This is a genomic window from Burkholderia sp. WSM2230 (assembly GCF_000472445.1).
GTDB lineage: Bacteria > Pseudomonadota > Gammaproteobacteria > Burkholderiales > Burkholderiaceae > Paraburkholderia.
Genome location: NZ_AXAJ01000005.1, coordinates 229,809 through 286,202, shown reverse-complemented (window position 1 = coordinate 286,202; position 56,394 = coordinate 229,809). Strand labels below are relative to the sequence as shown.

Sequence of the window (56,394 nt, the reverse complement as noted above, 5' to 3'; positions counted from 1 at the left end):
CGCGGCCAGCGCGCGGCGTGGCTCGCGCCTACGCGCTGCGCGGCCGGTGCCGCCACGGCGTGCAAGCCCTCTATTTTCCGCGCAGCGCCTACAGCCGCCACGGTGAAGAGTGCGCAGGCGGCGGCCAGCGCAAACCACGCGAACTGCCAGCCATGTGCGCGGTTCAGGATCGTCACCGGCACCAGTAGCGATGACGCCACAATGCCCCATCCCGTGCCGCCGTAGTACAGGCCGAGCACGAGTCCGGCATCGCGTGGTCTCGCCGATGCAAGCCGCGCGGCAAGCACTCCGCCGCTGATGAAAATCGCCGCGCTGGCCGCGCCTGTTATCACGCGCAACGCGAGCAGCAAGTTGGTGTCCGCGACAAGCCCGCTGGCGGACATCAGGAACGCGGTAGCTCCGCACCCGGCCACGCACAGTTTGTCTGCCTGCCAGCGGCGTGCGAAATGCGGAAAAGCCAGCGCGCCTAGCAGATAACCCAGCGCGTTCGCGGTATTCATGGCGCCGGCTTGCGCAAAGGTCCAGCCGAGGTCGAGTTTCATCGAGGGTAATAGCAGCGCATACGCGAAGCGCGCTAACCCCAGCGCGATCGCGCTTCCCAACGATAAGGCAGTGGCCAGCATCAGCGTTGGCAGGCGCTGTGCTGCTTCGTCTGCAATGGAGGAATGCGCGGCTTCGGACGGATCTGTCGGCATGGGCTAGTGTTCGTGAGCAGGCATGGTTGCGAGGCGGTTTTATGTGTTCGGCTGAGAGTGCCTGGTGCTTCGCCATCTTATCCGGAGGCGCCGCGCGGGGCTGACAGTTAGTTGCATTTGAAGCGCGCAGATACGTGCGCAAAAGCGCCTTCAATGGTCGACATCTTATGGAACAAGCGGCGCCAAAGACCACGCGACACACGCCGCGTAGCCGTGCGGCGCAGCGATCCACTGCGCGGCTATCGTCTGCATGTCATCGGGAATCATGTTGCGCAGCGTGACGCGATGGCCTTCGCGCGGCAACACGGTCAAATGCTGCAAGCCGCGCACGATGCCCACGCCCGTCGTCTTCACGAGCGCTTCTTTTGCTGTCCATGCGTCGTAAAACGCAGCCATTTGCCGCGAAGGATCGAGGCGCCCGATCCACGCCGCCTCGTCCGCGTCCAATGTCAACGCGACGATGGAGCGCCAATCAAAGGTATCGACGCACTGTTCGATATCGACACCCACGCGCCGCGCCGACGACATCGCGATCACGCCGCACGCGCCCGCATGCGATACGTTGAAGTCGAGTGCGGTCGAATCCGCGAGCCGCGGGCGGCGGTTTTCGTCGACCGTCAGGCGCACAGCGCGAGCGTCCATGCCGCTGCGTTGCGCGAGCAGTTCACGCAACGCAGCGCGGGTTGCGGCAAAGCGCAGCGCGTCTTCGCGGCGGCGGAACTGGCGCGCCCTGTTGCGCTCGTCGTCGCTAAGGGATTGGAACGCAGAGGCATCGAGCGATGCGTCGAAAGACACGTCGACCCGCCACAAGGACAGGTCGGGCGGGCCTTCATGCTGTAGCGGGACAGGTTCGAGAGTGGCAGACATCGCAAGAATCAAGCGCAATGGAATTCTGCGACTCTACACGATGGCTCTTTCGCCAACTGCGCGACCTTCAGAGCGGCTTGCCTTCCTTCGGCACGCCAACCAGCAGCGCAATGCCGCTCGTGAACAGCAGCACGGTCAGCAGATAAAGCGCGTTGTCCATGCTGCCTGTGTGCGTCTTGATCTGGCCGATCACCCACGGGCTCACAATGCCGCTCGTAATGCCAATGCTGCTGATCAATGCAATGCCGCCCGCCGCCGCGGCGCCCGACAAATAATTCGACGGCACCGTCCAGAAGATTGGCAGCGCTGCAAAAATCAGCACGGCGGCGAGAGAGAGAATCGCGAGCATCGCGGGAAAACTGCTTAAATGCAGGGTCAAAAGCGAAAGCGCGAGGCCGCCGCCAATCGTGCATACCGCGAAGTGCCGGCGACGCTCGCCGCGCCGGTCCGAATGACGCGCAATCAGAATCAGGCCGACCGCGCCGATCGCATTCGGAATGACACTGTACAAACTGATTGCGAGAACATCGCGAATGCCGAAGTCGCGGATCATCAACGGCATCCAGAAGTTGAGCGTCAGCGACGCACAGGTCAGCGAGAAATAGATGAAGGCGAACAGGTAGACGCGCGGATTGCGCAAAGCCTGCACGAACGAGTGCGATGAATGCGCCGCGCGCGACGACGCGGCGCCTTTTTCGTCGCGCTGCGCGATCAGTTGCGCTTTCTCGTCATCCGTGAGCCATTTCGCGTGCTGCGGACCGTCAACCAGATAGACGGCGGCGACAAACGCGAGGATAACCGCCGGCGCCCCTTCTATGACGAACATCCACTGCCAGCCGAACAGACCCAGCACGCCGCCCATATCGCGCATGATCCAGCCCGACACGAGGCCGCCCAGCACACCCGCCACCGCCACGCCCGCAAAGAAGACCGACAGCACCGCCGCGCGCCGCCGGGCCGGATACCAATACGTCAGATACAGCACGATGCCCGGAAAGAAGCCTGCCTCGAACACGCCCAGCAGGAAGCGCAGCAGGTAGAAATGCGCGGGCGTCGACACCATCATCATGCCGACCGACGCCACGCCCCACAGCAGCATGATGCGCGTGAATGTTCGACGCGCGCCGAACTTCGCAAGCAGAAGGTTGCTTGGGACTTCGCAGAGAACATAGCCGATATAGAACACGGCCGCGCCGAGCCCATACATTGCGTCGCTAAAACCGAGGTCGTGCTTCATCTGCAACTGCGCAAAGCCGATGTTGATGCGGTCGAGAAACGAGACCACGTAGCACAGAAACAGAAACGGAATGATGCGCAGCGAGACCTTGCGATACAGCAGATCGTCGTGCGCGGCGGCGCTTGAAGCCGGCTCGAGCGCCGGGGCGAGGGATTGACGCATCGGTTATCTCCAGACTTGAGGCGTGATGGGTCCAACGGACCCGCGGGTCCGGCGTCCTGAATCGCCGTGTTGTTGTGTGGCTCTGTTGTGTCGAAGTGACAGCGGACGAGGGCGTGAACCGGCCCTACTGCTGTTGTGAGTAGCGCGCCGCCTGACAAACCGCGCGCGCGTCCCTGCTACATGGACTGCGAATCAGGCTGCAAGCGGATGAACCGCGCCACCTTCCGGCGACACATCCGCCACCCCTTCGCGTGCATGCCGGATTGCTTCAAGCAGCGTCGCGTGATCGCCGATATGGTTGGCGAGCAGCAGAATGAGCTGCGCATTTGCCGACTGGCTGCGTGCGTCGTCGAGGTCGCGATGCATGTCGATCAGCGCCTCGTAGAAATCGTCGGGCCGCGCGAGGTTCGGTTGGGTATTAAGTGCCATGGTGTCTCCAGATTCTATTTTTACGTTAAAGGCGCGGTGCTCAGGCTGTGCCTTCCACGCACAACGCTCGCTTTAACGCACGCTCGAGCGCGAGCGGTTCGACTTGCCGCCAGCGCGCACACACATGCTGGTCCGGCCGGATCAGATAGAACGTGCCGGGCTGTGCGTCATAGCGCGCGCCTGCAAGTCCCTCGGCATCGCGCAGAATCGTCGCGCCCGCGATGGTCGCCGGCTGCGTTTCGCCGCGCGCGATCACCACGAGCTTCAACGGAATCGCGCTTGTGCGAAGCGTATTCAGCGCGGTTACAGTTGCAGCGTCGATGCCTTCGTCGCCGCAAAACAGCATGCCTGTGAATTGCTGGCCGAGATGCTGGAGCAGCCAGCCAGGTTCGCCAGAGGCCTGCACGGGTGCATCGACACATGGGGCGCCGGGCACCATGAGGCCCTCGAAACTGTCGCGATCCGCGGTATTGAGCGGCGAATCGCTCAGCACCGCAGGCACCGACAGGCGGCCGCTGTTCGTCAACTGCCGCGCAAACGGATGATGGCGCGCGAGCTTCAGCACTGCATCGCGAAACACGCGGCTCATCGGGCTTTTCGGCGTGATGAAATCAGTGGAACGCGTGGAGTTGCGGATGTTTTCGTCGGCGGCAAATTCGCGTTCGCTTGCATAAGTGTCGAGCAACGCGTCCGATGCCTTGCCTTCCAGGACCATCGCCAGTTTCCATGCGAGATTTTCCGCGTCCTGTACGCCGCTATTCGCGCCGCGTGCACCGAACGGCGACACGCCGTGTGCGGAGTCGCCCGCGAACAGCACGTTGCCGTGCCGGAAGCGTTCCATGCGCAAACACGAAAACGTGTAGACGCTGACCCATTCCAGCTCGAATCTGGCGTCAGGTCCGAGCAACGCGCGCACACGCGGAATCACACGCTCAGGCGTTTTTTCGAGCACTGGATCGGCGTCCCATCCGAGCTGAAAGTCGATTCGCCACACGTTGTCAGGCTGACGATGCAGCAGCACCGACTGATTCGGATGAAATGGCGGATCGAACCAGAACCAGCGCTCGGTCGGAAAGTCCGCTTCCATTTTCACGTCTGCGATCAGGAAGCGGTCTTTGAACGTCACGCCTTTGCTGTCGAGTCCCATCAGATTGCGGATCGGACTGCGCGAGCCGTCGGCGGCAACGACATAGCGGCCACGCAACGCGTATTGACCGTTGGGCGTTTCGACGGTCAACGTCACTGCGGCATCGCAGGTGCCCGGCGTTCCGCTCTGCTCGACGCCGACCACTTTGCTTTTCCAGCGAATCTCGATGTTCGGCATTTGCTGCGCGCGTTCGAGCAGAAAACCTTCGACGTAGTACTGCTGCAAGTTGATGAACGCAGGCCGATGATGACCTGCTTCGGGCTGCAGATTAAATGTGTAGACGAGCTCGTCCTTGAGGAACACCTTGCCGACATTCCAGCTGATGCCCTTGTCGACCATCCGCTGACCGCAACCGAGCCGATCGAAAATATCCAGCGAGCGCTTGGAAAAGCAGATTGCACGCGAGCCCGTGGACAACGAGCAGTCGTCGTCCACGAGTATCACCGGCACGCCCTGTTGCGCGACGTCGATTGCCGTAGCAAGACCCACAGGCCCCGCGCCGACCACGATCACCGGATAGACCGTCTGCTCACCGCCGTGGCGGGAATCCTGCTCGCGGCACGGCTGGTATTCGAACGACAGCGTCTGGTAGTTGATGCTCATCTTGTGTCTCCGTCCTTCTCCGCTTTGCTCTGCTGGCTCTGCTATGGCCTGGCGCTGCTGTTCGCTTCTATCGTTCTATGCCGCTCAGGCTTGCAGCGCGTCCCACATTTCCTTGTCGCGCTGCGCGGTCCAGATGCGCGGATGCGTGATGCCGCTCGCTTCGTCGTAAGCGCGCGAGACGTCGAACGGCAGGCAATGTTCGTAGATGAACACATGGCCGAACTTCGGGTCCATTGCCTTGCGCGTATGCGCCATGGCGGCCTTCAGGTCCAGCTTCTGGGCGACGGCTTCGCGGCCTTGCTGCAGGAGCGTGGTCACGAAATCTTTCGTGTAGTCGAGGCCTTTGTTGACGTCTTCAGGCGTGGTCAGCGCGGGGCCGCGGCCAGGCACCAGCTTCTCCGCGTTGAGCGCACGCAGAGCTTCGAGCGTGGCCGGCCATTGTTCGAGCTGCGCGTCGCCGCAATAGCAGGCTGCGTCGTATTCGACGAGATCGCCTGAAAACAGCACCTTTTGCGACGGCAGCCACACCACGGTGTCGCCCTTCGTGTGACCGGCGCCCAGATGCGCGATGCGCACTTCGAGCTTGCCGAGAAATAGCGTCACTTCCTTTTCGAAGACGAGCGTGGGCCACGTCAGGCCCGGCACCGTTTCGACGCCGGCAAACAGACGCGGGAAGCGTTCGATTTCCGACTTCATGTCTGCTTCGCCGCGCTCGACGATCATCTCGTACGTGCCGCGGCTCGCAATGATTTCCTGCGCGCCTTCCTTGAAATACGCCGACGCGCCGAGCACTCGCACCGCGTGATAGTGCGACAGCACGACGTATTTGATCGGCTTGTCGGTGACGCTGCGGATCTTCGCGATGAGGTCTTGCGCCATGGCCGGCGTGGCTGTCGTGTCGACGATCAGCACGCCGTCGTCGCCGATGATCACGCCCGAATTTGGGTCGCCTTCCGCCGTGTACGCGTAGGCGTTCTCGGACAACTGCGTCCACGTGACTTTCTTGACTTCAAGATCGGCCTGCGATGCGAATGCCTTTGCCATGCTCGTCTCCCTCAAAAGTTGGACGTGAGGCGAGACAGCCGGTCGCGCGCCGTGGCGCGTGCTGACGGTATTGGAGGTTGTCTCGCCCCTTTTTTGACTCTGTGACTGCGACGGTGTGTCGGGGTGAATGCATCTTAGGATCACGACTGTCTATTTGTCAATAGCGAAATGTATCGCTATACGCAAATCGCACAACACCTAAGATGTAAGCGTGGACCGTGGCGGTTTGCGGCTCCGGGTTCGGTTAACATGAACGCTTTTTAACGGACAGGCGTGGGCGTGAGCAAAGCAGCGAAGGCAGCCGAAGAGGCCGCGGGCAAAGGCCCAGGCGCCAACGAAACAGCGGAAGGCGGCAAGACGCAGCGCGGCATTCAGAGTGTCGAAGTCGGCGGACGGCTGCTGCTTGCGCTCGCGCAGGCGCGCGTGCCGCTCGCGCTGTCGGACCTCGCCGTTGCCGCCGAGCTGGCGCCGGGGCAGGCACATGCTTATCTGGTGAGCCTGAGCCGCCTCGGCCTTATCAAGCGCGACGAGTTGTCGGGCCGCTACGAGCCCGGTCCGCTGTCATTGCGGCTCGGGCTCTTGCATCTGGAAAATCAGCCGGCGTTTCGCGCCGCCGTGCCGCGCGTAGCGGCGCTCGCCGAAGCAATCGGCTTCAGCGTTGCCATTTGTATTGCGGGGCCGCAAGGGCCGACCATCGTTCGCTATGAGCATGCGGGCTTTCCCTTGCACGTGAATCTGCATGTGGGCACGGTGATGTCTTTGCCGGCGACATCGACGGGACGCGTGTTCTGCGCTTACTTGCCGCGCGAAACGCTCGACGCGATGTGGGCAAACCAGTCCGGCGCCGCACAAAGCAGGCCGAGCGCGCCGCGCGACGCTGCTTTCCAGGCGTCGCTGGAAAAGATCCGCGCGCGCGGCATGGAGTGCAGCGTGGATGCGCCGAGTCCCGGCATCAGCAGCCTCAGCGCGCCGGTGTTCGACCAGCACGGGCGTTTCGCGCTGGCGTTGACGGTGATCGGCTCGACCGGCGCGATCAATGTGGCCGCCGACGGCTCGATTGCCCACGCGTTGCTCGGCACCGCTCGCGAGATCGGCGCGGAGCTCGCCATTCAACCCTCACAGCTTGCAACGTCCGCATCGTGACCGACCACTCTGCTCCCGTTTCCGCCGATGCGAAACCGCAGCGCGGCATCCAGTCGCTCGACAGCACTGGCGAACTGCTGGCGGCGCTCGTCGCGGCGGCACGGCCGTTGAGCTTGCGCGACCTCGCAGCCGCAGCCGGTATGCCGCCGGCGAAAGCGTTCCCGCATCTGGTGAGCCTGCTGAAGACCGGCTTGCTGAGCCGCGACGCGTCCGGCTGTTTCGAGGCCGGGCCGCTCGCGCTGGAACTCGGTTTGATCAGCCTGCAGCGCCTTTCGCCGACGCGCGAGGCCGAGCCCGAAGTGGTCGAGCTGGCGACAGCGACTGCGATGAGTGTCGCGATGGCAGTGCTCGGTCCGCTTGGGCCGACGGTCGTTCGGCTGGAAGAATCGCCGCGGCCATTGCATGTGAGCTTGCGCGTGGGCACGGTGATGTCGCTGGTGAACACGGCGATTGGGCGGGTCTTCGCGGCGCATATCGCGGACGACGTGCGTGCCGGGCTGCTCGCGCAGGACCATTTGCGCCTCGCCGGTGCGAACGAGGCCGACGTTTTCGCGGACAAAGGCACGCCGCCGGCGTTGAAAAAAGCCTACGCGCAGCGCCTCGCGCAGATTCGCGCGGACAGTATCGATACCGCGCTGAGCCGCCCCATACCGGGCATCGACACGCTCGCCGCGCCGGTATTCGATCACACCGGCAGCATCTGTCTCGTGCTCGCGCTGATGGGACCGACCGGCAGCTTCGACAGCGCCGCGACGGCCGGGCCCGCGCAGACGTTGCGCACGGCAACGCTGCGCCTGTCGCGCAGGTTTGGGTGGATGGGGTGACCCGGGCTTTTGCGAGCGGCGGCGGAGGCGGCGGTTGATAGTCCCGCTTGCCTAATCCCCAGTCTGCGGCTCATGCGACGACAACCTCGCCTTCGCATGCCGCATCTTCTCCAGCGTCTTCGGGCCGGCCTTGAGCGCGACGCCGATGGCGAGCGCGTCCATGATGCAAAGATGCACGAGCCGCGACACGCCGGGCGTATTCGGATCAATCGCGCTCGGCACGCGCAGCAGCAGCGCAATATCCACAAGCCACGCAAGGCGCGAGCCGACAGTGGTAAGCGCGATCGTGGTCGCCCCGCGTTCCTTCGCGATCTGAATGCTCTCGTTCACCTCGACGCTGCGTCCCGAATGCGAAATGCCAAAGGCCACGTCGCCTGGCTCCATCATGCCGGCGTAGAGGCGTTGCAAGTGCGCGTCGGTAAAAGCGGTGGACGCAATGTCGAGGCGCAGGAACCGCAACGCCGCGTCTTGCGCGACCAGACCGGACCCCGAGCCGACGCCGAAAAAGAACACACGCCGCGCACTCGATAGCGCCGCAATCGCGCTCTCCACCACTGCGGGATCCAACGCGCCGCGCGCGTGTGTGATGCCTTCGACGGCGGCTTCGCCTACTTTGTCCATCAGCGTTTGCACGTCGTCGTCGCGCGCAATCGCGGCAGACGAATACGGCAGCCCGCCCGCCACGCTCTGCGCCAGTTGCATCTTGAAGTCGCGTAGACCATGGGCGCCGATGGCCCGGCAAAAACGCGTAACCGAAGGCTCCGAGACGTCTGCGCGCTGCGCGAGCTCGGTGATGCTCGCGCGCATGGCGAAGTCGACGTCGTTCAGCACCATGTCGGCGACCTTGCGCTCGGCGGGCCGCAAACTCACGAGTGCGCTGCGGATGTGGGGAATCAAGTTCGGTGCGGACACCCGGTGTTCCTTGAGGGTTAAATGAATCCGCGTCGCTCGCAGCTTCAATCGGCAACACGCGGCTCAGACCAGTCTGCGTCCACTCTGCGTATCGAACAGGTGAATATGAGCAGCGGGAAGGCGCAGCGCGACGCGCTCGCCCGGCTCCATCTCCGAGCGTTGACGCGTCGTCACGCACCACGTGTTGCCGCCTATTTTCCCGTACAAGTGCGTCTCCGCGCCAGTCGGCTCGATCACCTCGACTTGCATGATTGCGTCGGGCGTCTGCGTGACCGTTTCGATGTGCTCGGGGCGCACGCCCAAAGTCACATTCGCGCCGGTTGTTGCCGAAGCAGGCGCGCCTTCCAGCACGATCTCGCTGCCGTCCGCGAGTTTCAATGCGAGTCCCGAAGCCTGCGAGCGGTTCACCACGATGCCTTCGGCGAAATTCATCGAGGGCGAGCCAAGAAAACTCGCGACGAACAGATTCTCCGGACGGTCATACAGTTCGAGCGGACGCCCGATCTGTTCGATCCGCCCCGCGTTCATCACGACGATGCGATCGGCCATCGTCATGGCTTCAATCTGATCGTGCGTCACGTAAATCACCGTGTTTTTCAGGCGCTGATGCAGCGCCTTGATCTCGGTACGCATTTGCACGCGCAGCTTCGCGTCCAGATTGGAGAGCGGCTCGTCAAACAGAAACAGCGACGGCTCGCGCACCACCGCGCGACCCATCGCGACGCGCTGGCGCTGACCGCCCGACAACGCTCGCGGCAAACGCTCCAGGTAGCCGCCGAGATTGAGCATCTTCGCGGCGGCCTCGATTCGCGGCTTGAAACTGGCCGGCGACTCCTTGCGAATTCGCGGACCAAACGCGATATTTTCGTAGACCGAAAGATGCGGGTACAACGCATAGCTTTGAAACACCATCGAGATATTGCGCTGCTGCGGCGCGAGATTGTTCGCGCGCGTTCCGCCGATCATCAGATCGCCGCCGCTGATTTCCTCGAGCCCCGCCACCATGCGCATTAACGTGCTCTTGCCGCAGCCCGACGGACCGACCAGCACGACGAACTCGCCGTCGTCGATATGAAGGTCGATGCCATGCACCACCTGCGTATCGCCGTAGCGTTTGAAGATGCCGCTCAGTTGCACTGCTGCCATGCTGTCCTCGTCGTCTGCAGGTTTCGGTCAAAGCGATTCGAGCGTCAGTTCTTGCGCCATCAAACGGTTGCCGGCCATCAAGCCGCCGTCGACGGGAAGCGCGACGCCGGTAATCACGCGCGCCATTGGGGAGGCGAGAAACAGCACGGCGTCGGCAATGTCGTCGGGCGTCGCGAAGTCGCGCAACGGGTACCACTTCTTCAGGTCCTCGAAGACCTGCGGGTTCTTGTCCACGCGCGCCTGCCATGCCTGGGTCTTCACGGTGCCCGGACACACGATGTTCGCGCGGATGCCATAGCGGCCCAATTCCAGTGCGAGCGCCCTGGTGTAACTGATCAAGCCCGCTTTTGCCGCGCTGTATGCGGGATGCCCGAGCGCGGCCATGCCGTTCACCGAGCCGATCAGCACGAGCACGCCATGCTCGCGTTCGATCATGGACGCGCGTACGGCTTCCACCGTGTGGTACGTGCCGTTCAGGTTCAGATGAATATCGCGTTGCCAACTGGCGGCGTCGGTCGTGGCAAGCGTGAGCCCTTCAGCGGCGCCCGCGTTCGCGACGAGGACATCTACCGGTCCACGCTTCGCCACTGCGGCGGCTACGGCTTGCTGCACCGCCGCGGCGTCGCCGAGATCGGCAGCAAGCGGCGTTACCCGCGTTTCGCCGAGTTGCTTCGTCAGGCGATCGAGCGCCGAGGCGTCGATGTCGAGCGCCAACACCGTGTCGCCTTCCTCCACGAAACGCCTGCACAGCACGCTGCCGATGCCGCCGCAAGCGCCCGTCACCAACACCACTCGCTTCATTTTGCCCTCGCTTTCACGCGCGCTGCACGGTTCGCGTTCCGTGTAAATTTCTTACAGCACCGTGCGGCGCACAACTGTTTCTGTCCCGGATAGTGGGTAATCGGCCAGCGGCCCGCGCCCAGAATATCCCTGTTTTACAGGCATCTTATGCACAAACATGCCGGATAAAAAATATCGCAGACCCTACGTGACAATGCATTTTTAGCCGTGTAGGATTTTTTCAAACAATTCAACACACAGCGGCCGGCGACGGCAGCCAACCTGTTCAGGAGAGAGAAATGTCGTTGCATGCCCGTGCTTCCCTCGCGCTCGGCAAAGTCGCCGTGGCGCTCGCTTTTGCAGGTATCGCCGTAGCGGCTCATGCCGACACGGTCCGCGTGACCGTCGCGCACTACAGCGATGCAACCGCTCCGTACTTCGAGAAGATGGCGCGCAACTTCGAGAAGGCAAATCCCGGCACCACCATCAAGATCGAAGACGTGAACTGGGACACATTGCAGCAGAAGCTGCAGACGGATATCTCCGGCAATGCGAATGCCGACCTCGCGATCGTCGGCACGCGGTGGCTGCTTGACTTCGTGAAGGACGATGTGGCCGAACCGCTCGACGGCTATATGGACGCCAATTTCAAAGCACGCTTTATCGGTCCTTTCCTCGCGCCAGGCGAGATCAACGGCAAACTCTACGGGCTGCCGATTGCGGCATCCGCCCGAGCGCTGTACTACAACAAGGACCTGCTCGCCAAAGCCGGCTATCCGGATGGCCCGAAAACATGGAACGACGTGATCGAGGCGTCGAAGAAACTGAAGGCGCAGGGCATTGCCGGTTTCGGTCTGCAGGGCAAGGAAATCGAAACGGACGTGTATTTCTACTATGCGCTGTGGACCAACGGCGGCGACGTGGTCGGCAAGGACAACAAGGCGGCGTTCAATTCGCCGGCCGGCGTGAAGGCGGCCACGCTGTATAAATCGCTGATCGATCAGGGCCTGACGCAGCCGGGCGTAACCGGCTATAGCCGTGAAGACGTGCAGAACCTCTTCAAGCAAGGCCGCGTGGCGATGATGATCTCCGCACCGTTCCTCGCAAAGCAGATCAAGAAGGAAGCTCCTAATCTCAAGTACGGCATTGATCCCATTCCGATGGGTACCACGCACGCCACTTACGCGGTCACGGATTCGATCGTGATGTTCAAGAACTCGAAAGTGAAGAAGTCCGCGTGGAAGTTCCTCGACTATCTGTTCACGAAGGAACCGCGCGTCGAGTTCACGACCACAGAAGGCTTCCTGCCGACTACCAAGGCAGAATCGACCGACCCGGCGTTCAATGATCCGGATACCAAAGCATTTGTCGCCTTGTTGCCCACCGCCCGCTTTGCGCCGACCGTGACGGGCTGGGAAGACACTGCGAAAGCCGTGACCGACGCAATGCAGTCCATCTATCTGGGCAAGGCGAAACCGGCCGATGCGCTGAATGCGGCGGCCGCACAGGCCAACAAGTCGCTCGGCCATTGATGCGCGCGGCGCGCCGATCTTGCGGTAACTCGCTGCACGGCAAGCGCGCCGCATTCGTTGCGACTGCCGCCGTGGCAATGAGCGCGGCGCGCGTTGCGGCTTTCACGCTGGCAGCTCCCGACTAACCGGCCCATTCCGACGCGCCCGCATGCTTCATGCGGGCGCGCCTCACGATCGAGCACGCATGAGCCGTTCTGCTTCTTCACGTCTGCAAGCGCCGTGGCTGCTGATTGCGCCGAGCCTGGTGCTGGCGCTTTTCATCATCAGCTATCCGATTTTCAACATCGTGTGGCAATCGCTGCATGAGGTGTCGCGTTTCGGGGCGATTCGCGACTTCACCGGCTTGCAGAACTTCTACTCCATCTTCAGCGACCCCACGTTTCTGGCGGCCGCGCGTCGTACGATTGTGTGGACGGTGTTCGTGGTCGGCGGGACGGTCGCTATTTCGGTGCCGGTCGCATTGGTGCTCAATCAGGACTTCCATGGACGCGGCATCGCGCGAACCATCGTCATGCTGCCGTGGTCAGTTTCGCTGACCATGACCGCGGTTGTCTGGCGTTGGGCCTTCAACGACGACTACGGCATGGTCAACGTCACGCTTCAACGCCTGGGTTTGATCGGCGGCCCGATTCACTGGCTGGCGACACCTGAGCTTGCGTTTCCGGTGGAAATCGCAGTGGGCGTGCTCGTGTCGATTCCATTTACCGTGACGATTCTGCTCGGTGGATTGTCTTCGGTGCCCGGCGACATCTATGAAGCGGCGCGCATCGACGGCGCGAGCGCATGGCAGCAGTTCCGCAAGCTCACGCTGCCGTTGCTGCGGCCCTTCATCAATATGGCGATTCTGTTGAACGTGATCTATGTGTTCAACTCGTTTCCGATTATCTGGGTGATGACGCAGGGCGGCCCCGACAACAGCACGCACATTCTCGTCACATATCTATACGAGCTCGGCTTCAGGCTCGGTCGACCGGGCGAGGCGGCCGCTGTGTCGCTGATCATGCTCGTCATGCTGTTCGTGTTTTCGATGGCGTATCTGCGCCTGCAGCCGGCCAAAGAAGGAGAACCGTCATGACGCTCACCGCGAAAACCAAACGGTCGCTGTGGTGCTGGCTTGCCTTGTCGCCGCTGGTGGTGGTCGTGCTGTTCCCGTTTGCGGTCATGCTGTTCACCGCATTGAAACCGGCTTCCGAGATTTTCGTTTATCCCGCGCGCTGGTTGCCGGTGCATTGGCAGTGGAGCAACTTCGTCGACATGTGGCAAGCCGCCAATTTCGGCGTGGCGCTGCGCAACAGCACGGTCATCAGTCTACTGTCGACATTGCTCGCACTCGCGGTGAGCTTGCCCGCAGCTTACGCATTGGCGCGCTTTCCGTTCCGCGGACGCGGACCGTATCGCCAGTTCCTGCTGGTCACGCAGATGCTCTCGCCCATTCTGCTGGTCGTCGGCCTCTTCCGGCTCGCTGCAATGATCCCTTATGGCGACGGTAATCTCGTCGATTCGAAAATCGGCGTGATCGTTTCCTACGCGGCCTTCAATATTGCCTTCGCGGTCTGGATGCTGTCTTCGTATTTTCAAACGGTGCCGCGCGATCTCGAGGAATCAGCGTGGCTCGAAGGATGCGGACGAGCAAGAGCCGTTTTCAAGGTGTTTCTGCCGCTTGCCGTGCCCGCGATTGTCGTCACGGCAATCTTCACGTTCATTAACGCGTGGAATGAGTTCGCGGTTGTCTACACGCTGATACGCTCGCCGGAGAACAAGACGCTCACTGTACAGGTGACCGATATGGTCGCCGGCAAATATGTGGTTGAGTGGCATCTGGTGATGGCCGCGACGCTTTGCGCGACGTTGCCGGTCTCGGTGGTGTTTGCGTGGTTGCAGCGGTATCTGGTGAAGGGTCTGGCGCTGGGTGCGGTGAAGTAGGTCGAGCGGACCGAGCTGAAGTTCGGCAACTTCAGCGCGGTCAGGGTCGTCAGCGCCTTCATGGCGCTCAGCGCACGCGGCGCTGAGCGCTGGCAGCTTTATCCGCTTATTCAGTGCCGCGGACAATGCGCAGATCGCGCTCTACTGCGTCGCCCAAGGCCTCGAGCGCTTTCTTGTAGGCGTCGCTGTCATATGCGGCGACCGCTTCTTCATACGACGGGAACTCGATCACCACCGTCCGCTCCTTCATGCCCTGCTCGCGAATTTCGTCCGCGACGCCGCGCACGAGAAATCTGCCGCCGGCGGCCGTCACTGCGGGCATAGCCAACTGGCCGTAGGCCGCCAGCTTCGACGGATCGTTGATCTTGCGATATGTGGTTACCCAATACCCCTTGCTCATTTGACGCTCCTCGTTGTTGATGGTCATGCGAGAAGGAGAGCGTATCAGAGATCGCGCAGCCGCCAGCCAGGCCTTATCTCGTCGGCGTGCATCGGCGCGGCAAGTCTGATCCGATACTCACCCGGCGAATCGCGCCACATGGCCGAAAAAGATGGCCTAAAACGTTGAATATCGGCGGGTGACAAACCGCTAAGTTCTGTAGAAACTCTTCGTACGATCCACGCTGTGTATAGACGGCTGACCGTTCGCGTTTAAAACGCAGCGCATTGCCGTTCACGGTCAGGCAACGAGTCGTCGTTTATCATGGACCCGTGCCTTTGGATGAAGCTTCAGTTTAGATATGACTAATACCGGAAAGACGCTGATTGTCGGCCTCGTGCTGGCGGACCTGGTGATCTGCGCCTATTTGCTCTACCCGCGCGAGGAAAAGAAGTCGGCGGCGTCGCCCGAGGCGGTGCTCACCGCGCCTGACATCGTCGATTCTCGCCCGGCCGAAAACCATGTGATTGCGGGCAGCATCGCTCGTCCCGCATCGCCGCAGACGGCTGCGAATGCGAACAACAGCCGCGCCCAGAACGGCACGAACGTGAGCCGCGTGGACGTGCGGCCGCCGGCGGCGGCTCAGGCGATTGCGACGCAACCCGCGATGCCTGCGACGCCGGCCGCACCAGCGGCGCCGGTCGACGGCCTCACGAATGTGCCCGCCGCGGACATGCAAACGCAGGCGCAGCTTCCGCCGGTCTCGCAGCCGGCGCAGCCCGTGCAACCGCAACCGCAAGCGCAAGCTCAGCAGCAACCGCAGGTGCGAGCGCAGTCGCAAGCGCAGCAGCAGCAGTCGCAACCGCAACCTCAACGCTCCTACGCAAGGTCCAGGACCACGCAGCATGCCGAAGAGTCGCGCGGCCACGACGATCTGCGCCGCCGTGGCTCGAGCGACGTAGGCGCGATGATGACGGAACTGCTCGTGCGCGAGTCGGCGAAACTCGATCCTTCGTTGCCGCCTCCGCCTCCCGCCGACCCCGTCGATCTCAATCGCCGCAGTACGAACCCTGTCGCCGCTGCGATGACCGATCAACTGGTCAAGGAGTCCGCGCGCGTGGCGCCCGCGTCCGGCGCGCAAAAGCTGCCGGGCACAAAATAGACGCGGACTGCCTTATGCCGTTGCCAGATCGACGGCATCGGGGTAATGCATTCTCGACGCGATCTGCTCGCGCAGATACGCGTCGAATGCCTGCGCGACTTCCGGATGCCGCAGCGCGAACTCCACGGTCGCTTTCAGATAGCCGAGCTTGCTGCCGCAATCGAAGCGTGTGCCCGCATAGCGGTGCGCAAGCACCTGCTCGTTCGCGAGCAGCGCTTGCAGCGCATCGGTAAGCTGATACTCGCCGCCCGCGCCCGGCGAGAGATTGCGTATATGCCGGAAGATCGCGGGTGTGAGAATGTAGCGCCCCACGACGCCGAGATTGGACGGCGCATCTTTCGGCGCGGGCTTCTCCACGATCGTCGATACCTTCAGCAAGCCGTCGTCCCATTCGCGGCCGCCCACCACGCCATAAGAACTGCTGTGCTCGCGCGCAATGGTTTCGACGCCGATCACGGAGCTATGGTAATGATTGAACACATCCACCATTTGCGTGAGCACCGGCGGCTCGCCATGCAACAGGTCGTCGGCGAGGATCACGGCAAACGGCTGGTTGCCCACCAGTTTCTCCGCGCATAGCACGGCGTGGCCGAGGCCGAGCGCGTCGGCCTGGCGCACGTAAAAACAGTCGACGTTGGCCGGTTTTATGCCGCGCACCAGTTCCAGCAGCTTCTCCTTGCCGCGCGCCTCGAGTTCCGCTTCGATCTCATACGACTTGTCGAAATGATCTTCAATGGCGCGCTTGCTTCGGCCTGTTACGAAGATCATTTCGGTGATGCCGGCTGCAATCGCCTCTTCCACTGCATACTGAATGAGCGGCTTGTCGACAATCGGCAGCATCTCCTTCGGACTTGCCTTCGTCGCGGGCAGAAACCGTGTGCCCAACCCCGCCACCGGAAATACCGCCTTCGTCACTTTCAACATGATCGACCCCGTTATTGACAATTGAATCCCTGCGCCCGCTTTACTGACGATGCCGCGAGCCGTCGCGCAGCGCCGCGCTGCTTCGACAATGCCGATGCATCAGCGGCGTCGATGCTCACTCGCGAGGCGGTTTCCGGTGACAACAGCAACGCGTTCATCACGCGCAGCCGCCACTCCTCGGGCGGCATGCCGTCAATCGACGTAATCAGTTTCACCTTGATCGACGGATTCAGAACCAGCCGCTCGCGCAAGCTATTGACGATCCATCGATCCAGACGGCGTGTCAGGCCAAGACGTTCGAGGGCCTCCAGCGCGACGCCCAGCGGCCTCGTCTTGCCGCCCGCGCGCTCGGTCAGCGCGAGCGCAAAGCAAGTCTTTTGCTGCGCGTTAGCGCCCTGCCGTAGTGGCGTGAGTTCGACGGCGAGCCGGCCCTGGTCCATCGCGCGAAACAGCGCGACAGCAGTAGCCATGTCGCCTTGATACTGCTCGCGCCAGCCTGGCAGTCGACCAGGCAAAAGCGAGGCCGTGCCGACCGCGTCTATGTCGAACGGTTCGTCGCCATAGCGGGCAACGCGCACCGAAATGGCCGGATAAACGGTTCCGCCGTCTCCATACACGGGAGCGCCGCCGAGTGCTTCGACGATCCGGTCGGGCAGACTCGCATCGCTCATTGGCAATGCGCCGCTCAGCAACTCGGCTTGCGAACCGGCGTCGAACGCGAACAAGATGTGATCGCCGCTGCGTGCGACCATGCCGCCTTCCACCGCAACTAGCTGGCGCGCGCGCTCGAGCACCGCGCGCCGCACGGTGGCGCCGAGCGGGCGTTCGTAGGCCGCCTCGATCTGCCGCACGTTGAAGATTGATGCAACGAGACATAGCGGCATCGCACCATCGCGCGATTTGCCGGGCCCCACGCCGAGACGGCTCAGCAGTGAAGCCAACTGCGCATCGTTCAGCAAGCGATGCAGGTTACTCATCGCGGGCCTCGCGTTCCGCGATTTCCAGCGGGTTTGACAACGCAGTGCCGGCTAGACGCTGACGCTCCGAGTTCCCATACCCGGTAGGCGTCATTCCGGTCCCAACTAGATCGCACGCACAACTCATATCGCTACCCCCTGCAACATGGCGAAATCGCTTTTTCTGCAGTGCATCATAGGCGCTTCATTTCGCGCGCAATTTCAAGGTGTCCGATTGCATCCACCTATTGGCGGATGCGACCAAAGTGCGTTCGGAGATGTTCGAGGCGCGGGTTCGCGGGATGCAGTAGTGAGCCGCATGGCGACGCTGACCACAGTCACGGTCGCGTGGGAGAACGTTATGGATGCGTCGGCGTCGACAAGATGGTGATGGGCCGCCGAGTTCTCATCACGCGTATTCGTCTGTATTGCGAAGCTTTATACAGATTGAAGAGGGTACTTGATTGTCGCGTTCGGCCAAGAGCTTGGGCAAAACAGCCGCAGCTTCGCAATTGGCGATTTTGCGCGGCTAAACTCCGTTCCGGTCTTCGAGGGATCGCTATCTCAGGACTACCCCGTCCCTCGACTTTCGGCCTGCCGTTCCCTCGGGCGGCAGGCTTTTTTTTCGCGGTGCGGCTTGCGCAACCGCGTCGCCGAAAATGGGCTGGCGAGCCATGAACCGGTGGAACGGCGCCGCGCATCCGTCAATGGCGCCGCCTGAAATGAAGGCGCGCGCCACGAAATGATGCCGGCGCGCGCGACACTGTGAAGCAACAGTTTGGTCAAATGCAATGCTAGTGACTGGAAGCTTCGTCCGTGCGGAACTGTGTCTTGCGATAGCTGCTCCAGTTATTGCCACCCTTGCAGACGAGTTGTGTCCCTTCAACGTGGCACCACGCTTCATATCCAGGCGAATACAGCCATTCGCCGATCCAGTGCAAATCGACATGCGGGTCCTTCTGCGTGCCGGACGAAACAAAGTTCGCCGCGTCGTCCGTGCTGCCCGAACCCGTGTATTGAGCAACGGCGGGATACGGGAACACAGGGCGCGTGCGGGTTGCCTGTCCGCTCGAATCGACGATAGATGCGACGATTGTCCCCGGCTTCGTGCCGGTTTCCACCCAGGCCATCACCGAAGTCACGATGTCGAATGTGTTCGGGCCGTTGCCGCCACCGCAATGCGCGACGCCCGGAAACAGATAGAGCCTTGTGAACCGGTCAACGTTTTCACCGCCCATCACATTCTTCATCTGTTCGTAGTACTCAATCGTGCCGCGCGGTGTGATGTGTTGATCCTCGAGTCCATGCCACAGTATCAGTTTGCCGCCACGGCGCGCGAACGGACTCAGATCGGGATCGGTGGCCGCGAGATAGTTCGACGTCTGCACCGTCTTCAGGAATGAATCCACGGTGAACTTCAGATCGGTGATCGTCGCGGACGGATACGATGCGTTGAAGTAGTCAAGGTACTTGAGGAACGGCAGCACGAAATTGATCGTGCCGCTCGGCCCCGCATCGGTGGCTGGAATAAAAAGACTCCAGTTCAACTCCGAACCCCATTCACGCGATACCGGTTGCTCGAGATGAATGCCGCGCGAATCGGTGGCTCCATCGTGGATCGCGCGAACCACGTCCACTTCCGCTTGCGAGAGGCAGGTAGAGCTCGCCTGATTCTTCGCGCACAGCATGGTCGACGGATTGAAGCGGCACACTTGCGGATTGTCGATCACGCCATCGGTCACGCCATCCAGGCCATCGCACGCAGCCAATACGGCGGCGTGAATGAGCGGAAGCTTGTCCGCCAGCAGAATGTACTTGCCGGTATTTGGATCGACGTTGACGGCGGCCGGCCACGCGTGGTGAAACGTGTTCTGCACGAGCAGGTCGTTCGCGGGCGCGCCGGCCGCGATGCCGTCGAAATCGTCCGGGAAACGCTGCGCTTCCATCAGCGCTTCGCGGCCTCCATCGGAACAGCCGTCGAAGTACGAATACTTCGCTGGGCGCGCGTAGAACCTGTTGATAATCGCTTTCGACACCTGCGCCGTGGCATGTTCCGCACGATAGGCAAAGTCGAGCTTCGCCTGCGGACTCAGTGCCCACGATCCGTCATTGAGCCCTTCGTGGCCCATGTCGGTTGCCGCCATCGCGATCTGCCCGTTGGTAACGGGCACGCATGTCGAAGCCATTGGCGCATTCACAGAAAGATTGCCGCAGAGACCGCCGCAACCCGCCTGCAGATAGCGCTGCGTCCAGCCTTGCGTGGGCAGTTGCAATTCGAACAGCGACGCGCCCGGCCCGATTGTGCCTTTCACGTCGCAGACGGGCGCCGGCAGTTTGTTTTGTCCGACGACGGTGCCGGCAGGAAGAACGGTCGCTGACGTGATCGTCACCGTGCCGTCGGTCACGCCGTTCAGATCGATGTTCATGACGGCTGCGCAGTCCATCGCGGGCAGCACTGCGGGCAGACTGGCGAGTCCGCCGCTCGCGGCTTGTGCGGCGGACGGCACGCCGGTCATTGCGATCAATGTCGCCATGGCGATCAATAAGGCGGACCAGCGCCCACTGGCGATTCGTTGCGCGCAGCGGCTCTTCTGCCACTCGCGGGCGGCCAGCAAAAGGCCGCGTGCTATCCGTCCTGCTCTGAAAAATACAGGCATTGTTGTCTCCAGTCGTTGTCGTCGAAAAGCGTTGTCGTCGAGAAGCGCGGTGGACATGCTGTCAAGATAGATGCAAGTGCCCGGCGGCACGTCGCCGTCTGGCGCGATGTGCGAGTATCAATATAGGTCGAGGCCGGACCGGAAAGTAGGCAGCAAGGTGCCGCTGAGCCAGCGCGAAATTATTCAGATATCCGAATTTTTCATGGTATTGGCTGAAGCTGCCAAAGGTATTGCGAAACCATATCCATTAGGAAAGACCCGGAAAATCAATAAGCTAGCCCATGGTCGGCAAGCAGACCGCACGGCTTTCGCATGAACGCATGTAGCGCCTGCAACATCGCCGGCTCATAAGAAAAACAGATTGGCCAGGTTAATTTTCGCAATTGCCGATCGCCTGCTGAAACCGGCGCGGACGGCCGCGGGTCGCGAAACACTAAACTATCGGGCGACGCATGCACCGATTCATCGTTTGACACTCATGGGAGACGAAGTGAAATTCGACACGACAACCGTCCGCCTGATTCTCGCCATTGCCGAGGAAGGCAGCATCTCGCGAGCCGCCGACAAGCTGAGCCTGGCGGTCGCGGCGGCATCGCGGCGCGTGTCGGACCTGGAGGAGCAACTCGGAGCGAAGCTCTTCAGGCGCGTGCCGCACGGCGCGGAAATCACCGAGTCGGGCACCAGGCTGCTCGAATACGTTCGGCAGATCGACAACCTGATAGACCGCATGGAAGGCGATGCGCAGGCGCTCAATCATGGCCTTGAAGGACGCATCATCATCGGCGCGCCCAAGGCAGTGGTGATTCAGTTTCTGGCCCGCGAGATCGCGGCGATCCAGCAAAAGTACCCGCGCATCGCGCTGAAAATCGTCGAGGAAAACAGCAAGATCGTGCAGCGACTGCTGCGCGACAAAGTGATTGACGTGGGCATCTACGAGAAGAAAAGCGGCTTTCTCGACCTCGACAAATTCGCGTATAGGGAAGACCGGCTCGTGCTCGTTTATAGCCGCGCGCATTTCCAATTCGGCACTGCGCCCGTTAGCATCGACGATATGCTCGACGTTCCCATCGTGAGCCTGGGCAAGGGCTCGGCGGTACTGTCGGCAGTGGAGCGCGCGTATCGCAGCCGCGGCCGGCTGTTTCCGAACAACCTCACGGTGACCGGCTTCGACACCATGCTGGCGATGGTGCGTCATGGACTCGGCGTCGGCCTGATGCCGCCTGATGTGCTGCAGAGCTTCCGCCCCGAGGCAGCGCTAGCGTCGGTCGAGCTTGACGGAGACTGGGCACGTCGCCATTACGTGTTGTCCTGCGTCGAGGGACACGCTCAGGAACAAACGCTGCGCAACGTCGTCGAGGCGTTGCTCGCGGGCGGCTAGCCGTGCCCGCATGCACAGCGGTTTCGCGAGCCGCGAAACCAGCCATGACGCCGCGATTCTTGCGGCGCGCCCTCCAACTCGGCGACAGTGGAGTCACAACATGACTCATCCGACCAGGGAGGAAGCCCGCCATGACGCAATCAACGCATCTACCGCTGCAAGGCATACGTGTGCTCGACGTGAGCCAGGTGATGGCGGGCCCGTTCGCCTGCATGATGCTCGCCGACCTGGGCGCGGACGTCATCAAGGTCGAGCCGCCTGAAGGCGACCAGACGCGCAGTTCAATGGGCTTCAAGATGAAAGGCCCCGACAGCATGGGCTTTCTGAACCTCAACCGTAACAAGCGCTCGGTCACGCTGGATCTGAAAAGCGACGAAGGGCGCGAGATGTTCTACAAGCTCGCGAAAACAGCGGACGTCATTGTGGAGAACTATCGGCCCGGCGTCGTGCAGCGTTTGCGAATCGACTATGAGTCCATCAAGGCGATCAATCCGAAGATTGTCTATGCGAGTATTTCGGGCTTCGGGCAGAGCGGGCCGTGGGCGTCGCGGCCCGGCTTCGATCTGATGGCGCAGGCCATGTCCGGCGTGATGAGCGTAACGGGCTACAAAGGCGGCAAACCGGTGAAAGCCGGCGTTCCGGTCGCGGACATCGGCTGCGCGCTTTTCGCCGTGTATGGCGTGCTGTCCGCTTACATCGGCGCGCAGAAAAGCGGCGAAGGCCAGCATATCGACGCGTCGTTGTTCGATTCGATCATGGCCTTCTCGATCTGGGACATGTCCGACTACTGGGGCACCGGGGTGCCGCCGACCCCGCTTGGCACGAGCAACAAGATGAGCGCGCCCTACCAGGCCGTGAAGGCGCGCGACGGTTACTTCGTCATGGGAGCGACAAACCAGAAGCTCTGGACCCGATTGTGCGAAGTGCTGGATCGCCGCGACCTGCTGGAGCACGCCGATTACGCGAGCGTGTCGCTGCGCCTGAAAAATCGCGAGGCGATGATCGAGGCGCTGGAGCAGGAATTCGCGAGGCTCGACAGCGCGGAATGGGTCGACATGCTGCTTGCCGCCGGCATTCCAGCAGGTCCGATTCTTTCGTATCCAGAAGCGTTTGCAAGCGAACACGCCCAACATCGCAAGATGTGTATGGAGATCGATCACCCGAACGAGGGCAAAGTCAAAAACATCGGCTTTCCGGTGAAACTGCTGGGCACGCCGCCTACCGTGCGCCGCCATCCGCCACTGCTCGGGGAGCACAACGACGAGATCTTCGCTGAGATCAACGGAGCCGCGTCATGAGCGAACAGGAACTGGTTCGCCTCACGTTCCATGCCTCAGGCGCGGCGGAAATTCTGATAGACAGGCCCGAGCGGCATAACGCGATGACACTCGACATGTACGAGTCGCTGCTCGCGCATGTCGCGCGGTGCGAGGCGAATGGCGATGTCCGCTGCATTCTTTTGCGCGGCGCCGGCGGCAAGTCTTTTGTCTCCGGCACGGACATCGGCTATTTCGAGGACTTCCGCGATGGGCGCGACGGCATCGCGTACGAAGCGTTTGTCGAGCACGTGATAGACACCGTCGAGCGGATTGCCGTGCCGACCATCGCCGTGATCGACGGCTGGGCAGTGGGCGGCGGTCTCGCGCTCGCCACGGCCTGCGATTTCCGCGTCTGCACCGAAGCTTCGCGCTTCGGCGCGCCGATTGCGAAGACGCTGTCGAACACGCTGTCGTCGCGCAACATCGCGCGGCTTCAGGCGGCATTCGGCACACCGCGCGTCAAGAAGATGCTGATGCTCGCCGACTATCTGACGGCCGAAGAAGCGCTCGCGTGCGGATATGTGCAGGAGGTCTGCACCCGCGAGGCATTGGAAAACGCAGCGCACACGCTCGCGCAACGACTGATTGCGCTCTCGCCGGTCACGCAGCACGCGGTAAAGGAAAGCTTGCGCCGCATCGTGATCGAGCAGCGACTCGACGACGAAGATCTGATCGAAGCTGTGTATGGCAGCAGTCGTTTCAAGGACGCGGTAGCGGCGTTTACAACGCGCCGAGGCCGCGATTGAAACGCCGTCTGAAGCACGCGCGTTAGAACGCCACCCTTAAATTGGCCGGTGCGCGCGCGGCGCACCCGGCTTTCGCGACATTTAACGCAGCGCGACTAGTTAGTCGTAGTGGCGATGCTTGTGCCGTTTCTTGCCCGAACGGTAGCCGCGCGAGTAGTCGTCGGCATACGAGTTGGAGCGCGAGATGTTGCCACCAAGCGCCGCGCCCGCGCCGCCACCCAAGGCTGCGCCGACCAGGCCGCCGCCACGGCCGCCCATTGCATTGCCGGCCGCCGTGCCCGCGCCGCCGCCCAGCGCGCCGCCGATAATCGCGCCCGTGCGCTCGCGACGGTTCGACGTTACCGCGCCGCCCGCTCCGCCGCCCACGGCGCCGCCGATCACGGCGCCCGTGCTGCCGCCGACCGCGCCGCCCAGCGCCGCACCCGCGACGCCACCGAGGCCGCCGCCGAGCGCGTTACTCATGTCGCCGGCCACCGCCGACAAGGAAGCCGCGCTCGCGAGCGCCGCAACAGCCACAATCTGGAGGATTTTCCTGGACATAAAAGGTCTTTGGTTTTTTATGAGACGGCGCCGAGTATAACCGGTGAGATGAAAGGGCTCTGTAACTACGGCACGGCTTACCGGTAAGACGTGTAACAAATGATGGCGCCGTCATTTTTACCTTTAGCTGCCCGCTCCGCTCAACGCTCGCGCTTCTTTTTCAGCTGGATCGTTTCGAACAGTTCATAGTTCGCAGTCGGCGTCTGATCCGCACCGGGCGCATGGTAGTAGTTCATCGTGATGGTGGTCTCGCCGCCCGCATGGCCCGGGTCGTGATCGAACACGGCGATGCCATAGCCGGTGCCGGTATCGCGTTGCGCGGACCAGATCGCGTCTTCCACGGCGTCGGCGCTTGCTCGAACGAAGGTGCCCGCCGTCGTGCCCGGCGCCGGACGATTAGGCCGCGTGAAGATGCGCGCTTGCGGCAGTCCAGTGCCTGCATCCACGCCATAGACGTCGAGCGGCGCGCTCGTGCCGCCGCCGCCGAGAATCAGGTGGATCGTGCCGTGGCTCGTGTCGAAGGTCGACGCGCCCGCGGAAATCGCCGACATCACCGGCTTCGGCTGCAAGGTATCGACCGGCTGGCCCGTTGCAATGTCGGTGCCCTTGTGGTGATTGCAGCCGCGTACCGGGTAGCTGCGCTCGTAGTCGTGGTCGTGACCGCACAGCACGAGGTCCACGCCGTAGCGGTCGAAGAGCGGCAGCCACGCTTCGCGAATGCCCTTGTCAGAGCCGTTGCCCGTCTTCGATGAACTCAGCGCGTCCTGATGCATCTGCACGACGATCCAGTCGATGTCGTCGTCCTCAGCCGCGTGGCGCAGTGTCTTCTCGAGCCAGCGCGTCTGCTCGCCGCCGCTGTAGCCGCGCACATAGAAGGACGTGCCCGGCTGGATCGGCGGATTGCCGGTGCTCGCCGCCGGCACGAGCGGATTGGGCCCGGCCACGAAGGCGGCGGCGTCCTGATAGACGACGTCGTCGGCATCGAGCGAAATGAACAGCACCGAGCTCACGCGGAAGCTGTACCAGCGCCCCTGAAAACGCGTGTGATTGTCGGGCAGCGTATAGCGCGCGAGATACGACGCGAACCCTTGCTCGCCGTTATGGAATTCGATCTCATGATTGCCGGGGCATGGCATCCACGGACGATTGGCCGCCGAGGTCTGGCAGTTGTTGCCGAAGTCGCGCCACACTTGCGGCTGTTGCGTGGGGTTCAGGTTTGCATAGCACAGATCGCCGTTGAGCAGATGGAACAGCGGCTGGAAGCGCTCCACCGCCTGCACCGCAAAGCGGCTTTGCGGCGACGACAGCACCCAGCCGGTGTTCGGTGTCGCGAGGTCGCCGTAGCTCGTCCAGCGAAACGGCGCGCGGCCGCGCGGCGCAGTGCGAAAGCTGCCGCTGAAGGGCTGAGCCGCGTTGCTGTCGTTCTCGGCCGTAACCTCGTATTGGTAGCTCGTGTCGGGCGTGAGGCCACGCAGACGCGCGTGATAGTTGAACACGACCTCACCGTTCAGGCCGTCGGTGTAGGTGGTCTGCACGCCATGCACCACGTGTTTCGTGTCGCCTGGGCTGCCAATGCGCAGATGCGGCTTCACGGCCGCCGCGAGCGACGCCCACGACACGATCACTTCACTCGACGGATCGTTGCCCCAGGTCAGGTGAACCTGCTCGGGCGTGCCGTCCGGCGTGCTGCTCGCGGCGCGCGCCGTCGAAAGAGCATTGGCCGCGCCGGCCAGACCGGACGCGCCGGCAAACTTCAGAAACCCTCGACGCGAAACGATGGAAGCGCCCTGATCGGCTGGCGAGGCCTTAGCGTTTTTTGTATTCGACATGTCAGTGTTTGTGGGTAGGAAGAACTGGCAGCTTTTGACCAGCGATCCTAGTCGCGAAACGGTGACAGTTGAATGAAATGGCTAAACGCTCATGGCCGAACGCTGATGACTGGCGGCTAACGCTGCGGCGGCTGCGGGCTGTTGGCGGGATTCGTATCGAACTTCGAAACGCCTTGAATGCCATGTTCGTCGATGAGATTCAATAGTTCGGTCTCCATCGCATCGGCCAGATGCTTCTCGTAGATCTGTTCGCCCTTTACGTAGACCGTAAATGAGCGCAAGTACTTCGCTTTCTTTTGCGGATTTTCGATCGTCTCGCGCGTCCACTGATAAAGCGGATACTGTTCAATGCCGATGCGCTCGGCCTCGCTCACGTAGTCCGCGAATGCGTCGTACTGGCATTTCACGCTTGCATCGTGCCGATGCAATATCCGTTGAAGCTCTTCATGCGCGCCGGAAGGATCGGCGCGCAGCGCATCCGCAAGTTCCGGCGCGACAGTGAGGCGGAGCTGGAATTTCAAGGTCGGGTCCACATGTTCCTCGCGGTTCAATGTGAGCGGCGCATCGAGGTCCAAGCGGCCGACCGCTTACGCCTGGTTCACGGACTGGGCGGGCAGCTTCTCTTCGATGTGCGCGATTTCGCTGCCCTGCACCGGCTTGCCGAGCAAAAAGCCTTGCGCATGAGTGCAGCCGGAGCGCCGCACGAACTCGAGGTGTTCCTGCGTTTCGATGCCTTCGGCGGTAGTCGGCATGCCGATCTCGCGTGCCAATGCAACGATACCTCGCACGACTGCCGCAGACTCGCGCCGATGCACAGACTCCTTGACGAACGAGCTGTCGATCTTCAGCTCGTCGAACGTGAAGCGCACGAGCGTGGACATCGTCGAAAAGCCGGTGCCGAAATCGTCGAGCGCGATACCGATGCCCAATGCGCGCAGCCGCGAGATATTGCGGCGCGTCACGACGTCGTCGTTCAGCAGCACTGTCTCCGTCACTTCGATATTCAGACGCTCGGGCGGAAGCCGCGTCTTGCGAAGCACGCCCGCGACGATCGAGGCGAACATCTCCTCACGCAGTTGCACCGGCGATACGTTGACCGCAACGGGCACCTTGTCGCGCCACATCACGGCTTCCTTGCACGACTGCAGCAACGCCCACTCGCCGAGCGCGAGTATCAGGCCGGTGCGCTCCGCCGTGGGAATGAACGCGGACGGCGAGAGTTCGCCGCGCGTCGGATGCGTCCAGCGAATCAGCGCTTCGCGGCCGGTCACGGCGCCGCTCGCGAGGTCCACAATCGGCTGATACTCCATGCGCAGTCCGCCGAACGTGCGCAACGCGCCTTCCAGGTCGCTGCGCAGCAGGCTCAGGCTTTCGTCGGAGACATGCTGTTCGGCGTCGAAAATCGCGTAGGCACTCTTGCCGCTGCGCTTGACCGCATATAGCGCACGGTCGGCGCAGATCAGCAATTGCGGCCCGGTCGAAGCGTGTTCCGGATACAGCGCCACGCCCACGCTCGCGCCGATATGCACCAGTGCTTCGCTCAATGTGAACGGCCGCGCCAGCGTCTTGACGATGCTGTCCGCGAGCAGCCGCACGTCGCGAGACGGTTCGGGCGCTTCTGAAATGACCACGAACTCATCGCCTGCCAGGCGCCCGACAATGTCGGTAGCCGGCATCACTTCACGCAGGCGAACTGCGGCTTCCTGAAGAATCTGGTCGCCTGCCGCATGGCCGAGACTATCGTTGATCGCCTTGAAGCCGTCCAGATCGATCAATAGAACAGCGAACAAACCGTCGCGATGCGAAGCGCTGACCGCTGTGCGCTCAAGCAGCAATTCGTTGATGCGCGCACGATTCGGCAAGCCGGTAAGGCTGTCGTGATGCGCGAGGCGCTGACTCGTTTCGCGTGCGAGCAGCAGGGCCACGGTGTCGCGATTGCTGCGCAGCGCCACGGTCAGAAAACCGGCAGCGCAAAACGGTGCCTGGAAGAGCAGCACCAGTTTCCCGGAGCCAGGCGACAGCGCCGCGCCCACGCCGAGCAAGCCGAGAATAAAGAAGATCTGCAGCAACACGAGCCGCGGCGTGGCCGCATTACGTCCGGCGAGTCCGCCGACAACGCCGACCGCGCAAACATTGCCAAGCAGAAACAGTGTGGGATCTGCGCTGACGTTGCAAAGCAGCGCGCCGAAGCCGAACAGCGCGCTCCAAAGAACGCTAGCAAACAGAAAGGCCGCGGTAGGTGTAGGCAGGTTGCGTGCACTACGGCTGCAGCACGACCGGATAAGCGCCAGACGCACGATCAGCAACGCGACGACGGCGCCTGTCCATGTCGCATACAGCAGGCTCGGATGCAGGTAGTAAGCGGTCACGCAGACACTGATTTCGCAGACTGACGCGAAAACAATTGATGCCGTGCGCGTGAAGAGATTGGCGAGAAGTATCTGCCGGTTCTCTGCGCTCAGGTTTTGAGCGGAAGAGACGATCCACCTGAAAAATGGAGACCTTGGTTCGCTAAAAGCCATGACCTACGCATTTTTGATGGTGAAGGGATCGAATCCGACCGCGTGTGCCGCGATTATTACGTAAACGCCGCTCAAAAGGTTAATTCGGCCACTCGGTGGCGGCTTCGCCTTCCCAATTGTTGAGCATCGGCGCGACAGCAAACGGTCTTGCCCCGAGCCCTTACGGAAACCCGTGTCGACGAAGTTCTCTATTTCCGTCTTTCGTAAGGTTAACCCCGATTTAAACGCAAACCAACAAAAGGGAAATTCTGTCTGCTGCGTGTAATCCAAGTGCAACCCATTCGATATCGCCGTAAAGCCCCCGGCTTTGCGGACGGTGTCCCGCGCGCCCGAAAGGAGAGCAATTTGGTCCTGGAACTGGAGCAAGTCAGTGTCGTTTCCGGCGGGCAACCGTATCTGTACGGCGTGGATTTGCGTCTTGTCCCAGGCGCCATCAATGTGCTGCTGGGTCCGACCCAGGCGGGCAAGACTACGCTTATGCGTGTCATGGCCGGGCTGGACAAACCCAATTCGGGCCGCGTGCTGGCCGACGGTCAGGACGTGACAGGCGTCAGCGTGCGCCAGCGCAATCTGGCCATGGTCTATCAGCAGTTCATCAATTACCCGGCGATGACCGTCTTCGAGAACATCGCCTCGCCGCTCCAGTTACAGAAGACCGACTCCGCGGAAATCCGCCGGCGCGTACTCGAAGTCGCGGCGAAACTGCACATCGAGCATCTGCTGGAGCGGCGGCCGAGCGAACTGTCGGGTGGTCAACAGCAGCGCTGCGCGCTCGCGCGTGCGCTCGTCAAGCGCACGTCTCTCGTACTGCTCGACGAACCGCTCGTGAACCTCGACTACAAGCTGCGCGAGGAATTGCGCATGGAGCTGGCTACGCTTTTCGCGGACGGCAAGACGACCGTGGTGTACGCAACCACCGAGCCTCTCGAAGCGCTACTGCTCGGCGGCCACACCGCGGTCGTGGATAAAGGCCGCGTGCTGCAGTTCGGTCCCACGCTCGACGTCTACAACGCGCCCGTCAACGTGGACGCCGCAGCCGTCTTCAACGATCCGCCCATGAACATGCTGACGAGCGAGCTGACCGGAAACGGCACCGCACGTCTGCCGGTCGGCATCGACGTTCCGGTGCGCAACAGCACCGCGGCAAACGGCGCGTGCCGCATCGGCATCCGTCCAGGACACCTGCGTCTCGAGGCGAAGTCCCCGCATGCGGTTGCGGTTCCATGCCGGCTCGAACTCGCCGAGCTGAGCGGCTCGGAAACCTATCTGCACCTGCATACACTGACGGGCGGCATCGACCTCGTTGCGCAGTTGCAGGGCGTGCATCAGATCGAACTCGGCACTCGACTCGACGTTTTCGTCGACCCCGACGAACTGTTTGTGTTCGGCGCGGATACGAAGCTGGTATCCAGCCCGGAGGCCGCTTATGGCGCGCATTGAATTCCAGAATCTCGCGCATGCGTATCGACCGAACCCGGCGGCGCTCGACGACTATGCACTGCAGCCCATGAGCATGGTGTGGGAAGACGGCGGCGCCTATGCGCTGCTCGGGCCGTCCGGTTGCGGCAAGACCACGCTGCTGAATATCGTATCCGGTCTCGTCAAACCGTCCGAGGGCAAGGTGCTGTTCGACGGGCGCGACGTGACCGCGCTCAGCGCACGCGAGCGCAACATTGCCCAGGTGTTCCAGTTCCCCGTGATCTACGACACGATGACCGTGTTCGAGAACCTCGCGTTTCCGCTGCGCAACCGCAAGATGCCCGCCGCTGAAGTGAGAAAGCGTGTGCATGAAGTGGCCGAAATTCTCGATATGACACGCGATCTTCCGCACAAGGCCAGCAATCTCGCGGCGGACGCAAAGCAGAAAATATCGCTTGGACGCGGCCTCGTGCGCCAGGACGTCGCGGCGATCCTGTTCGACGAACCGCTGACCGTGATCGATCCGGCCATGAAATGGATGCTGCGCCGGCAGTTAAAGAAGATCCATCAGCAACTCAAGCTCACGCTCATCTACGTCACGCACGATCAGGTCGAGGCGCTCACCTTCGCCGATGAAGTCGTGGTCATGACGAACGGCCGCATTGTTCAGAAGGGCGGCGCCGACGCGCTTTTTCTGCGGCCGGATCATGCGTTTGTCGGCTACTTCATCGGCAGCCCCGGCATGAATCTGTGTCCGCTCGAGCTGGATGCCGAAGGCGTGCGAATCGGCTCGCAACGCCTCACGCTTGACACCGCCACACTCGCGACGCTGAAAGATGCGCATGCGCATGCAAACGGCGCGCTGACACTGGGCATTCGTCCGGAATTCGTGCGGCTCGCAAGCGAACGCCAGGCGGGCGCCGTGCAGGTTGAGGTTCTGCGCGCACAGCAACTCGGCAACTATCAGCTCGTTACCGCGCAGTGCGACGGCCACGTATTCAACGCGAAGCTCGAGCCGCATTTGCGCGTGGTCGACGGACCCGCCTGGCTGCGCGTGGCCGCGCCCGAAACGGTGTTCTTCTGCAACGACGAAAGAATCGGCACACGCATCTCCGAAGGGGTCGCGCGATGAACAAGCCCGTCAATCAGAAAGCGTGGCTCCTCGTCGTGCCCGTGTTCATCTGCGTGGCGTTTTCGGCGATCCTGCCGCTCATGACCGTCGTCAACTATTCGGTGCAGGACATCATCAGTCCGACACAGCATGTGTTTGTCGGCACCGAGTGGTTTCGCAACATCATGACCGACCCCGATCTGCGCGGCGCGCTCGGCAGGCAGATCATTTTTTCCGCGTGCGTGCTGCTGTTCGAGATTCCGCTAGGCGTGGGCCTCGCGCTTTCCATGCCGGCTTCCGGCTGGCGCGCATCGGCGGCGCTCGTCGTGCTCGCCATGCCCTTGCTGATTCCATGGAACGTGGTCGGCACGATCTGGCAGATCTTCGGACGCCCGGATATCGGCCTGCTCGGTTACTGGCTCAATAGCCTCGGCTTCGACTACAACTACACGGCAAGTCCTACGGCCGCATGGGTCACCGTGCTCGTCATGGACATCTGGCACTGGACACCGCTCGTCGCGCTGCTGTGCTATGCAGGCTTGCGCGCGATTCCCGATGCGTTCTACCAGGCCGCCGAGATCGACGGCGCGAGCCGCTTCGCGGTCTTCCGCTACATCGAATTGCCGAAGATGCGCGGCGTGCTGATGATCGCCGTGCTGCTGCGTTTCATGGACAGCTTCATGATCTACACCGAACCGTTCGTGCTGACTGGCGGCGGCCCCGGCGATTCGACAACCTTCCTGAGCCAGTACCTGACGCAAAAAGCGGTCGGCCAATTCGACCTCGGCCCGGCCGCGGCTTTCTCGCTGATCTACTTCCTCATCATTCTGCTGCTGTGCTTCATTCTCTATAACTGGATGAGCCGCGTCGGCAAAGGCGGCCCCGCTGCGGAAGGAGACGAACATGCAGGATAAGCGCCGCTGGATGCGCACGCTGGTGCTCGTCGTCTACATGGCGTTCGCGCTGATTCCGCTTTACTGGATGTTGTCGATCTCGCTGCGCACGAACGAAGAAACCATGTCGACGTTCGCCACGCTGCCGCAGCACGTGACGTTCGAGAACTACAAGATCATCTTCACCGACCCGTCCTGGTACTGGGGCTATATCAACTCGATCATCTACGTGCTGATGAACACGGTAATGTCGGTGCTCGTCGCACTGCCCGCCGCCTATGCGTTCTCGCGCTATCGCTTTCTCGGCGACAAGCACATGTTCTTCTGGCTGCTCACCAACCGGATGACGCCGCCCGCCGTGTTCCTGCTGCCGTTTTTCCAGCTCTATTCGAGCGTCGGTTTGACCGACACGTATATCGCGGTTGCGCTTGCGCACATGCTGTTCAATGTGCCGCTTGCGGTGTGGATTCTCGAAGGCTTCATGTCGGGCGTGTCGCGCGAAATCGACGAAACGGCGTATATCGACGGCTATACGTTCCCGGCTTTCTTCGTGAAGATCTTTCTGCCGCTAATCAAGTCGGGCGTCGGCGTCACGGCGTTTTTCTGCTTCATGTTCAGCTGGGTCGAACTGCTGCTCGCCCGCACGCTGACTTCCGTCAACGCGAAGCCGATTGCGGCGGTCATGACCCGCACGGTGTCGGCGGCGGGCATGGACTGGGGCGTGCTGTCGGCGGCGGGCGTGCTGACCATCGTCCCCGGCGCACTGGTGATCTACTTCGTGCGCAACTACATCGCGAAGGGCTTCGCGATGGGGAGAGTCTGATGTTCACGTGGATGTACTGGACGCCCGAGGTGGCGATCTTCTTCGTCTGCATTGTCGTGATGCTGGCCGGCATGACGGCGTGGGAACTGCGCTCGCCGACGCACGAACGCAAAGGCTTTCTGCCTATTGCGACGACGCGCGGCGATCGCCTGTTCATCGGCCTGCTCGCGGCCGCCTATGTGAATCTCGCGTGGATCGGCATCAGCGCCGAAGGCTCGAATTCGTGGCCGGGCTTCGTGGCCTCGCTAGTGGTTCTGCTCGCAATCATGTGGAAAGGCTAAAAACAGACGCACGCAATGAGCACTCGCAACTGCCGGTTCCGCTGATGCCCCAGGCGGGCGCCGGAAAGATTGGAGGGGCACGAAGGACACAGGAGAAGACCATGCAACAGAGGAGACGGATCGTCGCGCTCGCAGTGGCAAGCATCGTGTCGGGTGCCTTTGGGAACCAGGCAATGGCGGGCGTGCCTGAAGCGCAGAAATGGGTCGACAGCGAGTTTCAGCCGAGCACGCTTTCGAAGCAGCAGCAGATGGACGAAATGAAATGGTTCGTCGACACTGCGAACAAACTCAAGTCGCAAGGCGTGAAGGAAATTCACGTGGTGTCGGAAACCATCGACACGCACATCTACGAATCGAAAACGCTCGCGAAGGCGTTCACTGAAATCACCGGCATTCAGGTGAAGCACGACATCATTCAGGAAGGCGACGTCGTCGAGAAATTGCAGACGTCCATGCAATCGGGCCAAAGCATCTACGACGGCTGGATTTCCGATTCCGATCTGATCGGCACGCATTATCGCTATGGCGTCATCATCCCGCTATCCGATTACATGGCGGGCGAGGGCAAGGAATACACGAACCCGGGCCTCGATCTGAAGGACTTTATCGGCACGAGCTTTACGACCGCGCCGGACAAGAAGCTCTACCAGTTGCCCGACCAGCAGTTCGCCAACCTCTACTGGTTCCGCGCGGACTGGTTCGCCCGCAAGGACTTGCAGGACAAGTTCAAGGCGAAGTACGGCTACGAACTCGGCGTGCCGGTGAACTGGTCCGCGTACGAAGACATCGCCGAATTCTTTACGAATGACGTGAAGACCATCGACGGCGAAAAAGTGTACGGCCACATGGACTACGGCAAGAAAGATCCGTCGTTAGGATGGCGCTTCACGGACGCATGGCTTTCAATGGCAGGCGAAGCCGACAAGGGCATTCCGAACGGCCTGCCGGTGGACGAATGGGGCATCCGCGTCACGCCGGACGGCTGTCATCCGGTGGGCGCGTCGGTGTCGCGCGGCGGCGGCACAAACAGCCCGGCCGCCGTGTACGCGACCACCAAATACATCGACTGGCTCAAAAAATATGCGCCGCCCGAAGCTTCCGGCATGACGTTCAGCGAAGCGGGCCCGGTGCCTGCGCAAGGCAAAATCGCGCAGCAGGTGTTCTGGTACACCGCGTTCACCGCGTCGATGCTCAAGCCCGGCAACGTGACGAATCCGGACGGCACACCGAAGTGGCGCATGGCGCCCTCGCCGCACGGCGCATACTGGAAGGACGGCATGCAGAACGGCTATCAGGACGTCGGCTCGTGGACCTTCTTCAAGTCGACGCCGGCCAATCAGCGCGCCGCCGCATGGCTGTATGCGCAGTTCGTGACGTCAAAGAGCGTGTCGCTGAAAAAGTCGATCGTCGGTCTCACGTTCATTCGGGACTCCGACATTCATAGCGACTACTTCACGAAGAATGCCGACAAGTACGGTGGTCTGATCGAGTTCTATCGCAGCCCCGCGCGCGTCGCCTGGACGCCGACCGGCAACAACGTGCCCGACTATCCGAAGATGGCACAGCTCTGGTGGAAAAACGTCGGCACTGCAGTCGCCGGTGAAAAGACTCCGCAGGCCGCGATGGATAACCTCGCGAAGGAAATGGACCAGGTGTTGTCCCGCTTGCAGCGTGCCGGCATGAAGGTCTGCGCGCCGGAGCTGAACGCGCAAAGCGATCCGTCCAAGTGGTTGTCCGATCAGCACGCGCCGTGGAAGAAGCTCGGCAACGAAAAGCCGAAGGGCGAGACGGTCAAGTATGAGCAGTTGCTGTCCGCGTGGAAGGCGGGCAAGGTGCGCTAAGCGTCTGACGCAGCAGTTGGCAGTATGTGAACCGGCGGCACGCGATGTGCCGCCTTTTTTGTGCGCGCCGATGCGCAAACGCCGTCTGCGCTACTCGCACGCCATTTCAACGAGCTTGGCGACCGTGTTCATGTTGCGTGCGGTTCCCGTCTTCGCGGCGGAAATTTTGAGTTTTGTGTCCGCCATTCCTTCGTTGTAGTAGACGTAAATCTCGCGCGCGCCGAGTGCCATTTCTTCGTCCCGCTGGCCGCTGGCGTGGGCCAGTGCATCGGCAGGCGGGGGCGCGTCGAGAAAAATCGCAACCGTCCGGTTCGAGGCCGCGGACTTGAACGGATTCGCTTCCAGCACTTGCGCGAGTTCCGTGCCGGTGCGTACGGCGACGCCCACCGGCTTGCCCGCATATTGCTCGAGGCAACCCTCAAGCCGGCTCTTTACCGAAGCTTCGCCAAGCTTGCTGTCGAACACCACATTGCCGCTCGCAATGTACGTGCGAACATTCGTGAAGCCGAGCGACTCGCACATGCTTCGCAACTCCGCCATGGGAAGCTTGCCGGTGCCGCCAACGTTCACCGCGCGCAGAAGAGCAACATATCGGGTCATCGGTCTGATTCTGTTTTATTTAGCGTTGCGAAGAAGTCTTTTACACGAGCGCGGCGGCTCGCACAATCATCAACAAGCCCATGCCGACGATCGCAAACCCAACACCCCGCGCGACAAGCCGACCGCGCGGCGCGAGACGTTCGAGCGTAATGGCAGCCGTTACAACAGCCATTGCAAGCGGATTCATCACGCCCATCACGACGAGCACCGCGGTCAAGCCCGCGCAGCAATAGCAGCAGTGGAGGCCGAGGCGCAAACCATATCGTAATGCAGTAGCAGCACGCGACGGCAAGATTGCGTGGTCGCATTCCGGATCGCGCCGGCAGCAGTGCAGATAATGCGCCTTCCAGGCGGACAATTGCAACGTGCCGGCGAGGAGGACGACCGCGCCGCCAGAAACGGGTATCGCACGCGAAAGCGCCGGCATCCGCATCTCGAGCCCTGCCAAAGCCGCGCCGAGTGCGAACACGGTCACGCCCAACGCGGCCCATACGGTGAAATAGCCGAGGCCGGCCAGCCATCTCAGCATGGCCACTCGCGTGTGCCCTGCCCTACGGAGCGCTTCGCCATAGCGCCACAACGCAGGCGCAAACGAAGGCAGCATCATCGCAATCATCATCGCGATCCACATGCCGACGAACGACGCCGCAACGCGAAGCCACGTCTTCCCGCACATGGGCAGCCACATCATCGACATGGTCCAGCCGCCGGGCATGGGCATCTCGCCCATCGTCGACATGGACAGGCACGCCGCGATGGTCGCCCCGGCGCTGCTGGCGAACAGCACGCCGCAGACGCCGTAAAAAACGGCGCTGCGAGCATCGAATCGCGTGCCGGTTCGTGCGCTCGCGAGCTTGCCGGATTCGCCAACGCCAACGAGATTCATCACACGCCTCAGCGCTTTTCGTATTCGTCGTGACGGCGCCACCAGATGCCCGTCTCGTTGCGCCCCTTCGGCGCACGGTCGAGCCACTGGTACATGCCCCACAGACCGTCGAGTCCACGCGCATAGGTGGAGTATGTGTGGTACACGTCGCCGTCCTCGAGCACGAACGCGCTGAGTCCTGGCCGGTCCCGCGCGTAGGTGGACGCGTCCGTCCCGCAGGTCGCGGCGAACTGCGCGACGGGCTCGGGCGCCGGCACCGCGTCCATTGCGTGACGCCCGCGCTGATAGTTGTATTCGACGGTGCCCTCGCGCTGCTGCGCTTCGGTGAACGAGATGTTGAAGTCGAAGTTGAAGTCGCTGCCCGCCGATGAAGCCCACGGGAACGTCCACCCCATGCGCCGCTTGTATTCCTGCAGCTTCGCGAGGGGCGCCCGCGATATTGCCATCAGCCTCACGTCGTGATTCGCGAGATGCACCGCAAAACCGTCGAACCCATCCGCAATCGCCGAGCACGACGGACAACCCGCCTTGTAGTCCGGCCCGAACATGAAGTGATAGACGAGCAGCTGCGAGCGTCCCGCAAACAGATCGGCGAGCGACGCACTGCCCTCCTCGGTCTCGAACCGGTAGCTCTTGTCGACGCGAACCCAGGGCAACTCCTGACGGCGTCGCGCCAGTTCATCGCTGCGGCGCGTCAACTCTTTTTCGGCGTCGAGCAGGTCGAGGCGTGCCGCCAGCCATTGCTCGCGGGTGCCGGTGGTATGTGTCGTGGTCATGGCTCTCTCCGTTGGGTTTTCCTTCGTCGTTCGATCGTTTCGATACGACGTACTGGTTAGCGGTCGTGCTAGATTAGTACCGGGATTTCCGACGGTGGGAGTGACAAGTGTGGCGCGATTTCAATGAAGACCGACCCGCTCATTCAGGCTGCGGCGCAGGCACTCGCGGCCGGTGATCCGCTCGGCGCATTGAAGCGCGTCGCGTTGCGCGACGACGCGCCGGCGCTCGCGCTGCGCGGCATCGCAATGGCGCAGCTCGGCGATCTGGTGCGAGCGAAGGCGCTCGTGCGAAGCGCGGCGCGCGCGTTCGGCGCGAGGCACGCGGTGGCCCGCGCGCGCTGCGTCGTTGCGGAAGCAGAGATCGCGCTCGCATCGCGCGATCTTGCGTGGCCAACGAAGGCGCTCAGTGACGCGCGCGCGGCACTCCAGGCACACGGCGACCACGTCAACGCTGCCCATGCAGGCTATCTGGAGATACGGCGGCTCATGTTGATCGGCCAGATCGACGACGCCGAACGCCTGCTTGGCGCGCTCGATCCCGCACCTTTGCCGCCCGCGTTAAGGGCCGCGCATGAGCTTGTCGTGGCGGGCGTCGCGCTGCGGCGTTTGCAGACCGCCGCGGCCCGCGTCGCGTTTGCCCGGGCGCGGCATGCCGCGCATGAAGCCCGCATTCCCGCGCTCTTTGCCGAAGTGGAAAGCGCTTCGCATATCTTGCAGCTGCCGGCCGCGCGTCTGATCGCAGGCGGCAACGAGCGCCTGTTGCTGCTTGATGAAGTGGAAGGCCTGCTCGCGTCGGAGGCGCTCGTGATCGACGCATGCCGCCACGTCGTGCAGAAGGCGGGGACGGTTGTCTCGCTGACGCGGCGCCCGGTGTTGTTCAACCTCGCGTACCAGCTTGCCGAAGCATGGCCCGCCGACGTGCCGCGCGACGCGCTGATCGCACGCGCCTTCAGAACCAGACACGCTGACGACTCGCATCGCGCGCGCCTGCGGGTCGAAATGGGCCGGCTGCGCACCGTGCTTGCCGCGTTGGCCGATGTCAACGCGACGCGGCACGGCTTTGCGTTGGCGCCGCGTCGCGGGCATGAGGTTGTGCTGCTCGCGCGGCCCGTCGACGAAACTCATGCGGCCATGCTCGCGCTGCTCGCCGATGGCGAGTCGTGGTCGAGCTCCGCACTCGCGCTCGCACTCGGCGCCAGCCAGCGCACCGTGCAGCGCGCGCTCGATTCGCTCGCGGCTGCGGGCAAAGCGCAGTCTTTCGGTCAAGGACGCGCGCGCCGCTGGATGGCTCCGCCCGCCTCCGGATTCGCGACAACCTTGTTACTCCCCACGCCGGTCACGCTCAACTAGGATGACAGCATGAATCGATCAAACGCCACCATCATCCGTGAATACGGTCCTTTCCCGGACGTCCAGCAAGTGGGCGGCGTCACGTATGACGGCCAGCACGTCTGGATCGCGGCCGGCAAGACACTCAACGCATTCGATCCCGCCAGCGGTCAAACGCTGCACACCATCGAGATCGCCGCGGATGCGGGCACGGCCTTCGACGGCCAGCATCTGTACCAGATCGCCGAGGGCCGCATCCACAAGATCGATCCCGCCAGCGGCCGCGTGCTCTCAACTATCCCTGCACCGGGAGGCAACGGCGCTTCAGGGCTCGCGTGGGCTGAAGGTTCGCTGTGGGTCGGCGAGTATCGCGAGCGCAAGATCCACCAGGTCGATCCCGAGACCGGCGCGGTGCTCTCCACCATTCAGTCGAATCGGTTCGTGACAGGCGTGACGTGGGTCGACGGAGAACTCTGGCACGGTACCTGGGAAGACGACGAAAGCGAGCTACGCCACGTCGATCCGCGTACCGGCGAAGTGCTGGAAAGCCTCCAAATGCCGGCGGGCGTGGGTGTGTCGGGACTCGAGTCGGACGGCGGCGAGCAGTTCTTTTGCGGCGGCGGCAATAGCGCAAAGGTACGCGCAGTGCGCCGTCCGCAACGCGAGACGGGCGAAGTCAGGTAAGGGTCGGCCACGTCGTGCTACGAAGCGCAGGTGTCGTTACGCGGCACTGCGCGCCTCGCGACGCACCGCCTGCGGCGGCAGTCCGAACCCGCGCACGAACGCCTCACGCAAATGGCGCCGGTCGCGAAAGCCTGTCTCTTTCGCAATGACGTCGAGCGGATGCCGGCTCTGCTCGATCATCAGGCGCGCGGCTTCAAGGCGCAAGCTTTCGACCGCGCGCGCCGGCGATTGCCCTGTTTCCAGCGTGAAAACGCGGCTGAATTGACGCGGGCTGAGATTGACCTTCTCCGCGAGTTCGTCGACGGTAAGCGGGCGGCTCAGGTTCTCGCGTGCGTAGTTCAGCGCGCTCTGAATGCGGTCGGACTTCGGCGCGAGATTGAGCATTTCGGAATGCTGCGACTGTCCGCCCGAACGCCGTTGATGCATCACGAGCTTGTGCGCAACCGAGCGCGCCACCTCCGCGCCGAGATCTTTTTCGACCATCGCGAGCGCCATGTCGAGCCCGGCGGTCATGCCGGCTGACGTCCAAATGGGACCGTCGACGATATAAATGCGGTCGTCTTCCACGCGAACGTCGGGAAAGCGTTTTTGCATTTCGCGCGCATAGGCCCAGTGCGTGGTGGCGCGGCGCTGCGACAGCAGACCGGCCTCGGCGACCACGAAACCGCCTGTGCAAATTCCGCCGATGCGCCGCGCCCGCGGCCCCGTTTTGCGCAGAAACGCGAGCACGTCTTCAGGCGGCGGCGATGTCAATGGATCGTTCACGCCCGCAACAATCCACGTGTCGACCTGGCGACGCGATCTGAGCGGCCGGGTGCTCATGCTCATGCCCAGCGACGAAAGCACCTCGCCGCCCGCCGTCGAAAAGTTCTCCACGTGGTAGAACGGCTCGCCCACGACGAAGTTCGCATATTCGAAGACTGTCTGGGTCGCGATCGCCATCACCTGAAAACCGTCGCTCAGCAAATATCCGATGCGATGCATGCCGCTTCTCCGTATGTCCTAAAAGATGACGATATATGTCATTTGCGACATCGTCAAAACTGACCAGAATTGTGTCACGCCATCACAACGTATTGCAAAGGAGTGACACCATGACTGAAGCATACAAGGGCACCGCGCTGATTACTGGTGCGTCGTCGGGCATCGGCGCAATCTATGCGGACCGTCTCGCGAAGCGCGGCTACGATTTGATTCTCGTTGCCCGCAACCGCGAGCGTCTCGCCGCGCTGTCGACCCGCATCACGTCCGAAACCCGCCGCAGCGTCGAAATACTGGACGCCGATCTGAACGACAAAGCCGGTCTCGCCGCCGTCGAAGCCAAACTCAAGCAGGACGCGAGCATTACGCTGCTCGTCAATAACGCCGGCGTCGGCACGCATACGCCGCTTCTCGACAGCGACGTCGACGCGATGCAGCGCATGATCGACCTCAACGTCAGCGCGTTGACGCGGCTCACTTATGCGGCCGTGCCCGGTTTCGTCGCGCGCGGCAAGGGGGCGCTGATCAACATCGCGTCCATCGTGGCTATCGCGCCGGAAATCCTGAATGGCGTGTATGGCGGCAGCAAGGCATTCGTACTGGCCTTGAGCCAGTCGCTGCATCATGAGCTGGCCGACAAGGGCATCCAGGTGCAGGCCGTTCTGCCCGGCGCGACGGCGACCGAGTTCTGGCAAACCGCCGGCCTGCCGCTGGAGAACCTCGACAAGGCGATTGTGATGTCCGCCGACGATATGGTCGACGCCGCGCTGGTCGGTTTCGAGCGCCGCGAGCTGGTCACTATTCCTTCGCTGCATGCGGTCGAGAAGTGGGACGACTACGAGGCCGCGCGCCGCGCAATGTCCACTCTGCTGTCGACCAATACGCCGGCGTCGCGCTATCAGGCGGCTTGACTTAAGAATACGCGGAAAGCCCACGGCAAACCGCGAACTGCAAACCGCGAAAATCAGCCGGGCCGTGGCAAGCTGTATCGCCTGCGGCCCGGCTCCTCAACGGTTCGCCACTGCTCTGCGGACCTTCGGACTCCATGCGAGAGCAAACCGCACCGCACGCTCAGGCATGCCGATGACCATGCTCGCTGCCGCTCAGCGACTGCGGCTCGTCGTATTCCTGAGAGATGTCCTTGTTCGTGTAGTCGCCCATACGCGAAGCAGCAATCACGCTCAGGACTCCGCAAAGGAACACATAGAAGGCAATTGCGTAGCCTGAGTGATAGTAAGCAAACAACGCCGTCGCGATCAGCGGCGCAGGACCGCCCGCGATCACCGACGCGAGCTGATAGCCAAGCGAAGCGCCGCTGTAGCGCAGCCGCCCCGTGAACGACTCGGCGATCAACGCGGCTTGCGGTCCGTACATCATCGAATGCGGCACGAGCGAGAGCACGATGGCCACGAAAATCCACGTGGGATTGCGCGTGTCGACCATCGCGAAGTAGAGGAAGCCGAACAGGCCCGCCGCGGCGGCGCCGATTATGTACATGCGGCGACGCCCAATGAGATCGGACACATGGCCGAACAGTGGAATGGTGCCGAATTCCAGCACTGAGGCTACCAGCACGGCCGTCAACAGTAGATCGCGGGATGCGCCGAGCGTCGTCACGCCATATGTGAACACGAACGCCGTGAAGATATAGAACGGCGCCTGTTCAGCCATGCGCGCGACGGCCGAAAGAAGAATGTCTTTCGGCTGACGGCGGATCACCTCGAGCATCGGCGTCTTTTCGATTTTGCGCTCCGCGAGCAGCTTCGCGAAAATGGGTGTCTCGAGGATGTTCAGTCGGATATAAAGGCCGATTCCCACCAGCACGATGCTCAGAAAGAACGGCACGCGCCAGCCCCATGTGAGGAACGCGTCGCCGGAAATGGCGCTCATGGCCAGCACCGCGAGGTTGGCGAGGAACAGCCCGGCGGGCACACCGAACTGCGGCCACGACGCGACGAAGCCACGGTGCGCATTGGTGCGGGCCCATTCCATGGACATCAGCACCGAGCCGCCCCACTCACCACCCACGCCCACGCCCTGGATAAAGCGCAGCACCGTGAGTATCACGGCGCCCCAGATTCCAATGGACGCATAGGTCGGAACAAACGCGACGGCGAACGTGGCAAGGCCCATCAGCAGCAGCGTCACGATGAGCGTGGCTTTGCGGCCGATACGGTCGCCGTAGTGCCCGAATATGGCCGCACCGACCGGCCTCGCGATGAAGCCGACCGCGTAGATCAGAAACGCCTGAAGTGTGCCGACGAGCGGATCGGATTGCGGAAAGTACAGCTTCGCAAATACCAGACCCGTTACCGTGCTGTAGAGAAAGAAGTCATACCATTCGATCGTGGTGCCGATCGTGCTGGCGATGACGGCGCGGCGCAGCTGGCGCCGCGCGTCCTCTTCGGAAAGGGGCGACGCCCCTGGTTGCATGGCAGTCATTTGGCATCCCCCAGGTGAATGCGCGAGATGTTCTATTGACATGTGGCACCGGGCGAGGTTCCGGCGACATCGGCGCGAACGCGCAACGCGGCCGCTGCGCCGCGCCATACGTCAGACCAAAGCACGTCCCGCACGCGGAGTTCGGCGCGATGGTGCCGAACTGAGCCATACCGAAACGCCGCAACTCGCGTTGATCCATCTCAACTGCCTGGCGAGCGCTGCTCACGGCCGACCCGCGATTCGTCGTGGTCGCCGAGAAAGCGGGCGAAGCCAGGCCCGACCAGGATCCGATTCATGATCTATCGGCTCGCGAGGCGGAAATTCTCGCGCATATCGCCGCAAGGAAGAACCAACAAGGAAATTGCGCGCGCGCTCAATATCGCCGAAGCGACGGTGAAGATTCATGTGCAGCACATCCTGCACAAGTTAAAGCTGAGTTCGCGTGTGCAGGCGGCAGCGTATGCGGTTGCGCATGCTGCGTGAGTGGGCGGCATTTTCCAGGAACCGTGACGTCGTTGATCGTTGCCCGCGTGACGGCTTAAAGTACAATTTCCACGGCGGTAAGGCATCGTTTTTGGCGAAACGATGCCTGGCTGCGTTCAACGAAAAACAATTTCGGAGGCGCAATGGCAATCAGCGTGAGCCCCAGTGTTGGCAGCAATGACGGAATCAACAATGCGTCTGAGCAGCGCATGAGCCCGCAGATCCCACCCATCGCGCCGGCGCAAACCGCGCTTATCGTCATGCACTATCAGACGGACATTCTCGGCCTCTTCCCGTCCGTCGCGCCGGCCTTGCTCGCGAATACGCGGAAACTTTGCGACGCGGCGCGGGCCAAAGGCGTCAGCGTCTACTTCGCCAACCTCCGGTTCAGTCCGGGCTATCCGGAAGTTAGCCCACTGAACAGGAACGGGCAGGGAATCAAACAGCTTGGTCTCTTCATAGACGACCGGATCTCGCCGGAGTTGGGCCAGCGTGCCGATGAACCGCTCATCATCGCGCATCGCGCCAGCGTATTCTTTGGCACCGATCTGCAGGCACGACTCTCCGCGCAAGGCGTCGATTCGCTCATCATGGTTGGCATTGCGTCGACTGGTGTCGTGCTGTCGTCGGTCGCGCATGCGAGCGATGCCGACTTCCGCCTGTACACGGTCAAGGATTGCTGCTACGACCCGGACCCGGTGGTACACGAACATCTGTTCGCCACTGCATTCGATTCGCGCACAACGGTGCTGTCGCTCGATGATGCCTTGCTGATGCTCGCATAGAGGCGCACGCGCTTCGGGAAAGCACTCTAAAGAAAACTGTCCAGCGCCTTGGCGAGTCTCGCGACGGCGCCTTCCACATCATGCAGTTTGTCCAGGCCGAACAGACCGACGCGGAAGGTCTTGAAGTCTTCCGGCTCGCCGCATTGAAGCGGAACGCCCGGCGCAATCTGCAAGCCGGCATCGGCGAATTTCTCGCCGGATCGTATACCGTCGTCATCCGTGTAGCTGACCACGACGCCAGGAGCCTGAAAACCTTCGGCCGCCACGCTTTTGAAACCTGCGCCCGTCAAGAGTGAGCGAACACGCTTGCCGAGTTCGAGCTGCTCCGCTTGTACCTTGTCGAAGCCGTATGCGTCGGTTTCTTTCATGACATCGCGCAACGTCGCGAGGCTATCCGTTGGCATCGTGGCGTGGTACGCGAATCCGCCGCTCTCATAAGCCTCCATGATCTGCAGCCATTTGCGAAGATCGCAAGAGAAGCTTGTGCTGGTTGTCGCTTCGATTCTTTCACGGGCGAGCGGACTGAGCATGACCAGCGCGCAGCACGGCGAGGCGCTCCATCCCTTTTGCGGCGCGCTGATCAGGACGTCGACGCCACTCGCCTGCATGTCGACCCAGATCGTGCCGGACGCAATGCAATCGAGTACAAACATGCCACCGACGTCATGGACCGCATCGGCCACCGCGCGCAAATAGGCGTCAGGCAGCATCATCCCGGAGGCAGTTTCCACGTGCGGTGCAAAGACCAGATCCGGCTTGTTTTTCCTGATCGTGGCAACCACCTCGTCGATCGGAGGCGGTACATAGGCAGCCTGTCTGCCCTCTTCGACCGGTCGCGCTTTCAGCACGATGGATTCAGACGGAATGCCGCCCATGTCGAAAATCTGCGACCAGCGGAAGCTGAACCAGCCGTTGCGGATGACAAGACATTTTCTGTTCGTCGCGAACTGTCGGGCAACGGCTTCCATGCCGAATGTCCCGCTGCCCGGAACAACGACGGCCGACCTCGCGTTGTACACCTTTTTCAGCGAGGCGGAAATATCGCGCATGACCCCTTGAAAGAGCTGCGACATGTGATTGATCGATCGGTCGGTGTACACGACTGAATATTCGAGAAGTCCGTCGCGGTCGACATCGGGAAGTAATCCTGGCACGTTCGCCTCCAGCACTAGAAAGAATCGAAAAACAGATACCCGCGAAAGCCCATTCTAACCGTATGGACCTGGCGGGCTGCGTTTGTATGATCACCACCGTCACCGCTCAACGCGCCGCCGCACATTTACTTGACATCTAAACTATCTACACCTAAATTAACCTCACCAGCAAAGTTCACAGTGGGGAACAGCATGCGAATCGTCTGTATCGGCGGCGGCCCGGCGGGGTTGTACTTCGGCCTGTTAATGAAAAGCCGCAACCCGGCGCACGACGTCACCGTCGTCGAGCGCAACCGTCCCTATGACACATTCGGCTGGGGCGTCGTGTTCTCAGACCAGACGCTCGGCAACCTGCGTGCCGCGGACGCGCCCAGCGCGGACGCCATACTCGACGCGTTCAACCACTGGGACGACATCGAAATCCATTTCCGCGGGCGCACGGTACGCTCATCGGGCCACGGCTTTTGCGGCATCGGTCGCAAACGTCTGCTGAATATCCTCCAGGCGCGTTGCGAGGAATTGGGCGTGAAGCTCGTCTTCGAAACGCAGGTCACGAACGACACTGACTATCAGGCCGACCTGATCATCGCGTGCGACGGAGCGAACAGCGCGATCCGCCAGCACTACGCGGCAACCTACAAGCCGAACGTGGACGTGCGCGATTGCCGCTTCGTCTGGCTCGGCACGAAAAAACTGTTCGACGCCTTCACGTTCGCGTTCGAAAAAACCGAGTTCGGCTGGTTCCAGGCCCATGCCTATCGTTTCGACGATCAGACATCCACCTTCATTGTGGAAACGCCGGAGCGCGTGTGGCGCGCCGCCGGGCTCGACGAAATGAGCAAGGAAGAAAGCATCGCATTCTGCGAAAAGCTCTTCGCGAAGTACCTCGACGGTCACGCGTTGCTGTCCAACGCGGCGCATTTGCGTGGCTCGTCGCAGTGGATCCGCTTTCCCCGCGTCGTCAACGAGGAATGGGTTCACTGGCGCAGCAATGCGGACGGCACGCAAACGCCGGTCGTGCTGATGGGCGACGCGGCGCACACCGCGCACTTCTCGATCGGCTCTGGCACCAAGCTCGCGCTTGAAGATTCGATCGAACTCGCCAACAGCATCGGCGCGCATCCCGGCGATCTGCACGCGGCGCTGAAGCACTACACGGAAGTACGCAGCGTTGACGTCTTGCGCATTCAGAATGCCGCGCGCAATTCGACGGAATGGTTCGAACATGTAGACCGCTACACGTCGTTCGAGCCTGAACAGTTCGCGTATTCGCTGCTCACGCGCTCGCAGCGCATCTCGCACGAAAACCTGCGCGAGCGCGACGCACGTTATGTGTCCAGTTTCGAAGATTGGCTCGCGCAACGCTCGGGCGTCGAGCGCGCGCCTCAAAAACATTCCATTCCGCCGATGTTCACGCCGTTCACGCTGCGCGGCGTCACGCTGAAAAACCGCGTGGTCGTCTCCCCGATGGCGCAATACTCGGCCGTCGACGGAATTGCCGGCGACTATCATTTGATGCATCTCGGCGCGCGTGCCATGGGCGGCGCCGGACTCGTGATGACCGAGATGACCTGTGTGTCGCCGCATGCGCGCATCACGCCCGCGTGTCCCGGCATGTATGCGCCCGAACATCTCACCGCATGGAAACGCATTGTCGATCTCGTGCATCGTCAGTCCGACGCGAAAATCGGCATCCAGCTCGGGCATTCAGGCGCAAAGGGCTCGACACGCGTCGCGTGGGAGGGCATCGATCAGCCGCTCGCTGACGGCAACTGGCCGCTCATTTCCGCTTCGCCGCAGCAGTATTTGCGCGGCATCAGCCAGCATTCGCGCGAAGCCACATACGAGGACCTCCGCGAAATTGAAGCGCAGTTCGTGCGCGCCACGCAAATGTCCGCCGAAGCAGGTTTCGACTGGCTCGAACTGCATTGCGCGCACGGCTATTTTCTGTCGAGCTTCCTGTCTCCGCTCACGAACCATCGCACGGACGAATACGGCGGCTCGCTCGAAAACCGTCTGCGTTATCCGTTGCAGGTCTTCAGGGCGATTCGAGCGGTGTGGCCGCAAGACAAGCCCATTTCCGTGCGTATTTCCGCGAACGATTGGGTGGAAGGCGGCACGACGCCCGACGACGCCGTGCAGATCGCGCGCGCATTCAAGGCTGCGGGCGCCGACATGATCGACGTATCGTCGGGACAGGTCAGCAAGGAAGAAAAGCCCGTGTATGGCCGCATGTTTCAGACGCCGTTCGCGGACCGCGTGCGCAACGAAGCCGGCATCGCGACCATCGCCGTGGGCGCGATTTCCGAAGCGGATCACGTGAACAGCATCATCGCAGCAGGCCGCGCGGATCTCTGCGCGATCGCGCGCCCGCATCTCGCCAATCCATCCTGGACGCTGAACGAAGCCGCAAAGATCGGCTATTTCGACGTGATGTGGCCGAATCAGTACACCGCCGCCAAGTCGCAACTCGAACGCAACCTGGAACGCGAACGCGCGCAGGCTGCGGCGAATGCCGGCCTGTCGGCGCAAGAGCGCGCGCAGCGCGCAGAAGGAACCACGTGAATTCAAACCACTCGTCACTCGCAGGGCAACACGCTGTCGTCACGGGCGGCGGCAGTGGCATCGGCGCCGCCATTGCAGAAGACCTGCTGCGCGCCGGCGCGCGCGTCACGTTGATGGGCCGCAATGCCGAGCGGCTCGACATGCAGCGCGAGAAATGCCGCGCATTGGGCGACGTCGCGTGCATCAGCGTGGATGTCACGCAGGAAGCGTCCGTGGCTCAAGCATTCGAGCGGGCAGGTGCGGTCGACATCTTGGTCAACAACGCGGGCCAGGCACAAGCCGCACCGTTTGCGCATACCGGCGTGACGCTGTGGCAGCGCATGCTCGACGTGAATCTCACCGGCGTTTTTCTCGGCACGCGCGCCGTATTGCCGGGCATGCTGGAGCGTGGCCGCGGGCGCATTGTCAATGTGGCGAGTACCGCAGGGCAGATCGGCTATGCGTATGTGGCCGCGTATTGTGCCGCGAAGCACGGCGTGATTGGCTTGACGCGCTCGCTTGCGCTCGAAGTCGCGACTAAAGGCATCACTGTGAACGCCGTGTGCCCCGGTTACACGGAGACCGAACTGTTGCACGCGTCGCTTCAGCAGATCACCAGCAAAACCTCGCGCACGGAAGAGCAAGCGCGCGAAAGCCTGCTTCGCTCGAATCCGCAACATCGCTTCGTGAGTCCTGAGCAGGTTGCGAATGCGGTGCTGTGGTTGTGCCTGCCGGGTTCGGACGCAATCACGGGGCAATCCATTTCCATCTCCGGCGGAGAAGTAATGTGAGCAAGTCATCCAACGTCAACGTCAAGAAGATTGCGACGGGCGACACAAAGGCAGCAGAAACCAGGGCGCCGCGCAAAGGCGTAGCCAAACCTGCGGAGAACGTCGTGGATCTGGAAATGAGCACGGGTGCGGACAGCCACATGGGCCTGCGTTTGTGGCTGCGCATGCTGACCACGACGAACCTCGTCCAGGCTGAATTGCGCAAGCGTCTGCGCAACGAATTCGATACGACGCTGCCGCGCTTCGACTTGATGGCGCAACTCGAGCGTCATCCTGAAGGCTTGAAGATGACGGAGCTGTCGCGCCGCCTGATGGTGACCGGGGGCAACGTCACCGGCATTACGGATCAGCTTGAAAAAGAAGGACTCGTGTCGCGCGACACCGATCCGAACGATCGCCGCTCGATCAGCGTGTGCCTCACGCCCGCCGGCCGCAAAGCGTTCGACAAGATGGCGGCGGCGCACGAGCAATGGGTGGTCGAACTGTTCGGCGGCTTGAGCCTCGACGAAAAGTCGCGCACGCATCAGCGGTTGGGCAAATTGAAAAAACATCTGCTGGATAGTCTGAAAGACTGATCTGCCTCGGGCACAGAAGGAGACATACATGCCACAAGCAAACGCCGAAGCTCTATTGGCCGGCAATCGCGTCACGCTCGCGGGTTATAACGCGCAGCACTTCGGCTGGTCGGTCACGAACAAGGTTGCGACCATCACGCTAAATCGCCCCGAGCGCAAGAATCCGCTCACATTCGAATCGTATGCGGAGTTGCGCGACCTGTTCCGTCAGCTTGCATATGCGACCGACGTGAAGGCCGTTGTGATCCACGGCGCGGGTGAGAACTTCTGCTCCGGCGGCGACGTGCACGACATCATCGCGCCGCTGATCAATCTGCCCATGCCTGAACTGCTGCTCTTCACGCGCATGACGGGCGACCTCGTCAAAGCCATGCGTCATTGCCCGCAGCCGGTGATTGCCGCTGTCGACGGCGTGTGCGCGGGTGCAGGCGCAATCCTCGCGATGGCGTCCGACATGCGTCTTGGCACCGCGCGCAGCAAGCTCGCATTTCTCTTTTCGCGCGTCGGCCTGGCGGGCTGCGATATGGGCGCGTGTGCGATTCTGCCGCGCATCATCGGTCAGGGTCGCGCCGCCGAACTGCTGTTCACCGGACGTTCCGCGAGCGGCGACGAAGGCCACGCGTGGGGCTTCTATAACCGGCTTTGCGAGCCGGCTGCGCTTCTCGAAGACGCGCAGAAGCTTGCCGCCGATCTCGTCGCCGGCCCCACATTCGCACATGGCATCACGAAGAAAATGCTGCACCAGGAATGGAGCATGAGCATCGACGAAGCCATCGAATCCGAAGCGCAGGCGCAGGCCATTTGCATGAGCACTCGTGACTTCGAGCGTGCGTATAAGGCGTTCGCTGCCAACTCGCGCCCGGTGTTCGAAGGAGATTGAGTTGAGCGCCGATACGAACATCGATCTGCATAGCCCACTGGCGTGGCCTTTTTTCGAGGCGCGTCATCGTGAACTGGCTACGGGTATCGAGGCATGGTGTCGCGAGAACCTGTCCGACGCCGCACACGCCGAGCGCGACCAGGTTGATGACGCCTGCCGTCAACTCGTGCGCGAACTCGGCGCGGCGGGCTGGCTGAAGTATGGCGTGGGCGGTGTCGCTTACGGCGGCCACGGCGACACCATCGACACGCGCGCGGTCTGTCTGTTGCGTGAAACGCTCGCGAAGCATTCAGGTCTCGCGGATTTCGCACTTGCCATGCAAGGGCTTGGCAGCGGCGCGATCTCGCTTGCCGGCACACATGAGCAGAAAGCGCGCTACTTGCCGCGCGTAGCGAATGGCACTGCCATTGCCGCATTCGCGTTGTCCGAACCGCAAGCGGGATCGGATGTCGCGGCTACGTCGCTCGCTGCGCGCAAAGACGGCGACGCCTACGTCCTCGACGGCGAGAAGACGTGGATATCGAACGGCGGCATTGCCGACTTCTACGTCGTCTTTGCACGCACTGGCGAAGCGCCGGGTGCGCGCGGCATCAGCGCATTTATTGTGGACGCGGACACGCCGGGGCTCGAGATCGCCGAACGCATCGATGTCATCGCGCCGCATCCGCTTGCGCGTCTGCATTTCGCGGGCGCACGGGTGCCGCGCAGCCAGATGCTCGGCACGCCGGGCGAAGGCTTCAAGATCGCCATGCGCACGCTCGACATTTTTCGCACGTCCGTCGCGGCCGCGTCGCTCGGTTTCGCGCGACATGCAATGGCCGAGGGACTCGCACGCGCTGCGTCGCGCAAGATGTTCGGCCAGACGCTCGGCGACTTCCAACTCACGCAAGCCAGACTCGCGCAGATGGCATTGACCATCGACAGCAGCGCCCTGCTCGTTTATCGCGCGGCATGGTTGCGCGATCAGGGCGAAAGCGTGACGCGCGAAGCCGCCATGGCGAAGTGGCACGCGAGCGAAGGCGCGCAGCAGGTGATTGACGCCGCCGTGCAGCTCTATGGCGGCATGGGCGTGCAAAGCGGCGTGGCGGTCGAAATGCTGTATCGCGAGATTCGCGCGCTGCGTATTTACGAAGGCGCTACCGAGGTGCAGCAATTGATCGTGGGCCGCGATCTGTTGAAAGCGCACGCAGCCGCAAATGCCGGAGCTAACGCGAAATGACCGCCCAGTTCGAAAGACCCGTACGCATCCGCTTTGCGCATTGCGATCCCGCAGGCATCGTGTTCTTTCCGCAGTATCTGGTCATGACCAACGGGCTCGTCGAAGACTGGTTCAACGAGGGCCTGCACGTCGACTATGCGCAGATGATCGGCCAGCGCCGCATCGGCTTGCCGATTGTCAAACTGGACTGCGAGTTTTCGCGGCCGAGCCAGATGGGCGAAACGATCATGCTGACGCTGAGCGTAGCCGCCATCGGCAAGCGTTCCATCAGCATCGACATTCTCGGTCATTGCAATGGCGAGGCGCGTTTCCGCGCGAAACAGGTGCTCGTCACGACGTCGCTGGAAAGCGGCCGCTCAATCGAAATTCCCACCGACATCGCGAATGCACTCGCGATGTTCGCCCCACAGCCTGAATTCAGCGAGGCGCAACGCTCATGAAAAAAGCTCTTCTTCCGGCCGGCTGGGTCAAGCCGCGCGGTTACGCAAACGGCGTCGCGGCCACCGGCTTGCAAGTGTTCATTGCTGGCCAGATCGGCTGGGACGAACAGGCGCAGTTTCAAACCGGGAACTTCGCCGGTCAGGCCATTCAGGCGCTGAGAAATGTACTCGCCGTGCTGCACGAAGCGGGCGGCAAGCCCGAGCATCTCGTGCGCATGACGTGGTATGTGACCGACAAGCGCGAGTACCTCGCGTCGCTGAAAGATATTGGGCGCGCGTTTCGCGAGCTGATCGGCGACTACGACATTGCGATGAGCGCAGTACAGGTTGTCGCGTTGATCGAAGACCAGGCCAAGGTCGAAATTGAAGCAACCGCCGTCATTCCGCAGTAAGGATATGCAAGCCCTCGTTAACTGAAGCGCACAGAGCCGGCTCAATACCGGGGAGACCACGATGGAACCGTCAGCACACGTCGATACTTTCGCGCGCGACAATCTTCCGCCGCAGGATCAATGGCCTGTTTTTCTGTTGGACAATCCCGACGTCGCTTATCCGGCGCGTTTCAATTGCGCGACTGAACTGCTGGATAGAACGATCGAAGCGGGTCACGGCGAGCGTCCCGCCGTGTGGTCGCTGGTGGATGGGGAGCCGCACGCCACCACCTACAACGAACTGCTCGCAATGGTGAATCGCAGCGCGCATGTGCTCGTCGACGAAATGGGTTTGCAGCCAGGCAATCGCGTTCTGCTGCGCGGGCCGAATACGTTGCAGATGGCCGTTGCAGCGCTGGCCTCGCTAAAGGCCGGGCTTGTTGTCGTGCCGACCATGCCGTTGCTGCGCGCGAAGGAGCTGAAGCAGATCATCGTGAAGGCGCAAGTGAGCGCTGCGCTGTGCGATGCGCGTCTGACTGAAGAACTCGCGCGCTGCACCGATCCGCAAAGCGAGTTCCACTGCGCGGAGTTGAAGCAGACGCTGCTTTTTCATGACGACGCGGCAGGATCCCTCGAAACGCTCGCTGTCAACAAGCCCGCCGATTTCACTGCCTGCGATACGGCCGCCGACGATGTCTGTCTGATCGCGTTCACAAGCGGCACGACAGGCGCACCGAAGGGCTGCATGCATTTCCATCGCGACGTGCTCGCGATGTGCGATCTGTTTCCGCGCCATGTGCTGAAGCCTTCCGCTAGCGATATTTTCTGCGGCACGCCGCCGCTCGCTTTCACCTTTGGGCTGGGCGGCTTGCTGTGCTTTCCGCTGCGCGTGGGCGCTTCTACCGTGCTGATTGAAAAGCTCACGCCGGAGACGTTGCTGCAAACCGTCGAGCGTTTTCACGCGACCATCATGTTCACCGCGCCGACGTTTTATCGGCAGATGGCGCCGCTCATTCCTCAACACGATGTGTCGAGCTTGCAGAAGACCGTCTCCGCCGGCGAGGCGTTGCCTGATTCGACACGGCGCCTGTGGCACGACGCGACCGGCATCGACATGATCGACGGCATCGGCGGCACGGAGTTGATCCACATTTTCATTTCGGCGGCAGGCAACGACATACGTCCGCACGCAATTGGCCGCGCGGTGCCGGGCTACGTCGTGCAAGCCGTGGACGACGCCATGCAACCCGTTGCGCCCGGCACGATCGGCAAGCTCGCGGTGCGCGGGCCGACCGGCTGCCGCTATCTCGCCGATGAGCGGCAAATGAAGTTCGTGCGCGACGGCTGGAACCTGCCGGGCGATTCCGTCTATATCGACGAAGACGGCTACGTGTTCTACCAGGCACGCGCCGACGACATGATCGTTTCCGCCGGCTACAACATTTCCGGGCCGGAAGTGGAAAGTGTGTTGCTGCAACATGAAGCCGTGGCCGAATGCGGCGTGATCGGCGTACCGGACGACACGCGCGGGCAAATCGTCAAGGCGTTCGTCGTGCTAAACGCCGGTTATACCGCGGACGAAAAACTCGTCGCGCAGTTGCAGGACTTCGTGAAGAATACAGTGGCGCCTTATAAGTACCCGCGTGTCGTCGCTTTCGTCGATTCACTGCCGCGCACCGAAACAGGCAAGCTCAAGCGCTTCGAATTGCGTACGATGGCATAGCCCTCTTCGTCGCAAACATCAGGAGACAAACGCATGGCCGGCTCTTTCATGGAAGTGGTCGCCCAGGACGGCGGCCGTTTCAACGCTTATGTTGCGCGCCCCGCGCGAGGCTCGGGCCCCGGGCTCGTGCTGTTGCAGGAAATTTTTGGCATCAACGACACCATGAAGGCGACGGCCGAGCGCTTCGCCGAAGAAGGCTATGTGGTGCTGGTGCCTGATCTCTTCTGGCGGATCAAGCCTGGCATTGAGCTTGGTTATGGCGAAGCCGACATGAAGCAGGCGCTCGGCTATCTGAACCAGTTCGACACCGACCTCGCCGTCGACGATATCGCGGCCACCATCGGCGCGTTGCGCGCGATGCCCGAGCAGGTAGGCAAGGTCGGCTATTGCCTCGGCGGCAAGCTCGCGTTTCTCAGCGCGGCGCGTACCGATGTGGATTGCGCGGTGAGCTACTACGGCGTGGGTCTCGATGCATATCTGGACGAAGTACCGGCCGTGCGTTGCCCGATGGCGTTTCACTTCCCCGAAAACGACGCGCTGTGTCCGCCGCAAACGCGCGAGCGAATCAGCGCTGCATTGCGCACGCGCCCGCACATCGAGCAGTACGTGTACCCCGGTTGCGATCACGCGTTTGCCGCGCCTGAGCGTGCGCAATACAACAAGCCCGCCGCGATGATGGCGTATTCGCGCACGCTTGCATTGCTGCGCAAGGTGCTCGGGCCGGTCTACGATCTGAATGCGCTGTGGGAAGCGCATTGCTATCATGAGTTCGCCACGCGCGACGTGGAAGCCGTCATGCCGACCATGGTCGCGGAGCCTTACGTCAATCATGTTCCCACGATGACGGGCGGCGTCGGTCATGACAATCTCAAGCGTTTCTATACGCATCACTTCGTCAACTCGAATCCGCCTGATACGAAGCTGATTCCGATTTCGCGGACCATCGGCGCGGATCGTATCGTCGATGAATTCATTTTCAGCTGCACGCATAGCTGCGAAATCGACTGGCTATTGCCTGGCGTCGCGCCCACCGGAAAGTACTTCGAGGTGCCGATGTTGGCCGTGGTCTGCTTTCGCGGCGACAAGCTCTATAACGAGCACATCTATTGGGACCAGGCCAGCGTGCTGGTGCAGGTCGGCTTGCTCAATCCCGAAGGATTGCCAGTGGCCGGCATTGAAAGCGCGCGTAAGTTGCTGGACGAGACGTTGCCTTCGAACGAGTTGATGGGCGGCAAGTCGCGCGTATGAAAACGCGGGTAGTGCGGCTAGAGGCCCGCCTCTGGACATTAGCCCTATGATGTGACGCTTCATTGATCAACGTTTGTCGACCCATGCTGACTGTCCATCATTTGAATAACTCGCGCTCGCAACGCGTCTTGTGGCTGCTCGAAGAGCTTGGTGTTCCATACGAGATCAAGCGATACGAGCGCGATCCGCAAACCATGCTCGCGCCGCCCGAGTTGCGCGCGGTGCATCCGCTCGGCAAGTCGCCGGTCATTACGGATGATGGGCTGACCATTGCAGAGTCGGGCTCGATTATCGAATACCTGGTCGGCAAGTATGGGCAAGGACGTTTTGCGCCGGCGGCGGGCACGCCTGAGCGCTTGCGCTACACCTACTGGCTGCATTACGCGGAAGGATCGGCGATGCCGCCGTTGCTGCTGAAGCTGGTCGCGCTGCGCATTGCCAGCGCGCCGATGCCTTTCTTCGCGAAGCCTGTTGCACGCAAGATTGCCGCGACGTTGCAGTCGAGTTTTATCGATCCGCAATTGAAGCTGCATCTTGGGTACATCGAGAAAGAACTGGGCAAGAGCCAGTGGTTTGCCGGCGATGAGTTCACTGCCGCTGACGTACAGATGAGCTTTCCGCTGGAGGCGGCGACGGCGCGAAGTGGGTTGGACTCGCAATTGCCCGCAGTGACTGCGTTTTTGCAGCGGATTCACGCGCGACCCGCATACAAGCGGGCGTTGGAAAGAGGTGGGGAGTATGGGATTGTGGGCGGGAAGTGACGCCCACCCCCGCCCAGGAATTCGTAGTTGTGACGCAAATCCAGCGAGTGCTAGACTGAAAAACCCCTCGCCCTTCACGGCTTATCAATAGCTTCATCAACATCGCGCCGGGCGGCGGGCCCCGTCCGGCATGGCGTTGAATCAGTCATCAAGCTCGAAGCCGCCGGTTACCCAAACGACCGCGGCTCAGGAGCCTTCGCATGACCCATTCCATCCACGGCAATAAACGTTGGCTCGCGCTCATGGTGCTGTGCCTCGGCGTGCTGATGATCGTGCTCGACACGACAATCGTGAACGTCGCGTTGCCGTCCATTGCTGCGGATCTCGGCTTCACCGAAACGTCGCTCGTATGGGTGGTCAATGCGTACATGCTGACGTTCGGCGGCTGCCTGCTGCTCGGCGGACGGCTCGGCGATCTGTACGGTCATCGCAGATTGTTTCTCGGCGGCATCACGCTCTTCACGCTGGCATCGCTCGCTTGCGGGCTCGCCAACTCGC

53 protein-coding genes and 1 pseudogene (2 of these 54 running past the window's edge) are annotated in these 56,394 nt (G+C 62.0%); 31 read left to right on the top strand and 23 right to left on the bottom strand.

All coding sequences use genetic code 11. The annotated features are described in order from the left end of the window. From A3AC_RS0113200 to A3AC_RS0113175, 6 genes are all read right to left on the bottom strand, one after another. Positions 1-695 carry the 5' portion of a YbfB/YjiJ family MFS transporter gene (locus A3AC_RS0113200; RefSeq protein ID WP_025599380.1) on the bottom strand. Its footprint begins 541 nt before the window's first position, so only the first 695 of its 1,236 coding nucleotides appear in the window; the start codon lies at positions 693-695; the stop codon falls past the left edge of the window. Between the two features lie 165 nt (positions 696-860). Beyond that, on the bottom strand, positions 861-1,562 hold the full coding sequence (locus tag A3AC_RS0113195; protein ID WP_025599379.1) for a 4'-phosphopantetheinyl transferase family protein: 702 nt from the start codon (positions 1,560-1,562) through the stop codon (positions 861-863). A gap of 67 nt (positions 1,563-1,629) precedes the next feature. Continuing rightward, the gene (locus A3AC_RS0113190) at positions 1,630-2,961 is read right to left on the bottom strand and encodes an MFS transporter (protein WP_025599378.1); all 1,332 of its coding nucleotides are present in this window, start codon (positions 2,959-2,961) and stop codon (positions 1,630-1,632) included. A gap of 192 nt (positions 2,962-3,153) precedes the next feature. Then, on the bottom strand, positions 3,154-3,390 hold the full coding sequence (locus A3AC_RS0113185; protein WP_025599377.1) for a DUF2783 domain-containing protein: 237 nt from the start codon (positions 3,388-3,390) through the stop codon (positions 3,154-3,156). Positions 3,391-3,430: 40 nt separating this feature from the next. Continuing rightward, positions 3,431-5,140 carry an FAD-dependent oxidoreductase gene (locus tag A3AC_RS0113180; RefSeq protein WP_025599376.1) on the bottom strand — a complete coding sequence of 570 codons (1,710 nt, stop codon included), beginning with the start codon at positions 5,138-5,140 and terminating at the stop codon, positions 3,431-3,433. Positions 5,141-5,224: 84 nt separating this feature from the next. Next, positions 5,225-6,184 carry an MBL fold metallo-hydrolase gene (locus A3AC_RS0113175; RefSeq protein ID WP_025599374.1) on the bottom strand — a complete coding sequence of 320 codons (960 nt, stop codon included), beginning with the start codon at positions 6,182-6,184 and terminating at the stop codon, positions 5,225-5,227. Positions 6,185-6,463: 279 nt separating this feature from the next. Between A3AC_RS0113175 and A3AC_RS0113170 the strand changes: the two genes are divergently transcribed. Beyond that, positions 6,464-7,327 carry an IclR family transcriptional regulator gene (locus A3AC_RS0113170; protein WP_025599373.1) on the top strand — a complete coding sequence of 288 codons (864 nt, stop codon included), beginning with the start codon at positions 6,464-6,466 and terminating at the stop codon, positions 7,325-7,327. Further along, positions 7,324-8,151: an IclR family transcriptional regulator gene (locus A3AC_RS0113165; RefSeq protein WP_025599371.1), complete on the top strand. Its 828-nt coding sequence runs from the start codon at positions 7,324-7,326 to the stop codon at positions 8,149-8,151. The genes A3AC_RS0113170 and A3AC_RS0113165 overlap by 4 nt, the downstream gene beginning before the upstream one ends. Before the next feature lie 51 nt (positions 8,152-8,202). On the opposite strand, the gene A3AC_RS0113160 is transcribed toward A3AC_RS0113165, so the two are convergent. The 3 genes from A3AC_RS0113160 to A3AC_RS0113150 all read right to left on the bottom strand — a co-directional run bounded on the left by A3AC_RS0113160 (position 8,203) and on the right by A3AC_RS0113150 (position 11,010). Beyond that, entirely contained in the window at positions 8,203-9,063 is an 861-nt protein-coding gene (locus A3AC_RS0113160) for a MurR/RpiR family transcriptional regulator (RefSeq protein ID WP_025599370.1), read from the bottom strand. A gap of 63 nt (positions 9,064-9,126) precedes the next feature. After that, complete coding sequence (locus A3AC_RS0113155; RefSeq protein WP_025599369.1) at positions 9,127-10,209, bottom strand: ABC transporter ATP-binding protein; 1,083 nt, start codon at positions 10,207-10,209, stop codon at positions 9,127-9,129. Positions 10,210-10,236: 27 nt separating this feature from the next. Then, entirely contained in the window at positions 10,237-11,010 is a 774-nt protein-coding gene (locus tag A3AC_RS0113150) for an SDR family oxidoreductase (protein WP_025599368.1), read from the bottom strand. Between the two features lie 278 nt (positions 11,011-11,288). Between A3AC_RS0113150 and A3AC_RS0113145 the strand changes: the two genes are divergently transcribed. From A3AC_RS0113145 to A3AC_RS0113130, 3 genes are all read left to right on the top strand, one after another. Then, positions 11,289-12,521 (top strand): ABC transporter substrate-binding protein, encoded by a 1,233-nt coding sequence (locus tag A3AC_RS0113145; RefSeq protein ID WP_025599366.1) that lies wholly within the window; start codon positions 11,289-11,291, stop codon positions 12,519-12,521. A gap of 184 nt (positions 12,522-12,705) precedes the next feature. Then, a complete protein-coding gene (locus tag A3AC_RS0113135; RefSeq protein WP_025599364.1) occupies positions 12,706-13,596 on the top strand; it encodes a carbohydrate ABC transporter permease in 891 nt (296 codons plus the stop codon). Next, positions 13,593-14,444: a carbohydrate ABC transporter permease gene (locus A3AC_RS0113130; protein WP_025599363.1), complete on the top strand. Its 852-nt coding sequence runs from the start codon at positions 13,593-13,595 to the stop codon at positions 14,442-14,444. Before A3AC_RS0113135 ends, A3AC_RS0113130 begins: the two co-directional genes overlap by 4 nt. A gap of 106 nt (positions 14,445-14,550) precedes the next feature. Here A3AC_RS0113130 and A3AC_RS0113125 read toward each other — a convergent pair whose 3' ends face one another. Next, positions 14,551-14,844, bottom strand: coding sequence for a DUF1330 domain-containing protein (locus A3AC_RS0113125; protein WP_025599362.1), 294 nt, complete (start codon positions 14,842-14,844; stop codon positions 14,551-14,553). A gap of 340 nt (positions 14,845-15,184) precedes the next feature. Here A3AC_RS0113125 and A3AC_RS0113120 point away from each other — a divergent pair, with 340 nt between their 5' ends. Continuing rightward, a complete protein-coding gene (locus A3AC_RS0113120) occupies positions 15,185-15,985 on the top strand; it encodes a hypothetical protein (RefSeq protein WP_025599361.1) in 801 nt (266 codons plus the stop codon). Between the two features lie 12 nt (positions 15,986-15,997). On the opposite strand, the gene galU is transcribed toward A3AC_RS0113120, so the two are convergent. The 3 genes from galU to A3AC_RS0113100 all read right to left on the bottom strand — a co-directional run bounded on the left by galU (position 15,998) and on the right by A3AC_RS0113100 (position 20,435). Next, positions 15,998-16,909 (bottom strand): UTP--glucose-1-phosphate uridylyltransferase GalU, encoded by a 912-nt coding sequence (galU, locus tag A3AC_RS0113115; protein WP_025599360.1) that lies wholly within the window; start codon positions 16,907-16,909, stop codon positions 15,998-16,000. Positions 16,910-16,920: 11 nt separating this feature from the next. Then, complete coding sequence (locus A3AC_RS0113110) at positions 16,921-17,886, bottom strand: hypothetical protein (RefSeq protein WP_025599358.1); 966 nt, start codon at positions 17,884-17,886, stop codon at positions 16,921-16,923. A gap of 773 nt (positions 17,887-18,659) precedes the next feature. Beyond that, complete coding sequence (locus tag A3AC_RS0113100; RefSeq protein WP_051361623.1) at positions 18,660-20,435, bottom strand: tannase/feruloyl esterase family alpha/beta hydrolase; 1,776 nt, start codon at positions 20,433-20,435, stop codon at positions 18,660-18,662. Positions 20,436-21,012: 577 nt separating this feature from the next. On the opposite strand from A3AC_RS0113100, the gene A3AC_RS0113095 reads away from it, so the two are divergent. The 3 genes from A3AC_RS0113095 to A3AC_RS0113085 all read left to right on the top strand — a co-directional run bounded on the left by A3AC_RS0113095 (position 21,013) and on the right by A3AC_RS0113085 (position 23,965). Next, the gene (locus tag A3AC_RS0113095) at positions 21,013-21,900 is read left to right on the top strand and encodes a LysR family transcriptional regulator (RefSeq protein ID WP_025599355.1); all 888 of its coding nucleotides are present in this window, start codon (positions 21,013-21,015) and stop codon (positions 21,898-21,900) included. 131 nt (positions 21,901-22,031) lie between these two features. Continuing rightward, on the top strand, positions 22,032-23,198 hold the full coding sequence (locus tag A3AC_RS0113090) for a CaiB/BaiF CoA transferase family protein (RefSeq protein ID WP_025599354.1): 1,167 nt from the start codon (positions 22,032-22,034) through the stop codon (positions 23,196-23,198). Then, complete coding sequence (locus A3AC_RS0113085; RefSeq protein WP_025599353.1) at positions 23,195-23,965, top strand: enoyl-CoA hydratase; 771 nt, start codon at positions 23,195-23,197, stop codon at positions 23,963-23,965. The genes A3AC_RS0113090 and A3AC_RS0113085 overlap by 4 nt, the downstream gene beginning before the upstream one ends. Positions 23,966-24,064: 99 nt before the next feature. Here the strand turns inward: A3AC_RS0113085 and A3AC_RS0113080 are convergent, their stop codons facing one another. From A3AC_RS0113080 to A3AC_RS0113065, 4 genes are all read right to left on the bottom strand, one after another. After that, positions 24,065-24,505, bottom strand: a complete 441-nt coding sequence (locus tag A3AC_RS0113080; protein WP_025599352.1) for a hypothetical protein — start codon at positions 24,503-24,505, stop codon at positions 24,065-24,067. 140 nt (positions 24,506-24,645) lie between these two features. Next, a complete protein-coding gene (locus A3AC_RS0113075) occupies positions 24,646-26,334 on the bottom strand; it encodes a purple acid phosphatase family protein (protein WP_025599351.1) in 1,689 nt (562 codons plus the stop codon). Positions 26,335-26,450: 116 nt separating this feature from the next. Then, on the bottom strand, positions 26,451-26,867 hold the full coding sequence (locus tag A3AC_RS0113070; RefSeq protein WP_025599350.1) for a hypothetical protein: 417 nt from the start codon (positions 26,865-26,867) through the stop codon (positions 26,451-26,453). A 54-nt stretch (positions 26,868-26,921) separates the two neighbouring features. Further along, on the bottom strand, positions 26,922-28,856 hold the full coding sequence (locus A3AC_RS0113065) for a putative bifunctional diguanylate cyclase/phosphodiesterase (RefSeq protein ID WP_025599349.1): 1,935 nt from the start codon (positions 28,854-28,856) through the stop codon (positions 26,922-26,924). Positions 28,857-29,201: 345 nt separating this feature from the next. Between A3AC_RS0113065 and A3AC_RS0113055 the strand changes: the two genes are divergently transcribed. The 6 genes from A3AC_RS0113055 (at position 29,202) to A3AC_RS0113030 (ending at position 35,224) form a co-directional block, all read left to right on the top strand. After that, positions 29,202-30,296, top strand: a complete 1,095-nt coding sequence (locus tag A3AC_RS0113055; protein WP_025599346.1) for an ABC transporter ATP-binding protein — start codon at positions 29,202-29,204, stop codon at positions 30,294-30,296. Then, entirely contained in the window at positions 30,283-31,407 is a 1,125-nt protein-coding gene (locus A3AC_RS0113050) for an ABC transporter ATP-binding protein (protein WP_025599345.1), read from the top strand. Before A3AC_RS0113055 ends, A3AC_RS0113050 begins: the two co-directional genes overlap by 14 nt. Next, the gene (locus A3AC_RS0113045) at positions 31,404-32,300 is read left to right on the top strand and encodes a carbohydrate ABC transporter permease (RefSeq protein WP_025599344.1); all 897 of its coding nucleotides are present in this window, start codon (positions 31,404-31,406) and stop codon (positions 32,298-32,300) included. Before A3AC_RS0113050 ends, A3AC_RS0113045 begins: the two co-directional genes overlap by 4 nt. After that, on the top strand, positions 32,290-33,102 hold the full coding sequence (locus A3AC_RS0113040; RefSeq protein WP_025599343.1) for a carbohydrate ABC transporter permease: 813 nt from the start codon (positions 32,290-32,292) through the stop codon (positions 33,100-33,102). The genes A3AC_RS0113045 and A3AC_RS0113040 overlap by 11 nt, the downstream gene beginning before the upstream one ends. Beyond that, the gene (locus A3AC_RS0113035; RefSeq protein ID WP_013342308.1) at positions 33,102-33,383 is read left to right on the top strand and encodes a DUF2160 domain-containing protein; all 282 of its coding nucleotides are present in this window, start codon (positions 33,102-33,104) and stop codon (positions 33,381-33,383) included. Before A3AC_RS0113040 ends, A3AC_RS0113035 begins: the two co-directional genes overlap by 1 nt. A gap of 101 nt (positions 33,384-33,484) precedes the next feature. Continuing rightward, the gene (locus A3AC_RS0113030) at positions 33,485-35,224 is read left to right on the top strand and encodes an ABC transporter substrate-binding protein (RefSeq protein ID WP_025599341.1); all 1,740 of its coding nucleotides are present in this window, start codon (positions 33,485-33,487) and stop codon (positions 35,222-35,224) included. A 90-nt stretch (positions 35,225-35,314) separates the two neighbouring features. On the opposite strand, the gene A3AC_RS0113025 is transcribed toward A3AC_RS0113030, so the two are convergent. Genes A3AC_RS0113025 through A3AC_RS0113015 form a run of 3 tightly spaced genes read right to left on the bottom strand, consistent with a single transcriptional unit; the run spans position 35,315 to position 37,486 of the window. Next, entirely contained in the window at positions 35,315-35,824 is a 510-nt protein-coding gene (locus tag A3AC_RS0113025) for a DUF1697 domain-containing protein (protein WP_025599339.1), read from the bottom strand. A gap of 40 nt (positions 35,825-35,864) precedes the next feature. Continuing rightward, positions 35,865-36,710 carry a DUF2182 domain-containing protein gene (locus tag A3AC_RS0113020; RefSeq protein WP_025599338.1) on the bottom strand — a complete coding sequence of 282 codons (846 nt, stop codon included), beginning with the start codon at positions 36,708-36,710 and terminating at the stop codon, positions 35,865-35,867. 8 nt (positions 36,711-36,718) lie between these two features. Then, entirely contained in the window at positions 36,719-37,486 is a 768-nt protein-coding gene (locus tag A3AC_RS0113015) for a DUF899 domain-containing protein (protein ID WP_025599337.1), read from the bottom strand. 123 nt (positions 37,487-37,609) lie between these two features. Between A3AC_RS0113015 and A3AC_RS0113010 the strand changes: the two genes are divergently transcribed. Together A3AC_RS0113010 and A3AC_RS0113005 are read left to right on the top strand one after the other, a co-directional pair. Next, positions 37,610-38,836 (top strand): hypothetical protein, encoded by a 1,227-nt coding sequence (locus A3AC_RS0113010; RefSeq protein ID WP_025599336.1) that lies wholly within the window; start codon positions 37,610-37,612, stop codon positions 38,834-38,836. A 9-nt stretch (positions 38,837-38,845) separates the two neighbouring features. Continuing rightward, complete coding sequence (locus tag A3AC_RS0113005; RefSeq protein WP_025599335.1) at positions 38,846-39,499, top strand: Vgb family protein; 654 nt, start codon at positions 38,846-38,848, stop codon at positions 39,497-39,499. A gap of 36 nt (positions 39,500-39,535) precedes the next feature. Here the strand turns inward: A3AC_RS0113005 and A3AC_RS0113000 are convergent, their stop codons facing one another. After that, the gene (locus A3AC_RS0113000) at positions 39,536-40,483 is read right to left on the bottom strand and encodes a GlxA family transcriptional regulator (protein WP_025599334.1); all 948 of its coding nucleotides are present in this window, start codon (positions 40,481-40,483) and stop codon (positions 39,536-39,538) included. Positions 40,484-40,593: 110 nt separating this feature from the next. Here A3AC_RS0113000 and A3AC_RS0112995 point away from each other — a divergent pair, with 110 nt between their 5' ends. Next, positions 40,594-41,391: an SDR family NAD(P)-dependent oxidoreductase gene (locus A3AC_RS0112995; RefSeq protein ID WP_025599333.1), complete on the top strand. Its 798-nt coding sequence runs from the start codon at positions 40,594-40,596 to the stop codon at positions 41,389-41,391. 160 nt (positions 41,392-41,551) lie between these two features. Here A3AC_RS0112995 and A3AC_RS0112990 read toward each other — a convergent pair whose 3' ends face one another. Continuing rightward, on the bottom strand, positions 41,552-42,922 hold the full coding sequence (locus A3AC_RS0112990) for an MFS transporter (RefSeq protein WP_025599332.1): 1,371 nt from the start codon (positions 42,920-42,922) through the stop codon (positions 41,552-41,554). Between the two features lie 342 nt (positions 42,923-43,264). Between A3AC_RS0112990 and A3AC_RS0112985 the strand changes: the two are divergent. Both A3AC_RS0112985 and A3AC_RS0112980 read left to right on the top strand, forming a co-directional pair. After that, positions 43,265-43,405 (top strand): annotated as a pseudogene (locus A3AC_RS0112985) (LuxR C-terminal-related transcriptional regulator); the annotation flags it as partial. Between the two features lie 143 nt (positions 43,406-43,548). Then, the gene (locus A3AC_RS0112980) at positions 43,549-44,190 is read left to right on the top strand and encodes an isochorismatase family cysteine hydrolase (RefSeq protein ID WP_025599330.1); all 642 of its coding nucleotides are present in this window, start codon (positions 43,549-43,551) and stop codon (positions 44,188-44,190) included. A 26-nt stretch (positions 44,191-44,216) separates the two neighbouring features. Here A3AC_RS0112980 and A3AC_RS0112975 read toward each other — a convergent pair whose 3' ends face one another. After that, positions 44,217-45,344, bottom strand: a complete 1,128-nt coding sequence (locus tag A3AC_RS0112975) for an aminotransferase class V-fold PLP-dependent enzyme (RefSeq protein ID WP_025599329.1) — start codon at positions 45,342-45,344, stop codon at positions 44,217-44,219. A gap of 192 nt (positions 45,345-45,536) precedes the next feature. Between A3AC_RS0112975 and A3AC_RS0112970 the strand changes: the two genes are divergently transcribed. The 11 genes from A3AC_RS0112970 to A3AC_RS0112920 form a co-directional block, all read left to right on the top strand. After that, positions 45,537-47,909, top strand: coding sequence for a bifunctional salicylyl-CoA 5-hydroxylase/oxidoreductase (locus tag A3AC_RS0112970; RefSeq protein ID WP_025599328.1), 2,373 nt, complete (start codon positions 45,537-45,539; stop codon positions 47,907-47,909). After that, positions 47,906-48,679 (top strand): SDR family NAD(P)-dependent oxidoreductase, encoded by a 774-nt coding sequence (locus A3AC_RS0112965; protein ID WP_025599327.1) that lies wholly within the window; start codon positions 47,906-47,908, stop codon positions 48,677-48,679. Before A3AC_RS0112970 ends, A3AC_RS0112965 begins: the two co-directional genes overlap by 4 nt. Further along, positions 48,676-49,254 (top strand): MarR family winged helix-turn-helix transcriptional regulator, encoded by a 579-nt coding sequence (locus tag A3AC_RS0112960; RefSeq protein ID WP_025599326.1) that lies wholly within the window; start codon positions 48,676-48,678, stop codon positions 49,252-49,254. The genes A3AC_RS0112965 and A3AC_RS0112960 overlap by 4 nt, the downstream gene beginning before the upstream one ends. 28 nt (positions 49,255-49,282) lie before the next feature. Further along, on the top strand, positions 49,283-50,134 hold the full coding sequence (locus tag A3AC_RS0112955; protein WP_025599325.1) for an enoyl-CoA hydratase family protein: 852 nt from the start codon (positions 49,283-49,285) through the stop codon (positions 50,132-50,134). A 1-nt stretch (position 50,135) separates the two neighbouring features. Further along, positions 50,136-51,353, top strand: a complete 1,218-nt coding sequence (locus A3AC_RS0112950) for an acyl-CoA dehydrogenase family protein (protein WP_025599324.1) — start codon at positions 50,136-50,138, stop codon at positions 51,351-51,353. Continuing rightward, positions 51,350-51,793 carry an acyl-CoA thioesterase gene (locus tag A3AC_RS0112945; protein ID WP_025599323.1) on the top strand — a complete coding sequence of 148 codons (444 nt, stop codon included), beginning with the start codon at positions 51,350-51,352 and terminating at the stop codon, positions 51,791-51,793. The genes A3AC_RS0112950 and A3AC_RS0112945 overlap by 4 nt, the downstream gene beginning before the upstream one ends. Next, the gene (locus tag A3AC_RS0112940) at positions 51,790-52,185 is read left to right on the top strand and encodes a RidA family protein (RefSeq protein WP_025599322.1); all 396 of its coding nucleotides are present in this window, start codon (positions 51,790-51,792) and stop codon (positions 52,183-52,185) included. The genes A3AC_RS0112945 and A3AC_RS0112940 overlap by 4 nt, the downstream gene beginning before the upstream one ends. 61 nt (positions 52,186-52,246) lie before the next feature. Continuing rightward, complete coding sequence (locus A3AC_RS0112935; protein ID WP_025599321.1) at positions 52,247-53,887, top strand: AMP-binding protein; 1,641 nt, start codon at positions 52,247-52,249, stop codon at positions 53,885-53,887. Positions 53,888-53,920: 33 nt separating this feature from the next. Continuing rightward, positions 53,921-55,135 carry a dienelactone hydrolase family protein gene (locus tag A3AC_RS0112930; RefSeq protein ID WP_025599320.1) on the top strand — a complete coding sequence of 405 codons (1,215 nt, stop codon included), beginning with the start codon at positions 53,921-53,923 and terminating at the stop codon, positions 55,133-55,135. Between the two features lie 83 nt (positions 55,136-55,218). Further along, positions 55,219-55,896, top strand: coding sequence for a glutathione S-transferase (locus tag A3AC_RS0112925; RefSeq protein WP_025599318.1), 678 nt, complete (start codon positions 55,219-55,221; stop codon positions 55,894-55,896). 200 nt (positions 55,897-56,096) lie between these two features. Further along, positions 56,097-56,394: the beginning of a DHA2 family efflux MFS transporter permease subunit gene (locus A3AC_RS0112920; RefSeq protein WP_025599317.1), read on the top strand. Its footprint extends 1,214 nt past the window's final position; 298 of the gene's 1,512 nt are visible here — the first part of the coding sequence; the start codon lies at positions 56,097-56,099; its stop codon lies off the right edge, out of view.

What these genes read in the sequence shown, in the direction of transcription:
- A3AC_RS0113010 (WP_025599336.1), top strand. Translation starts at nt 37,610, where the DNA reads ATGAAGACCGACCCGCTCATTCAGGCTGCGGCGCAGGCACTCGCGGCC.
- A3AC_RS0113120 (WP_025599361.1), top strand. Translation starts at nt 15,185, where the DNA reads ATGACTAATACCGGAAAGACGCTGATTGTCGGCCTCGTGCTGGCGGAC.
- A3AC_RS0113180 (WP_025599376.1), bottom strand. Translation starts at nt 5,140, where the DNA reads ATGAGCATCAACTACCAGACGCTGTCGTTCGAATACCAGCCGTGCCGC.
- A3AC_RS0112990 (WP_025599332.1), bottom strand. Translation starts at nt 42,922, where the DNA reads ATGACTGCCATGCAACCAGGGGCGTCGCCCCTTTCCGAAGAGGACGCG.
- A3AC_RS0113085 (WP_025599353.1), top strand. Translation starts at nt 23,195, where the DNA reads ATGAGCGAACAGGAACTGGTTCGCCTCACGTTCCATGCCTCAGGCGCG.
- A3AC_RS0113040 (WP_025599343.1), top strand. Translation starts at nt 32,290, where the DNA reads ATGCAGGATAAGCGCCGCTGGATGCGCACGCTGGTGCTCGTCGTCTAC.
- A3AC_RS0113185 (WP_025599377.1), bottom strand. Translation starts at nt 3,390, where the DNA reads ATGGCACTTAATACCCAACCGAACCTCGCGCGGCCCGACGATTTCTAC.
- A3AC_RS0113030 (WP_025599341.1), top strand. Translation starts at nt 33,485, where the DNA reads ATGCAACAGAGGAGACGGATCGTCGCGCTCGCAGTGGCAAGCATCGTG.
- A3AC_RS0113000 (WP_025599334.1), bottom strand. Translation starts at nt 40,483, where the DNA reads ATGCATCGCATCGGATATTTGCTGAGCGACGGTTTTCAGGTGATGGCG.
- A3AC_RS0113075 (WP_025599351.1), bottom strand. Translation starts at nt 26,334, where the DNA reads ATGTCGAATACAAAAAACGCTAAGGCCTCGCCAGCCGATCAGGGCGCT.
- A3AC_RS0113135 (WP_025599364.1), top strand. Translation starts at nt 12,706, where the DNA reads ATGAGCCGTTCTGCTTCTTCACGTCTGCAAGCGCCGTGGCTGCTGATT.
- A3AC_RS0112980 (WP_025599330.1), top strand. Translation starts at nt 43,549, where the DNA reads ATGGCAATCAGCGTGAGCCCCAGTGTTGGCAGCAATGACGGAATCAAC.
- galU (WP_025599360.1), bottom strand. Translation starts at nt 16,909, where the DNA reads ATGTTGAAAGTGACGAAGGCGGTATTTCCGGTGGCGGGGTTGGGCACA.
- A3AC_RS0112940 (WP_025599322.1), top strand. Translation starts at nt 51,790, where the DNA reads ATGAAAAAAGCTCTTCTTCCGGCCGGCTGGGTCAAGCCGCGCGGTTAC.
- A3AC_RS0113090 (WP_025599354.1), top strand. Translation starts at nt 22,032, where the DNA reads ATGACGCAATCAACGCATCTACCGCTGCAAGGCATACGTGTGCTCGAC.
- A3AC_RS0113050 (WP_025599345.1), top strand. Translation starts at nt 30,283, where the DNA reads ATGGCGCGCATTGAATTCCAGAATCTCGCGCATGCGTATCGACCGAAC.
- A3AC_RS0113005 (WP_025599335.1), top strand. Translation starts at nt 38,846, where the DNA reads ATGAATCGATCAAACGCCACCATCATCCGTGAATACGGTCCTTTCCCG.
- A3AC_RS0112930 (WP_025599320.1), top strand. Translation starts at nt 53,921, where the DNA reads ATGGCCGGCTCTTTCATGGAAGTGGTCGCCCAGGACGGCGGCCGTTTC.
- A3AC_RS0113175 (WP_025599374.1), bottom strand. Translation starts at nt 6,184, where the DNA reads ATGGCAAAGGCATTCGCATCGCAGGCCGATCTTGAAGTCAAGAAAGTC.
- A3AC_RS0113035 (WP_013342308.1), top strand. Translation starts at nt 33,102, where the DNA reads ATGTTCACGTGGATGTACTGGACGCCCGAGGTGGCGATCTTCTTCGTC.
- A3AC_RS0113045 (WP_025599344.1), top strand. Translation starts at nt 31,404, where the DNA reads ATGAACAAGCCCGTCAATCAGAAAGCGTGGCTCCTCGTCGTGCCCGTG.
- A3AC_RS0113025 (WP_025599339.1), bottom strand. Translation starts at nt 35,824, where the DNA reads ATGACCCGATATGTTGCTCTTCTGCGCGCGGTGAACGTTGGCGGCACC.
- A3AC_RS0113065 (WP_025599349.1), bottom strand. Translation starts at nt 28,856, where the DNA reads ATGGCTTTTAGCGAACCAAGGTCTCCATTTTTCAGGTGGATCGTCTCT.
- A3AC_RS0113150 (WP_025599368.1), bottom strand. Translation starts at nt 11,010, where the DNA reads ATGAAGCGAGTGGTGTTGGTGACGGGCGCTTGCGGCGGCATCGGCAGC.
- A3AC_RS0112935 (WP_025599321.1), top strand. Translation starts at nt 52,247, where the DNA reads ATGGAACCGTCAGCACACGTCGATACTTTCGCGCGCGACAATCTTCCG.
- A3AC_RS0113130 (WP_025599363.1), top strand. Translation starts at nt 13,593, where the DNA reads ATGACGCTCACCGCGAAAACCAAACGGTCGCTGTGGTGCTGGCTTGCC.
- A3AC_RS0113155 (WP_025599369.1), bottom strand. Translation starts at nt 10,209, where the DNA reads ATGGCAGCAGTGCAACTGAGCGGCATCTTCAAACGCTACGGCGATACG.
- A3AC_RS0113195 (WP_025599379.1), bottom strand. Translation starts at nt 1,562, where the DNA reads ATGTCTGCCACTCTCGAACCTGTCCCGCTACAGCATGAAGGCCCGCCC.
- A3AC_RS0113015 (WP_025599337.1), bottom strand. Translation starts at nt 37,486, where the DNA reads ATGACCACGACACATACCACCGGCACCCGCGAGCAATGGCTGGCGGCA.
- A3AC_RS0112970 (WP_025599328.1), top strand. Translation starts at nt 45,537, where the DNA reads ATGCGAATCGTCTGTATCGGCGGCGGCCCGGCGGGGTTGTACTTCGGC.
- A3AC_RS0113190 (WP_025599378.1), bottom strand. Translation starts at nt 2,961, where the DNA reads ATGCGTCAATCCCTCGCCCCGGCGCTCGAGCCGGCTTCAAGCGCCGCC.
- A3AC_RS0112945 (WP_025599323.1), top strand. Translation starts at nt 51,350, where the DNA reads ATGACCGCCCAGTTCGAAAGACCCGTACGCATCCGCTTTGCGCATTGC.
- A3AC_RS0112955 (WP_025599325.1), top strand. Translation starts at nt 49,283, where the DNA reads ATGCCACAAGCAAACGCCGAAGCTCTATTGGCCGGCAATCGCGTCACG.
- A3AC_RS0113020 (WP_025599338.1), bottom strand. Translation starts at nt 36,710, where the DNA reads ATGAATCTCGTTGGCGTTGGCGAATCCGGCAAGCTCGCGAGCGCACGA.
- A3AC_RS0113145 (WP_025599366.1), top strand. Translation starts at nt 11,289, where the DNA reads ATGTCGTTGCATGCCCGTGCTTCCCTCGCGCTCGGCAAAGTCGCCGTG.
- A3AC_RS0112925 (WP_025599318.1), top strand. Translation starts at nt 55,219, where the DNA reads ATGCTGACTGTCCATCATTTGAATAACTCGCGCTCGCAACGCGTCTTG.
- A3AC_RS0113080 (WP_025599352.1), bottom strand. Translation starts at nt 24,505, where the DNA reads ATGTCCAGGAAAATCCTCCAGATTGTGGCTGTTGCGGCGCTCGCGAGC.
- A3AC_RS0112995 (WP_025599333.1), top strand. Translation starts at nt 40,594, where the DNA reads ATGACTGAAGCATACAAGGGCACCGCGCTGATTACTGGTGCGTCGTCG.
- A3AC_RS0113125 (WP_025599362.1), bottom strand. Translation starts at nt 14,844, where the DNA reads ATGAGCAAGGGGTATTGGGTAACCACATATCGCAAGATCAACGATCCG.
- A3AC_RS0113110 (WP_025599358.1), bottom strand. Translation starts at nt 17,886, where the DNA reads ATGAGTAACCTGCATCGCTTGCTGAACGATGCGCAGTTGGCTTCACTG.